At 61.1% G+C, this 57,671-nt stretch carries 48 protein-coding genes (1 of these 48 running past the window's edge); 19 read left to right on the top strand and 29 right to left on the bottom strand.

The window, feature by feature from the left end:
• From Q0367_RS13320 to Q0367_RS13305, 4 genes are all read right to left on the bottom strand, one after another.
• Positions 1-1,508 carry the 5' portion of a sugar phosphate nucleotidyltransferase gene (locus Q0367_RS13320; protein WP_297641330.1) on the bottom strand. The gene continues 1,030 nt to the left of window position 1, outside the view, so 1,508 of the gene's 2,538 nt are visible here — the first part of the coding sequence; the start codon lies at positions 1,506-1,508; its stop codon lies off the left edge, out of view.
• A 79-nt stretch (positions 1,509-1,587) separates the two neighbouring features.
• Entirely contained in the window at positions 1,588-2,325 is a 738-nt protein-coding gene (locus tag Q0367_RS13315) for an SCO1664 family protein (protein WP_298982779.1), read from the bottom strand.
• Positions 2,326-2,364: 39 nt separating this feature from the next.
• The gene (locus Q0367_RS13310; protein WP_297631398.1) at positions 2,365-2,916 is read right to left on the bottom strand and encodes a DUF3090 domain-containing protein; all 552 of its coding nucleotides are present in this window, start codon (positions 2,914-2,916) and stop codon (positions 2,365-2,367) included.
• The gene (locus Q0367_RS13305) at positions 2,913-3,626 is read right to left on the bottom strand and encodes an MSMEG_4193 family putative phosphomutase (RefSeq protein WP_297631396.1); all 714 of its coding nucleotides are present in this window, start codon (positions 3,624-3,626) and stop codon (positions 2,913-2,915) included. Before Q0367_RS13305 ends, Q0367_RS13310 begins: the two co-directional genes overlap by 4 nt.
• A gap of 159 nt (positions 3,627-3,785) precedes the next feature.
• Here Q0367_RS13305 and Q0367_RS13300 point away from each other — a divergent pair, with 159 nt between their 5' ends.
• Entirely contained in the window at positions 3,786-5,294 is a 1,509-nt protein-coding gene (locus tag Q0367_RS13300; protein WP_297631393.1) for a M1 family metallopeptidase, read from the top strand.
• 69 nt (positions 5,295-5,363) lie between these two features.
• Here Q0367_RS13300 and Q0367_RS13295 read toward each other — a convergent pair whose 3' ends face one another.
• Both Q0367_RS13295 and Q0367_RS13290 read right to left on the bottom strand, forming a co-directional pair.
• Complete coding sequence (locus tag Q0367_RS13295) at positions 5,364-7,730, bottom strand: serine hydrolase (RefSeq protein ID WP_297641332.1); 2,367 nt, start codon at positions 7,728-7,730, stop codon at positions 5,364-5,366.
• Between the two features lie 389 nt (positions 7,731-8,119).
• Positions 8,120-10,162, bottom strand: coding sequence for a (Fe-S)-binding protein (locus Q0367_RS13290; protein WP_297629527.1), 2,043 nt, complete (start codon positions 10,160-10,162; stop codon positions 8,120-8,122).
• Between the two features lie 353 nt (positions 10,163-10,515).
• On the opposite strand from Q0367_RS13290, the gene Q0367_RS13285 reads away from it, so the two are divergent.
• From Q0367_RS13285 to Q0367_RS13265, 5 genes are all read left to right on the top strand, one after another.
• Entirely contained in the window at positions 10,516-12,015 is a 1,500-nt protein-coding gene (locus tag Q0367_RS13285; protein ID WP_297629525.1) for a glutaredoxin domain-containing protein, read from the top strand.
• A 28-nt stretch (positions 12,016-12,043) separates the two neighbouring features.
• The gene (gene phnD / locus Q0367_RS13280) at positions 12,044-13,000 is read left to right on the top strand and encodes a phosphate/phosphite/phosphonate ABC transporter substrate-binding protein (protein WP_297629523.1); all 957 of its coding nucleotides are present in this window, start codon (positions 12,044-12,046) and stop codon (positions 12,998-13,000) included.
• Positions 13,000-14,478, top strand: a complete 1,479-nt coding sequence (locus Q0367_RS13275; RefSeq protein WP_297629521.1) for a HAMP domain-containing protein — start codon at positions 13,000-13,002, stop codon at positions 14,476-14,478. Before phnD ends, Q0367_RS13275 begins: the two co-directional genes overlap by 1 nt.
• Positions 14,475-15,158: a response regulator transcription factor gene (locus Q0367_RS13270; RefSeq protein WP_297629519.1), complete on the top strand. Its 684-nt coding sequence runs from the start codon at positions 14,475-14,477 to the stop codon at positions 15,156-15,158. The genes Q0367_RS13275 and Q0367_RS13270 overlap by 4 nt, the downstream gene beginning before the upstream one ends.
• 170 nt (positions 15,159-15,328) lie before the next feature.
• Positions 15,329-16,387: an Mrp/NBP35 family ATP-binding protein gene (locus Q0367_RS13265; RefSeq protein WP_297629516.1), complete on the top strand. Its 1,059-nt coding sequence runs from the start codon at positions 15,329-15,331 to the stop codon at positions 16,385-16,387.
• A gap of 87 nt (positions 16,388-16,474) precedes the next feature.
• Here Q0367_RS13265 and Q0367_RS13260 read toward each other — a convergent pair whose 3' ends face one another.
• Together Q0367_RS13260 and Q0367_RS13255 are read right to left on the bottom strand one after the other, a co-directional pair.
• On the bottom strand, positions 16,475-16,750 hold the full coding sequence (locus Q0367_RS13260; RefSeq protein WP_297629514.1) for a GlsB/YeaQ/YmgE family stress response membrane protein: 276 nt from the start codon (positions 16,748-16,750) through the stop codon (positions 16,475-16,477).
• Positions 16,751-17,003: 253 nt separating this feature from the next.
• Positions 17,004-18,113 (bottom strand): Gfo/Idh/MocA family protein, encoded by a 1,110-nt coding sequence (locus Q0367_RS13255; RefSeq protein WP_297629512.1) that lies wholly within the window; start codon positions 18,111-18,113, stop codon positions 17,004-17,006.
• Positions 18,114-18,240: 127 nt separating this feature from the next.
• Between Q0367_RS13255 and Q0367_RS13250 the strand changes: the two genes are divergently transcribed.
• Positions 18,241-18,771, top strand: coding sequence for a cytochrome P450 (locus tag Q0367_RS13250; protein WP_298982772.1), 531 nt, complete (start codon positions 18,241-18,243; stop codon positions 18,769-18,771).
• An 11-nt stretch (positions 18,772-18,782) separates the two neighbouring features.
• Here the strand turns inward: Q0367_RS13250 and Q0367_RS13245 are convergent, their stop codons facing one another.
• Both Q0367_RS13245 and Q0367_RS13240 read right to left on the bottom strand, forming a co-directional pair.
• A complete protein-coding gene (locus Q0367_RS13245; RefSeq protein ID WP_297629505.1) occupies positions 18,783-19,562 on the bottom strand; it encodes a sugar phosphate isomerase/epimerase in 780 nt (259 codons plus the stop codon).
• A gap of 119 nt (positions 19,563-19,681) precedes the next feature.
• On the bottom strand, positions 19,682-21,619 hold the full coding sequence (locus tag Q0367_RS13240; RefSeq protein ID WP_298982768.1) for a PQQ-dependent sugar dehydrogenase: 1,938 nt from the start codon (positions 21,617-21,619) through the stop codon (positions 19,682-19,684).
• A gap of 288 nt (positions 21,620-21,907) precedes the next feature.
• Between Q0367_RS13240 and Q0367_RS13235 the strand changes: the two genes are divergently transcribed.
• Entirely contained in the window at positions 21,908-22,780 is an 873-nt protein-coding gene (locus Q0367_RS13235; RefSeq protein WP_298982765.1) for a nucleoside hydrolase, read from the top strand.
• 97 nt (positions 22,781-22,877) lie between these two features.
• On the opposite strand, the gene pheT is transcribed toward Q0367_RS13235, so the two are convergent.
• The 6 genes from pheT to Q0367_RS13205 form a co-directional block, all read right to left on the bottom strand.
• A complete protein-coding gene (pheT, locus tag Q0367_RS13230; RefSeq protein ID WP_298982763.1) occupies positions 22,878-25,448 on the bottom strand; it encodes a phenylalanine--tRNA ligase subunit beta in 2,571 nt (856 codons plus the stop codon).
• 24 nt (positions 25,449-25,472) lie between these two features.
• Positions 25,473-26,099 (bottom strand): NUDIX hydrolase, encoded by a 627-nt coding sequence (locus tag Q0367_RS13225; RefSeq protein ID WP_297640390.1) that lies wholly within the window; start codon positions 26,097-26,099, stop codon positions 25,473-25,475.
• A 69-nt stretch (positions 26,100-26,168) separates the two neighbouring features.
• Positions 26,169-26,834 (bottom strand): carbonate dehydratase, encoded by a 666-nt coding sequence (can, locus tag Q0367_RS13220; RefSeq protein WP_298982761.1) that lies wholly within the window; start codon positions 26,832-26,834, stop codon positions 26,169-26,171.
• Between the two features lie 101 nt (positions 26,835-26,935).
• Positions 26,936-28,840, bottom strand: a complete 1,905-nt coding sequence (locus Q0367_RS13215; RefSeq protein ID WP_298982759.1) for a hypothetical protein — start codon at positions 28,838-28,840, stop codon at positions 26,936-26,938.
• Positions 28,830-30,368 (bottom strand): hypothetical protein, encoded by a 1,539-nt coding sequence (locus tag Q0367_RS13210; protein WP_297640385.1) that lies wholly within the window; start codon positions 30,366-30,368, stop codon positions 28,830-28,832. The genes Q0367_RS13215 and Q0367_RS13210 overlap by 11 nt, the downstream gene beginning before the upstream one ends.
• A gap of 43 nt (positions 30,369-30,411) precedes the next feature.
• Positions 30,412-30,963 carry a hypothetical protein gene (locus tag Q0367_RS13205; RefSeq protein ID WP_297640384.1) on the bottom strand — a complete coding sequence of 184 codons (552 nt, stop codon included), beginning with the start codon at positions 30,961-30,963 and terminating at the stop codon, positions 30,412-30,414.
• Positions 30,964-31,096: 133 nt separating this feature from the next.
• On the opposite strand from Q0367_RS13205, the gene Q0367_RS13200 reads away from it, so the two are divergent.
• Positions 31,097-31,366, top strand: coding sequence for a PIN domain-containing protein (locus tag Q0367_RS13200; RefSeq protein ID WP_297640382.1), 270 nt, complete (start codon positions 31,097-31,099; stop codon positions 31,364-31,366).
• A 127-nt stretch (positions 31,367-31,493) separates the two neighbouring features.
• Here Q0367_RS13200 and argJ read toward each other — a convergent pair whose 3' ends face one another.
• A complete protein-coding gene (gene argJ, locus Q0367_RS13195) occupies positions 31,494-32,717 on the bottom strand; it encodes a bifunctional glutamate N-acetyltransferase/amino-acid acetyltransferase ArgJ (RefSeq protein WP_298982756.1) in 1,224 nt (407 codons plus the stop codon).
• A gap of 110 nt (positions 32,718-32,827) precedes the next feature.
• Positions 32,828-34,102: an argininosuccinate synthase gene (locus tag Q0367_RS13190; RefSeq protein WP_297640379.1), complete on the bottom strand. Its 1,275-nt coding sequence runs from the start codon at positions 34,100-34,102 to the stop codon at positions 32,828-32,830.
• 756 nt (positions 34,103-34,858) lie between these two features.
• Between Q0367_RS13190 and Q0367_RS13185 the strand changes: the two genes are divergently transcribed.
• The 9 genes from Q0367_RS13185 (at position 34,859) to Q0367_RS13145 (ending at position 44,141) form a co-directional block, all read left to right on the top strand.
• Entirely contained in the window at positions 34,859-35,560 is a 702-nt protein-coding gene (locus Q0367_RS13185) for a GntR family transcriptional regulator (RefSeq protein ID WP_298982753.1), read from the top strand.
• Between the two features lie 57 nt (positions 35,561-35,617).
• Positions 35,618-36,325 carry an N-acetylmannosamine-6-phosphate 2-epimerase gene (locus Q0367_RS13180; RefSeq protein WP_298982751.1) on the top strand — a complete coding sequence of 236 codons (708 nt, stop codon included), beginning with the start codon at positions 35,618-35,620 and terminating at the stop codon, positions 36,323-36,325.
• A 17-nt stretch (positions 36,326-36,342) separates the two neighbouring features.
• Positions 36,343-38,031 carry a DUF4127 family protein gene (locus tag Q0367_RS13175; RefSeq protein ID WP_298982749.1) on the top strand — a complete coding sequence of 563 codons (1,689 nt, stop codon included), beginning with the start codon at positions 36,343-36,345 and terminating at the stop codon, positions 38,029-38,031.
• On the top strand, positions 38,018-38,920 hold the full coding sequence (locus Q0367_RS13170; protein WP_298982747.1) for an ROK family protein: 903 nt from the start codon (positions 38,018-38,020) through the stop codon (positions 38,918-38,920). Before Q0367_RS13175 ends, Q0367_RS13170 begins: the two co-directional genes overlap by 14 nt.
• A 115-nt stretch (positions 38,921-39,035) precedes the next feature.
• Positions 39,036-40,397: an extracellular solute-binding protein gene (locus Q0367_RS13165; RefSeq protein WP_298982745.1), complete on the top strand. Its 1,362-nt coding sequence runs from the start codon at positions 39,036-39,038 to the stop codon at positions 40,395-40,397.
• Between the two features lie 105 nt (positions 40,398-40,502).
• Positions 40,503-41,435 carry a carbohydrate ABC transporter permease gene (locus Q0367_RS13160; RefSeq protein ID WP_298982742.1) on the top strand — a complete coding sequence of 311 codons (933 nt, stop codon included), beginning with the start codon at positions 40,503-40,505 and terminating at the stop codon, positions 41,433-41,435.
• A gap of 86 nt (positions 41,436-41,521) precedes the next feature.
• On the top strand, positions 41,522-42,331 hold the full coding sequence (locus Q0367_RS13155) for a carbohydrate ABC transporter permease (protein ID WP_298982740.1): 810 nt from the start codon (positions 41,522-41,524) through the stop codon (positions 42,329-42,331).
• A gap of 84 nt (positions 42,332-42,415) precedes the next feature.
• Positions 42,416-43,381, top strand: a complete 966-nt coding sequence (locus Q0367_RS13150; protein WP_298982739.1) for a Gfo/Idh/MocA family protein — start codon at positions 42,416-42,418, stop codon at positions 43,379-43,381.
• Positions 43,382-43,421: 40 nt separating this feature from the next.
• Positions 43,422-44,141 carry a Uma2 family endonuclease gene (locus Q0367_RS13145; protein ID WP_298982737.1) on the top strand — a complete coding sequence of 240 codons (720 nt, stop codon included), beginning with the start codon at positions 43,422-43,424 and terminating at the stop codon, positions 44,139-44,141.
• A gap of 16 nt (positions 44,142-44,157) precedes the next feature.
• On the opposite strand, the gene Q0367_RS13140 is transcribed toward Q0367_RS13145, so the two are convergent.
• The 5 genes from Q0367_RS13140 to Q0367_RS13120 form a co-directional block, all read right to left on the bottom strand.
• Complete coding sequence (locus Q0367_RS13140; protein WP_298982734.1) at positions 44,158-45,015, bottom strand: DUF6671 family protein; 858 nt, start codon at positions 45,013-45,015, stop codon at positions 44,158-44,160.
• Positions 45,015-46,538: an NADP-dependent isocitrate dehydrogenase gene (locus Q0367_RS13135; RefSeq protein ID WP_298982732.1), complete on the bottom strand. Its 1,524-nt coding sequence runs from the start codon at positions 46,536-46,538 to the stop codon at positions 45,015-45,017. Before Q0367_RS13135 ends, Q0367_RS13140 begins: the two co-directional genes overlap by 1 nt.
• Positions 46,539-46,831: 293 nt before the next feature.
• Positions 46,832-47,245 carry a DUF2294 domain-containing protein gene (locus tag Q0367_RS13130; RefSeq protein WP_298982730.1) on the bottom strand — a complete coding sequence of 138 codons (414 nt, stop codon included), beginning with the start codon at positions 47,243-47,245 and terminating at the stop codon, positions 46,832-46,834.
• Between the two features lie 12 nt (positions 47,246-47,257).
• Entirely contained in the window at positions 47,258-47,926 is a 669-nt protein-coding gene (locus Q0367_RS13125; RefSeq protein ID WP_297640363.1) for a sortase, read from the bottom strand.
• Between the two features lie 185 nt (positions 47,927-48,111).
• Positions 48,112-49,134 carry an FxLYD domain-containing protein gene (locus Q0367_RS13120; protein WP_297640361.1) on the bottom strand — a complete coding sequence of 341 codons (1,023 nt, stop codon included), beginning with the start codon at positions 49,132-49,134 and terminating at the stop codon, positions 48,112-48,114.
• 54 nt (positions 49,135-49,188) lie between these two features.
• On the opposite strand from Q0367_RS13120, the gene Q0367_RS13115 reads away from it, so the two are divergent.
• The gene (locus Q0367_RS13115) at positions 49,189-49,683 is read left to right on the top strand and encodes a YfcE family phosphodiesterase (RefSeq protein ID WP_297640359.1); all 495 of its coding nucleotides are present in this window, start codon (positions 49,189-49,191) and stop codon (positions 49,681-49,683) included.
• A 92-nt stretch (positions 49,684-49,775) separates the two neighbouring features.
• Here the strand turns inward: Q0367_RS13115 and Q0367_RS13110 are convergent, their stop codons facing one another.
• From Q0367_RS13110 to Q0367_RS13085, 6 genes are all read right to left on the bottom strand, one after another.
• Positions 49,776-52,148, bottom strand: coding sequence for a glycoside hydrolase family 3 N-terminal domain-containing protein (locus Q0367_RS13110; protein ID WP_297640357.1), 2,373 nt, complete (start codon positions 52,146-52,148; stop codon positions 49,776-49,778).
• A 229-nt stretch (positions 52,149-52,377) separates the two neighbouring features.
• On the bottom strand, positions 52,378-53,340 hold the full coding sequence (locus Q0367_RS13105; protein ID WP_297640355.1) for an ABC transporter ATP-binding protein: 963 nt from the start codon (positions 53,338-53,340) through the stop codon (positions 52,378-52,380).
• On the bottom strand, positions 53,324-54,334 hold the full coding sequence (locus Q0367_RS13100; protein WP_297640353.1) for an ABC transporter ATP-binding protein: 1,011 nt from the start codon (positions 54,332-54,334) through the stop codon (positions 53,324-53,326). The genes Q0367_RS13105 and Q0367_RS13100 overlap by 17 nt, the downstream gene beginning before the upstream one ends.
• 2 nt (positions 54,335-54,336) lie before the next feature.
• A complete protein-coding gene (locus Q0367_RS13095; RefSeq protein WP_297640351.1) occupies positions 54,337-55,191 on the bottom strand; it encodes an ABC transporter permease in 855 nt (284 codons plus the stop codon).
• A gap of 14 nt (positions 55,192-55,205) precedes the next feature.
• Positions 55,206-56,210, bottom strand: coding sequence for an ABC transporter permease (locus tag Q0367_RS13090; protein WP_297640348.1), 1,005 nt, complete (start codon positions 56,208-56,210; stop codon positions 55,206-55,208).
• 144 nt (positions 56,211-56,354) lie between these two features.
• Positions 56,355-57,671: ABC transporter substrate-binding protein (locus Q0367_RS13085; protein WP_298982725.1), on the bottom strand; the 1,317-nt coding region annotated here is incomplete at its 5' end.

Genomic DNA, 57,671 nt, shown 5'->3' with positions numbered 1-57,671 from the left:
CGCTCGGCTGCGCTGGTCTGATTCAACCCCTGGCTGTCGATGATGCGGATATCAACGACGCGCTGATCGAAGGGGCTGAGCCGCACGTGAATGCCGGCGGAGGTGTCCTTGCGCTGGCGGACGTAATGGCGCAGCACCGGGATGGCGACGTTGCCCAGATCCCAGACGTTGACGCCCGTGCCCGGCAGGCCGCTGATGAGGGCGCGCTTGAGCATGCGCGAGCTACGATGTGAGTCGCGGTTGATGGCGACGTAGCTGCCTTTGGGCAACGTGGCGCCCAGCGCCGCACTCAGCTTGGCGGCGAATTCCGGCGTGAGGTCGATGTTGACCACGCCGGAGACGCCAAAGCGACTGAAGAGGGCGCGGCGCCCCTGGTTGCCCCAGATGATGCTGTCTTTGATGGTGGCGCCGGCTTCAATCTCTTTGCTCGGCCACAGTTTCACATTGGCGTGCAGCGTGGCGCCTTCGCCGATGACGCAGTTGTCGCCGATCACGACGCCTTCAAAGGCGATCACTTTGGATTTGATGCTGCACTGGCGGGTGATGATCACCCCGCGCAGCTCGCACGACTCGCCGATGTAATTGTTGCGCCAGATGACGCTGCGCTCGATGCTGTTGTAGTTGTCGACTACGGTGTAATCGCGGATCACCGCCGGCCCGTAGATGCGCACGTCGCCCTTGATCTTCACTTCGTTGCCCAGATAGATCGGGCCGAAGAGCTGGGCGCTTGGCGCAATTTCGACGTTCTCGCCCACCCAAATGCCGCCGCCCAAATGCACGCCGATCGGCTCCGCAAGGTGCAGGCGTCCATAAAGCACGTCAGCGTTGGCGCGCATGTATTCACTGATGTTGCCGACGTCGCACCAGTAGCCCTCGGCGACGTAGCCGTAGAGCGCGCATTTTTCCGCCAACATGCGTGGAAAAAGTTCGCTGGAGAAGTCATAGGGGACGCCCTCAGGAATCAAGTCCAGCACCTCCGGCTCCAGCACGTACAGGCCGGTGTTGACCGTGTCGGAGATGACTTCGCCCCAGGAGGGCTTTTCCAGAAACTGGGTGACGCGGCCCGCTTCATCGGTGATGATGACGCCGAATTCCAAAGGATCGGGCACGCGCGTCAGCGTGATGCTCGCCATGGCCCTGCGCTCGCGATGAACGCGCACGATCTCTTGCAAGTTGAAGTCGGTCAGCGCGTCGCCGCTGATGACGATGAAGGTGTCGTCCAGATATTGCGCTGCATTTTTGACGCTGCCCGCCGTGCCGAGCGGTGCCTCTTCGATGACGTAGGTGATCTGCATGCCGAGGCTGCTGCCGTCGCCGAAGAAATCCTCGATGGCGGAAGCCATGTAGCGCAGGGTGACGATCACCTCTGTGATGCCATGGTGTTTGAGCAGATCAAAGATGTGGTGAATGACTGCTTTGTTGACGATCGGCACCATGGGTTTGGGACGACCGATCGTCAGAGGGCGTAATCTGGACCCTTCACCGCCCGCCATCACAACTGCTTTCACATCAACCTCCGGCAATGCGCTCGTAGACTCGTCAACCTCGGCTCTCTAACAAACTTTCGGATATAACAAAGGCAATCTCTCAAATCGGCGGCCAGGGATAGTTGCGTCGATGCGGCAGCGGCGATGGATAGCAGCGCGTGCGCAGGAGATAGTCGAGGCGTTTGCGCAAGGCGGCGACTTCTGCGGCGCTTAAAAAACTGTCCAGCTGTTTCATAAGTGGACCACCTGCCCGGATCAGGGCGGTGCGCAAGGTCGCCAGATCAGAAAGATACTTCTCTTCGATCGGTTCACAACTGAACTCCCAGATCACCGTGCGCAGTTTATATTCGGTGTGAAAGCAAATGCCGTGATCGATCGCCCAGACACGACCGTCTGCGCCGATTAAGCAGTGGCCGCTTTTGCGGTCGGCGTTGTTGACGACAAAATCGAAGAGCGCCAGGCGGCGAAACGCATCTGCAAACCGCGCGTCATCGGCGACCGTGAAATAGTGCGCTTCTCGATCGTGCTCCACAAAAAGTTGCACGCTGCCCAGGCCGCGGCTGCCGACGCGCAGCACCGTCGGCGGCACCATGTTCCAACCGAGCGCGCGACTCACCTCGTAGGCGGCCGTCTCGCGCTTGCAGAGCGTGCCCCACTCGAAATCCCAGAGGGGCGTTTCCCCGCGCTGCGGCTTGTAGACGGCGGGAAGCGCCACATTGTTGTGCTCTACAACCACCAAAAAACTGTGATTGGAGCTATAGGGCAACAGGCCCTGTTCTTCCATGTCGCCGCTGCGGAGGATTTCCAGCACCTGTTCTTGCGTCAATTCGATAGGCATAGCGGGTGTATTGGAGAAACTCGCCTGCGATCCGCCTGGTCAAAGAAAAATCGGCATGGCATGGCCGTCGGTGCGTGGACAGAAATGTCCTTCTCGATCGATTGGACGCCCACACAGGGGACAGAGCGGCCGACCGGCGGCCACCACTTCAAGGGCGTGTTCGCTCAACGCGCGCATCTGCGAACGCGTCGCCACGAAGCGCACGGCGGGCACGCGCTCGTCATCCGGGTCGATCAGCCCCCCGGACTCGTCCAACATCAACGCCTTGGCGATCAGCCAGATCATGTCCTCGCGTTCATCATAGCCGAGGATGAGCTGCGCCACGCGAAAGGCCGGCTCAACCGGCGTCATCGGCTTCAGCGCTTTGGTGGGGCGTGCAGCAGGCGGCAGGTCTGGAAAACGCTTTTCTAGCTCTTCGAGCAGCTGCAGGACGCTGAGCGCCAGGTTGTTGACTTCCTGCTTTTCCAGCGCAACGGTGACGACCTGGCGACCTGCGCGCCCTTGCAGGAAAAACAAACGCTTTCCGGGTTCACCGATCGCGTCGGCGATAATGAAATCGACTGGATTCAGGTCGTATTGAAAATGCATCATCTCCGCTCCGCCGTCGCTATCACGGCTGTTGCATCGCCTGACGGGGCCGATCCATCCGTTGGGTGGGCGGCGGCTGCTGGATCGGTTTTGATTTCCAACTTCGGCAAGGTGGCGGTCCAGTTCATCGCCAGGATCGACGGCGCGCCATCGTGAAACGCCAGAACGCTGATCGACGCCGTCTGAACAACGATGCGCTGGAACAGGTCCAGCGGCGCGCCGAGGTAGTGCGCCAGCGTGGTGCGGATCACGTCGCCGTGCGCAAAAACGGCGACGACCTCGTTCGGGTGGCGTTGACGCACCATCTCGACGCCGGCCACAGCCCGATTTTGCACCTCGCGCAGCGACTCGCCGTTGGGAAAGCGAAAAGTGCTCGGCGTATGTTGCACCTTGCGCCATTCGGGCAGCTTCGCCAGCTCGCGCAGGTCGGCGCCGTGCCAGTCGCCGTAGTCCACCTCGAGAAAAGCCGGCTCTTCGATGACGGGCAAGTTGCGCGCCGCGGCCAGCGGCCTCGCCGTTTCGACGCAACGCGCGAGCGGGCTGCTGTAGATCGCGGCGAGCGGTTGCTCCTCCAGGAGTTTCACCAGCGCCTCCGCCTGAGCGCGACCTCGGTCATTCAGATGAACGCCCGGCGTGCGTCCGGCCAGTTTGTGGTTGGCGACGTATTCATTTTCGCCGTGGCGTATCAACAGGATAAAAGTCGTGTCAGCCATGACCGCCATTTCGCTTCATATTTGCGTTGCGCACCGAAAGAATGTTAAATAATCGACGACTACACCGGTAGCATAGCATAGACCCAGCGCGTGACGAAGTGTCTGTTATTACCGTTCGCTCCCATGAATGATCGACGGCAAGGCGCAACCTCTCCCCCCATGCTTTATTTATCCATTTTGACAGGCGCGGGATTGCTCGGGCTGTTGCTGGTGCTGTTGGGTGGTTGCGCATCCGTCGACGCCGCCGCTCGCCCCGACCCCTATGCGCTGTATCGTCCGGCGTTGAAGCCTGAATTTCAGAAAGACCTGGACCAGCTTGGCCCCGCGCCTCGCTACGCCATCAGCGCCACGCTGCTGCCCGACGAGCTGAAATTGATCGGCAGCGCCGTCGTCGAGATTCCCAACACCAGCCGCGATCCCTGGACGCATCTGATCTTTCGGCTCTACCCGATGTTGCGTCACTACGGCGGTTCGATGGTGGTGCAGGGCGCGCTGATCGACGGCAAGCCGGCGACCTACGTCTACGTCAACGAAAACACGGCGCTCCGCCTCGACCTCGCCAAACCGCTGACGCCGGGACAATCCGTCACGGTGGCGTTGACCTGGCGGCTCGAGATCCCGCGCTGGAGCGATCAATCCGCCGTCTACGTCCTCTTCGGGCGCAGCCAGCAGATGATCAGCCTGCCTCTTTTCTATCCTTCGCTGGCGGTCTACACCGACGGTCCGGCGATCGGCTCCGGCCAATGGTGGTTGTTCAACGGAACCGAACGCGGGGACGCCGCTTTCAACGTCGCTTCTCTGTTTGCGGTCACGCTCACCCTCCCTTCCGAATGGACGCCGGTGACCAGCGGCGTCGAGGTGGCGCGAGAGGAGCTGGACGGACAGACGCGGTATGTCTTCGTCACCGGGCCTTCGCGAGAGTTTTTACTGCACGCCAGCCCGGTCTTCAGCGCGATCTCGACCGAAGCCTACGGCACGCGCGTGACCAGCTACTATCTGCCGGGCGCCGAAGCGGCGGGACAGGCTGCGCTGCGCTACGCGGCGCAGGCGTTGCGCATCTACAGCGATCACTTCGGCGAGTATCCTTTCACGGAAATGCGCGTGGCGCCGGCGCCGATCAACTTTCGCGGCATGGAATATCCTCAGGCGATCCTGCTCGGCGTCGAAACCTACACGCGGCATCGCGATAAGCTGGAGATGCTCGTTGCACATGAGATGGCGCACCAGTGGTGGTATCAGATCGTGCATAATGACCCGGTCAACGAGCCGTGGCTGGATGAGGCGTTGGCCGAATTTTCCATGCGTCTCTACATGGAAAACATTTACGGCGAGACGCGGGCCCAGCGCATGGTTTCGCAGCGTTGGCTGGCGCCGCTGGAAGGGCTGCGCGCGCGCCGACAGGATGCGGCGGTGGCGCAGCCGGTGCAGGCGTTTCTCAACGGTTCCCAGTATGAGACCGTCGTCTACGCCAAAGGCGCGCTCTTCTGGGACGCAGTGCGCCGCACCGTGGGCGTGCGGCGCTTCGAGCGTTTTCTCCAGAACTATTTGCGCAAGTATCGCTGGAAGATCATCACCACCGAGCAATGGCTGGATGAGTTGCGGCAGCTTCCGGACCCCGCCGTGTTGACGCTCTTTGAAGAGTGGATCGCCGAGCCGCTTCCCAAATAGCGTGAGAACGGAGCAGTCGTATTCCGGCGTGGCGCCTGTTTCGTGTTGCGTGCGCCGGCATCAATCTGGTTACTCGCTGCGCACGAAGGTGTACTCGATTGCTCCCTCGCCGAGCACAATGGTCGGCGCGCCGTCTTCTGTCGTCGTAAATTTATAGATCGCTCCCTGCAGCGGTGGGTCGAGTTGAATGTAACCCTGTAGTTCACCTTTGTCGTCAAATTTCGGACGCAGGCGCGTGCGGAAGTCGCCGGCGTCGAGCGTCAGCTCCTCATCGACCAGCGTCAGCGTAATCTCGCCCAAAGCGGGGTTGACGAAGCGGCCAAGGTGGGGTTCGACGCGCTCGACGTCGACGCGCTCACCCACTTGCGCGGCCAGCTCCTGCACCTGTTTGTCGATCTGTTCCAGGTAGAAGTCCAGGTTGCGCTGTGTCTCCGCCGGCTGCGCAAAGAGCAGCTCGAGCAGACGACTGACGACGCCCTCGTTGAAAAGATTGGTGGCGCGGCCGTTCGTCAAGACGATGACGCCCAACCCTTTTTCCGGCAGGAAGGTGAAGGCGGAGGTGAAGCCAAGCGTGTTGCCGGAGTGACTGATGACCTGCACGCCTTTGTAGGAGGAGACGATCCATCCCAAACCGTAGCTGGCGTCGTTGGTGATGGCGATCTGCGGCTTCCATGTCTCCTTCAGGTTCTGCGCCGAGACGACGCGGCGCCCGTTCGGCGCCACACCCTCCTGGAGCTGCATGACCATATACTGCGCCATATCTTCTAGCGTTGACCAGTGCGCGCCGGCCGGTGCGATGGGCAGAAGCAACGCTTCAACGTCGAGATCGATCGGCGCATAGGAGCCGTCCAGCATCTGCGTGTGCGGCGTGGCGAAATTTCTGCGCGCCCGCACCTCGTCGAAGGAAAGCGTGGTGTTCTCCATGCCGAGCGGCTCCAGCACGCGCATGCGCAGGGCCTCGGCGTAGGCGGCGGCGAGGTCTGGCGCATTGGGAGCGGCGACGGCGCCGGCGATGTAGCCGGCTGCAGCTACCATCTGATTGCTATATTGAAACGCCTCGCCGAAGTCGGTGAAAAACTCAAAGTCGGCCAGCGAGGCGACGACGTCCTCTGCGGTCAGGCGATCGGCGTTGAAGAGCAGCTCCAGGTCGCGGCGCGGCACGCCTGTGCAGGCGCAGACGAGGTTGCGCATCGTGATCGTCCGGCTGAGTTCAGGGTCGAGGACGCGAAAGTCGGGATACAGTTGCTGGACAGGCGTATCCCACGTCATCAGACCATCGTCGACCAGCGTTCCCATCAACAACGTGGTCAGGCTTTTGCCCGTGGAGCCGATCATCACCTGCGTTTCCGGCGTCATCGCAGCTCCTGTGGCCGGGTCGGCCACGCCAAAGCCCTTGGCGTAGACAAGGGAGTCGCCTTGAACAACGCCGATCACGGCGCCGGGAACTGCAAACGCCTCCATGTAGCGAGCGATGAATTCTTCCAGCGAGGTCAGGAGCGTCTCATCCAGCGGCAGCGGTTCGACTCCACGGAGATCGGTCTCTTCTACGGCGAGGATTTTGAAGCCGGAGCCGAGGATGGAGACCTGCGCATTGCGGCGCTGCAGCGCCGCCAGCTCGGCGTCGAGCAAGATCACGTAGGCGACGCCCTCCTTCAGTTGGGCGACTGCCTGGACGATGCGACGGACGTCATTGGTCTCGTAGTTGGTCACCCAAGTACGCTCGACGCCGCTCATCGAAGGCGGCTCGATGGTCTCCCGGATCGGGAGGTCAAAGGTCGGGTCCACGATCCGCCAGGCTTCCGCCGTCGCCTGCGCCAGGTCCTCGCCTTCGACGACGACGATGTCCATGCGAATGGCTGCGTCCGGATCGATGAAGCGCACAAATCCGTTCTCCTCGCGCACCGTCCAGCCGGTCGGGATCGGCGCAGTGAAGCGTCCGGCGGGGTCGGCGTAGACGCCGCGGACGCCGGCGGGAAGAGACGCCGTCTCGGCGAGCGGCTCCAAAGAGAAGGCGCCTTCGACGCCCGCCTGTCTGAAGACGCCGCTGAGCGCGCCAGATTCGTCGATCTGGCCTTCAAAGACGGCCAGCGCCGGCCCTTCCAACATCTCGAAATGGACGAAGGGCGGCTCGATGCGGATGCTGTGCAGCGGGACGCCCATTGCGCCCTGCGCCGGGATGTCGATGGCGCCCGTGTAGCCATCTGCGCCTTCGGCGAGTTCGACAACGATCTCCAGTTCCATGCCCGCTACGGATAGCGTTCCGCCGTAGCGACCCGCCGGCGCCGCACTCTGCGCCTCTTCAACGGCGACCGGCGCGGCCTCGACTGCGCTCTCCGGCGCGCGTTCGACCGGCTGCACAGGCTGGCAGGCGGCCATCGCAAGCATAACAACGATGAGCATCGATGTGACGAGGGATGAGAGTTTACAATGGATCATGGTTCACCTTCTTTGAATTGGGCTTCTTCGTGCGCCCCCCATGGATCGATAAAGAAAAAAATCCACGAAAGTGCACACAAAGAAACGTCCACATCTCTGCTCACCATGTTGCGTCATGGATCAAACAAGCAAAGTCTCAAAAAGACCCGAAGAAGCGCGAAGAGATTTTTGAGGAGAAATGCTCCCCATTTCAACCTGCGCTTACTTTTGTGGAGGCTTTAAAAGGAGCAGCAGTTTCTGAAGAGGAAGGGCCGGGGAAATCGAGGACTGGAGATGGGCAGCCTTCCGCACAGTGCAGTGCGCCGCTGCGCAATCTCCAGCCCCTCCAATCTCTCCCCCTCTCCCCCTCTCCCGCTCTCCCCCTCTCCCGCTCTCAATCTCTCCCGCTCTCAATCTCTCGCCCCCGCCTTCTCGACCTCCAGCCGCTCGGCGAGAATCTCGGCGAGGTCTTTCACCTTCAACTTCTGTTCGGCCTGTTTAGAGGCGTCCGTCATCATGGTCAGGCAGAAGGGGCATCCTACGGCGATGGTTTTGGCGCCGGTGGCCGCCGCCTCTTGATAGCGCGTCACATTGACTGCCGCAGTCCCGTGCTCTTCCTCTTTCCACATCTGCGCGCCGCCGGCGCCGCAGCAGAAGGATTGCTTGCCGTGTCGCGGCATCTCGATCAGGAAGGCGTTGGCCTCGAGCAGTAGATTGCGCGGCTCATCGACGACGCCGTTATGACGACCCAGATAGCAGGGGTCGTGGAAGGTGATCATGTCGACGTCCTGCGCGCGCTGGACGCTGATCTTTTTGGCAGCCGTGAGTTCAGAGAGGAGCTGCGTGTGATGGATCACCTCAAATGCGCCGCCATACTGGCTGTATTCCTTGCCCAACGTCTGCAGGCAGTGTGGACAGGTGGTGACGATGCGCCGCTTGCGTTCACCCATCGCTTCATTGAGCGTCTCGATGTTGCTCTGCGCAAGTTCGTAGAAGAGCGCCTCGTTGCCGGAGCGACGGGCGGCGTCGCCGGTGCAACGCTCCATCTCGCCGAGCACGGCGAAGTTGACGCCTGCTGCGTTGAGCACTTTGGCAAAGGCGCGCGCCGTCTCCTGTGCGCGCGGGTCATAGCTGGGGGCGCAGCCCACCCACCACAGCAGGTCGAAGTCAGGATTCTCGTCCACCGTCGGCGCCTCGAGCCCGCTGGCCCACTTCATGCGGTCGCGGGCGCTGATGTTCCAGGGATTGCCGTTGCGCTCCATGCCGCGGTAGGCCTGCTTCAGCTCATCTGGGAAGGAATTTTCCATCAGCATCTGGTAGCGACGGATGTAGAGAATGTCGAACATCGGTTCGTTGCCGACCGGGCAAATCTCCACGCACGCGCCGCAGGCGGTGCACGCCCACACCGCCGATTCAGAGATGGCGTAGTCGAGCAGCGCCTGCTCCGACTCCTTGCCGCTCGCCAGCGCATCGAGGTGTTCGTTGATGTAGTAGCGCTTGTTGATTTCCAGCGCCGACGGCGACAGCTCTTTGCCGGTGACGTAGGCGGGGCATACGTCCTGGCAGCGGTTGCACATGATGCACGCGTAGGCGTCCACCAGATGCGTCCAGGGGAGTTGCTCGATCTTGTTGACGCCGAAGATCTCCTGGCTTTCATCCTCGAAATCGATCGGTTCGATGGCGCCGAGCGAGGTGCGTTTGGGCTTGGTCAGGAAGTTGACGCCTGACATGATCAGGTGGATGTGCTTGGTGTAGGGGAAGTAGGGCAGGAAGGCCAGGATCAGGCCGATCGCCAGCCACCAGCCGACGTGCTCGCCCACTGTGCGCGCCCCCACGCTCCAGCCCGCCCACGCCTGCGCCAGCGCCGTGCTGAAAGGCTGCCAGGGATCGCCGCCCTCCAGCGAGACCTTGAAGCTGTTGCCCACCAAACGGAAGCCGACATGGAAGAGGATGAACAGGGCCACGATCAACGAGTCGCGGCGGATGGCTCCTTGTTGGACGCTCTCGACCAGTTTGATGTTGTCGTGATAGCTCAACGCTTTGTCATTGTAGATGAAGCGACGCACGATGAAATACACCACGCCGACCAACACGCTGATTGTCGCCAGGTCGGCCAGGAATCGATACAGGTTGCCGACCAGGGTGTGGCCCAAAAAGGTCACCGGAAAGAGCCCCTCGACGACGTCGCCAAAGTTGACCAGAAAATAAAAGACGAAGCCCAGGGAGATCAGGATGTGGAACAGGCTGCTCCAGGGCCGCGTCTTCCAGATCGGCCGCGTTGTGATCCAGGTGGAGACGGCGTACCAGAAGCGCGCCGCCATGTCGCCCAGCGTCGGCTTCTCGCCCGTTCCGCGCATCACGACTTGATACACCTTGTAGAATCCTGCCCCGGCGAAGTAGAGCGACGCTCCAACAGCGATGAGAAACAGAATTTTTTCGATCAGGGTTAACATAAACGCCCTTTCTACGCTGCGGTGAGGGAAAGATGCGGTTGGCTTTGCTTTGTGGATATAACGTCTTTCCGTTTTGGCGTCGTTGCCGCCGCGTTGAATTGTGAGGCGACGGCCCAATCATACGCTTTCTCTTCGAGGACGGCAAGTGACCTTATTCCTCTCAACCGGCGTGAACCCTGCCCCACCCGGATGGGACAAAGCAGGGACAAACGCCCCATGCAATCAGAGCGTTGTGGCGCAATAATGAATTCGTTGAAGCAGGCCTGGCGGGCGTTCTGCTTTGTAAGAAAGGCGATGAGCGGCACAGGGTCGTTCCCTGCCAGACGCTTTCTGATTCTTCGGAGGTGAGTGGAATGAAACGATTTGCGTTGCTGTCAGTCGTAGCGCTGATCGGTCTGTCGGCGGCGGCCCTGGCGCCGGTCCCTTCAGCTTATGCCGGGCCTGCCGAGCAGCAGATTGAGCCGGTGATTATCTACTTCTTTTGGGGCGACGGATGCCCACACTGCGCAGCGGCCAAACCTTTTCTGGCCGAACTAAAAGAAAAATATCCCGGCGTCATCGTGCGTGACTACGAGGTGTGGAAGCATCCGGAGAATCGCGCGCCGTTTATTCAGATGGCGGCCAGATTCGGCTTTGAACCGAGCGCCGTGCCCACATTCTTCATCGGCGACCGCTACTGGATCGGCTACGCCGAAGAGCCTTACGCCCGTGAGATTGAAGCCTACGTGGCGTTTTGCATTGCCAATGGCTGCCCAGACCCCGGCGCCGGCATTGTAGCGCCGTTGCCTACGCCAACGGCTCCGGTCACGGTGAACGCAGCTGAAAACGCGCAACTCGACGCAGCAGCCTCCGCCGCCGGCGAGCAGGGTGCAGCCGAGCCGGAAACGCCGGTCGCTGAGGCGCCGGCGCTGTCCTCCAGCGTCATCACCTTGCCTCTGCTCGGGGCAGTCGACCTGGGCGCGCACTCGTTGCTTTTCAGCACCGCGCTGATCGCCTTCGTGGATGGCATCAACCCCTGCTCGCTCTGGGTGCTGTCCGTCCTGCTGGCGTTGACCATTCACACCGGCTCGCGCAAGAAGGTGTTCATTATCGGTTTCGTCTTCCTGACCGTGACCTCGCTCGTCTACGTGCTTTTCATCGCCGGCTTGTTCACCATGTTCACCGTGCTGGATTGGGTGCCCTGGATTCAGGGCGTCGTGGCGCTCGTGGCGCTTTTCTTTGCACTGGTGAGCGTCAAAGATTACTTCTGGTACAAAGAGGGAATCTCTTTCACCATCGCCGATGAAAAGAAGCCCGGCCTGTACCGCAGCATGCGTCGCGTGCTGGCGGCCGGCGATTCGATGCCGGCGCTGATCGGCGCCACGATTGTGATGTCCGCAGGGGCGTCGCTGGTGGAGTTTTCATGCACTGCAGGTTTTCCGGTGCTCTGGACAAACTTGCTTATCACGCAGGGGGTGACCACCGGCGCGTTTCTGCTGTTGCTCTTGCTGTACATGCTCATCTATCAGCTCGACGAGATCGTCATCTTCGTCAGCGCAGTGATTGGGTTGCGCGCCAGCAAGCTGGAAGAGAAACATGGCCGCATCCTCAAATTGATCAGCGGCATGCTGATGCTGGCGCTGGCGCTGGTCATTTTGCTCGATCCGTCCCTGATGAGCAGCCTGACCGCCGCCATGTGGGTCTTCCTCGCCGCCTTTGGCGCCTCGCTGCTGATTTTGTTGCTCCATCGTCGGGTGTTGCCGGCGATGGGAATCGTCATCGGCAATGAAGACCTGACAGGCCGACAACGATTTCGCGCGCACAGACGAGAGTCAGGGCGAGAGCAGAAGAAACATCGCAAGGCAGCTCATTGATCGATTTGATAGATAATTGCAGCAATCTATGAAACGTTCGCCGCGCCCTCGCACCCTATTTATTGTTGGATGGCTTATCGTTGGATGGCTGCTCCTCGCCGCAACAGGGCTGAGTGGATGTTCACCTGGCCTGACCACCCATGCAGCGCCGTTCATCGATCTGCAAGAGCGCACGCCTTTGCCGGTCGCTGCGCCGGCGGAAGTCGCCCATCTGCGCATGGGCGTCGCCGCCATCCTCTCGCCCCAGGGAACGATGACGAGTTACAGCGCGTTGGCCGAGTATCTGTCGCGAAAGTTGGGACGCCCGGTGGACCTGGTGCAGCGGCGCACCTACGCCGAATTCAACGAATTGGTGGAACGAGGAGAGGTTGAACTCGCCTTTATCTGCACGAACTCCTATGTGGTGGGCGCTGAAAAATTTGGCATGGAGCTGCTGTTGGCTCCGGAGATCGGCGGCGAATCGGTCTACTACTCGCAACTGATCGTTCCTGCCAACAGCCCCGCCCAAACCATGGCGGATCTGCGCGGGAAAGTTTTCGCCTTCACCGATCCGATGAGTTTCACCGGTCACATTTATCCGACGTATCTGGTGCAACAGCTGGGAGAGACGCCGGAAACCTTCTTCCGGCGCACGTTCTATACGTACAGCCACGATCGCGCCATCGAAGCAGTCGCCAATGGCGTCGCCGATGGGGCGGCCGTCGACAGTCTAGTGCTGGACTATGCGCTGCAGCGAGAGCCCGGGATGTCAGAGCGTCTCCGCATCATTCACAAATCCGAGGCGTTCGGCATTCCCCCGGTGGTTGTGCCGCCAACGCTTCCGCCGCGGCAGAAGGCGCTGTTGCGCGAGCTGTTGCTCACCATGCATGAAGAGGCTGAAGGACAGATCGTGCTGCGTAATTTAGGCGTCGATCGTTTCATCGAGATCGAGGACGCCGCCTACGACGGCGTGCGCAGGCTCGTTCAGGCCACGGGAATCCGGTGATGAGTGCATCGAACGTTTCGACGGACGGCGTCTCGGCCATGGCATCCTTTCCATCTCGCCGCCTGAACCTCTGGGCGGAGAAGATCTGGCGGATCGCCGGCGGAGTTAATGTCCGCACAAAGATTCTGGGCATGGTGTTGGCGTTGACCACCATGTTAGGTCTGGCGGTGACATGGCAGGTGCGCGCGGTGATGACGCACGTCTTCGCCGATGAACTGGAGAACCGCGGCGTCTCCGTCGCCAGCGATCTGGCCAGTCGAAGCATCGACCCTATCCTGCTGAACGACACTTACGCGCTTCATCAGTTGTTGCGGGAAACTGTGCTCAACCATCCGGATGCATTGTACGCTTTCGTCCTCAATTCTCGTGGAGAGGTGCTGGCGCACACCTTTGGCGATGAGGGATTCCCGGCGGCTTTATTGAATTCTCAGGCGATAGAGGCGAGCTATAATATGCACGGCGCCATCCGTCACTGGGTCTACAACAGCAACGAGGGGGTGGTCCACGAGATGATTGCCCCTATCATGGACGGAAAAGCCGGCGTTGTTCGCCTCGGGCTCACGGAAAAAAGGCTGCAAGCCGTCATCGACGCCGTCACCGGTCAGATGCTGTTGACTACGCTGGCGGTGGCGATGGCCGGCATCGTCGCTGCGATGATCTTGACCTGGTTGCTCACGCGGCCCATCCTGGACCTTGTCAGGACAACGCAGGCGGTTGGACGCGGCGATTTGCAGGCGCGTGCGCCGCACTGGGCCGAGGATGAAATCGGCACGCTGGCCAATGCGTTTAATCAAATGGTGGCCGAGCTGGAAGCCAGCCAGCGCGCAATTGCCGAGAAGGAACAGGCGCGCCATATGTTGCTCAAAAAGCTGATCACGGCTCAAGAGGAGGAGCGCAAGCGCATTGCGCGAGAGCTTCACGATGGCGTAGGTCAGGTGCTTACCTCGCTAATGGTGGGCATTCGCACCTTGCAGCGCAGCGACGTCGCTCAGCAGGAAGAGCGCTTCGACGAGCTTTGTGCAATCGCAGGGGAAACCTTAGAGCAGGTGCGCACGCTCAGTCGCGAGCTGCGCCCCAGCCTGCTTGATGACCTTGGTCTGGCGGCGGCGCTGGAGCGCTATGCGTCTGAATTTGCGCGCGCCTATCCTGGGGTGCAGGTTGACCTTCATTGCGCCCTTCCCAGCCGACTGCCCACCCCAACCGAGACGGCGCTTTACCGCATTGTGCAGGAGGCGATGACCAATGCCGCCCGACACAGCAAGGCGACGGTCATCAGCGTGTTGATCGGTCAGCGCAACGGCAGCGTACAGGCGATTGTTGAAGACAACGGCGTTGGCTTCGATGTAGACGCCGTGCGCCGACGCCAGAGCAGCGTCGGCATCTTCGGCATGAGCGAACGCGCCGAGCTGCTGGGCGGAACGCTCGACATCGAAAGCAGTTCGGATGGCACGACTGTATACGCGGAGATACCTCTGTGAGTAAAATTCGCATTTTGGTGGCCGATGACCACGCCGTATTGCAGGCCGGCCTGGAGGCCATGCTGAATGCAGAAGTCGATATGCACGTCGTGGGCACCGCCGGCGACGGCTACGCTGCGGTGCGACAGGCGGCGCTTCTGCAGCCGGATGTCATCTTGCTCGACATCAACATGCCCTGCCTCAACGGGTTGGAAGCGCTCGAACAGATTCGCACCCAGGCGCCTAAGAGTCGCGTTCTCATCCTCACCATGCACGATGACGCTCAGTATCTGCGCCAGGCGATGGCGCACGGCGCCGCCGGATATGTGCTCAAACAATCGGCGGGCAAAGAGTTGTTGACGGCGATCCGGACTGTGTGGCAGGGCGGCGTCTATCTGCATCCCACCCATGCGCGCGCGTTGGCGACGCCGCCTCCGGCGAGCGCACCCGTCGCCGCTGAACTCTCTGAAGCGGCCAAACGCTTTCAACTGCTCAGCGAACGCGAGGCGGAAGTCTTCCGATTGGTGGCTTTGGGATATCGCAACAGCGAAATCGCCGAGCAGCTCTCCCTGAGCGTCAAGACTGTGGAGACCTATAAGTCGCGAATGATGGACAAGCTGGGATTGCAGACGCGCACGGCCCTGGTGCGCTTTGCGCTGGAAGTCGGGGTTCTGCAGAAAACCGACGCCGGCGGCGATTGAGTGTGGAACGCCAATTTTGAAAGGTGGAGAATTGAAACAGCGTTCTGATTCGTGATATAAGTCACCGAGAAACTTCGCATATTCTCTTACGCTTTGAGAAGCGAATTGATATTTATGCGCGGAGCAACCGCTTGTCCAGAGGTTCGAGCCATCGGCAAAGGAAACACCACATGTTTGGCAAAAATAAGAACAACGCTGTTACGCAAGACGCGGTGATGCAGGCGCTCAGCAGGGTGCAGGAGCCTGAGCTGCACAAAGACCTGGTCACGCTCAACATGATTCGCGACGTCGCGATTCATGACGGAGAGGTCAGCTTCACGATCGTGCTGACGACGCCCGCCTGCCCACTGCGCGCTCAGATCGAACAAGAGGCGATTGCGGCGGTCAAAGCGTTGCCCGGCGTCTCGACGGTCAACGTACGTTTTGTAGCCGATGTTCGCCAGGATCACCGCATCATCGGCAGGCTCAACATCCCTGTGAAAAACATCGTCGCCGTTGCGTCCGGCAAGGGCGGCGTCGGCAAGAGCACGGTCAGCACCAATCTAGCCGTCAGCCTGGCGCTCGACGGCGCCAAAGTTGGCGTGCTGGACGCCGACATCTACGGCCCCAACATCCCGATGATGTTTGGATTGTCCGGCCGACCTCGCATCGAACATGACAAACTGACGCCCTTTGAACGCTACGGCGTGAAGGTCATCAGCATGGGATTCTTGATGCCCGAAGGAGAGGCGGTGGTCTGGCGCGGGCCGATGCTCCACAAAGCGATTCAGCAGCTCTTCACCGACGTAAACTGGGGCGAGCTGGATTATTTGATCGTCGATCTGCCCCCGGGCACGGGCGACGCCCAGCTCAGCCTGGCGCAGAGCGTGCCGCTCACCGGCGGCATCATCGTCACCGGACCCCAGGCAGTGTCGGTGAGCGACGCGCTGCGCGGGGCCAGAGCCTTCGAGCGCCTGGAGGTGCCGATCCTGGGCGTGGTGGAGAATATGTCCGGCGAGATTTTCGGCAGCGGCGGCGGCATGGAGGCTGCCAAGAAACTGCATGTTGACTTTCTGGCGCGCATCCCTCTTGACCCGCAGGTGCGCATCGGCGGCGACAGCGGAGAGCCGATCGTCGTGCTGGCGCCGGACAGCCCAACCGCCAAAGCTTTCCGAGACTTTGCGCGCGTCGTAGCCGCCAAGATCAGCGTGCAAAACGTTGCACCGCAGCCGCAATTGAAGATCGTTTGAAAATCGGATGAAGTGAGAGAGCTTATCGACGCCGGCAGGCTGAGGCGTCGGTGCTCCTCCCTGAGTGGGGAGGAACGCCCTCCCCACTCAGAGAGGATTTTTGTGGATAAAGAAGCGACCGAAGATCAAAAGAAGGACGAGAGCGCCGACAAGGCCATAGATGAATTCCCCCAGGTAGCTCCAGTTGGAGATAGGCGGAATGCGCAAATAGTCGAACAACCATCGCCCGACGTACGCGCCGGCGATGCCGGCGACAACGTTGCCAACCATGCCGAGCCCTTCGCCGTGTAAAATGATGCTGGCAAACCAACCGGCTGCAGCCCCGATGCACAGCATCAGCCCCAAACTGATCAAAGGATCCATCGCACCCTTGCTCCATCCGTAGTAGAGTCCGACCGCTATCTTTTCCAGGGAGAATGTCGAGCAGCATTCCATGATGACCGGCTGTAGACAAATTTCGCAATACACCCCTGTCCGCGCGTTTCAGCCAGAATTGTAGATGGAGGCGAAAGAGGAGACAACGGAGAGTTGTCGTAAAGCGTAAGGCATTCGGGCGTATACATTTGCCGACCCATTCGCACTGTATACGCCCGAAAACGGATCAAATCACGCACTTTCAAATCGGCCGCGCCGTTGAGACCGAGTGCGCCAGCACCTCCTCCGCCGTCACTTCACGCCCTAGCCGCTCCGAAAGATAGATGCCCTCTGAAATCAACATCGTGTTCAACGCGCACTCCGCCGACGGAATGAGCGGCACGCGCCCCTGCAGCGCAGCGATCCAGTGTTGTTGCGGGCTGTCGTAGGCGTCGCCCTCTTCGGCGACATTGTGGAGCCGCCACTCAAAGGCGCTCAGATTGGCGGTGGCGTCGAAGTCCAGATGGCCCAGGCTGAAAAAATAGCCGAAGGGATCGAGCCGCACTCCACCCTTGTCGCCGAGGATCAGGCTGGAGCCGAGATTGTCCATGTGCGCAGCCCATGCCTCGATGATGTCCATCGTCAGACCATTCTCGAAATGCACGAAGCCGACGCCCAATTCCTCCACATTGTAACCGCTGATCTCCCGACGCCGCGCGTCCATTTCAATCTCCTGGTAGGTGCGGCCGGTGATGCGCGTCACTCGAGGGTTGCCGGTCAGCCAGAGCGCAGTGGCGATATGATAGACGCCCATGTCGTAGAGCGCGCCGCCCGCCGAATGCTCCTTTTGCACAAAGGTTGGGCTGCCGTAGCCATCGACGAAGGGGCGGCCGCGCCGACGATGCCCCACCGACCGCACATGATAGAGGCGCCCCAAATGGCCGGCGTCGATCAGATATTTGGCGGCCTTGGCGGCGCTATTGAACATGGTGACGAACTGAATCGCCAGTTTGCGCCCCGTGCGCTGCGCCGTCTCCCACATCTTCAGCGCATCCACGTACGCGCCGGCCATCGGCTTTTCGCAGAAGACGTCCTTGCCGGCCTCCAGCGCCGCCACCGTCGCCGGCATGTGATAGTTGTTATGCAAACAGACGTCTACGGCCTGAATGTCCTCGCGGGCCAGCAGGTCATGCGCGCTGGCGTAGACGTGCGGAATGCCGTATGCAGCGGCGACGCGCTGCGCCTCGGCCTGGTTGATGTCCGCAACGGCGACGATCTCGACGTTGGGCATTTTGGCGTAATTGTCGATGTGATGCTTGCCGATCTGTCCGACGCCGATCACACCGACGCGCACGCGATCTGAAGAGGTCATATCCACTCCTTTTTTACAATGTTATTGAGTTTGAGATAGATTTTTTACGATCGATTTCTGTGGCGACGATGTCGGCGGGACGGACGGCGCTATTGCGCATTTCAAAACAAGCGCCGCTCCTCGCAGAATGATCGTGGCCGGCCATGAGACGACGGTCGGTCTGATCGGCAACGCCGTGTTGACCTTGCTGCTTCATCCCGATCAACTCGCCGCAGTGCGCCGCAATCCTGCCCTCACTCTCGCCATGATCGAGGAAGTGCTCCGCTACGAAGGGCCGGTCGAACGCACGATCACCCGCTTTGTCGCCCGCGATGTCACGCTTGCCGGCAGACAGCTTCGGCGCGGCGACCTGATCATCGCCGTCGTAGGCAGCGCCAATCGCGACGAGCGCCAATTTCTCGACGCCGATCGTTTCGACATCCACCGCAATCCTCAGCGCCATCTGGGGTTTGGACACGGTGCGCATTACTGTCTCGGCGCTTCGCTTGCCCGCCTCGAAGGGGAGATTGCGCTCAACGCGCTGCTGCGCCGTCTGCCCGGCCTGCGACTGGCGACGGACGTGGAGCAGCTGCGATGGCGGCTGCTGCCGCTTTTTCGTGGGCTGCTGGCGCTGCCGGTGGCATGGGATCCCCCTCGTCTCAACAAGGCCGGCCGGTGACTGCGGCGGCGCTAGTCGTCGCCCAGGATGCGCTTCAGCAGGGCGATGGACTTGCGCGCCGCGCCGATCTCGTCGCCATCGTAGGGCGTGCTCTCGACGCCCCAGGCGCCCTGGTAGCCCGCTTCCTGCAGCAGCCTCACCAGCCGCGGCAGATCCCACTCCGGCTCGTTGCCCTCGGCGTCGAACGAAAAGGTTTTGAAATGGGTGAGGCGGGCGTACTTGCCGCATTCCCGCCACGCCTGTTCATGCGTCCCTTTGGGCCAGTTGTAAGAGTCGAAGAGCAGCCCCAGCTCCGGGACGGCCGCAAACAGGCGATGCATGGCGTCGGGATGGTTGGTCGGCCCCCAGTGGTTCTCGATCAGAATCTCGACGTTCAGAGGCCGAGCGCGGGCGATGATGTCTTGGTAGCCCTCGACGACAATGTCGAAGATTTCCTCCAACGTTTGTTCGCGACCGCCGGCGTCGATGCGCAGTTGCTCGGCGCCAAGTTCGTGGGCGATCTCCAGCCAGCGATAGCGGCGTCTGCGGTTTTCCTCGCGCGCCTCCGCGCTCGGCTCGAAGATGTGTGCGCCATCGACTGCGATGCATCCCATCGGCAGGCCGGTCTCTTGCGCCGCCGCTTTGACCTCGGCGAGGAAACCGTTGTCGTCGTACGCGCGTTGCAGGTGCACGTTCCAGGGGTCAAGCTGGGTGTAGCCCGCCTCCTTGCAGAAGTTGAAATACCCGAAGAGATCCATCTTCCCGGCCTCGACGGTGCGATGCAAACTGTAGGAGCATAAACTGTAGCGCATGGACGATCCTTTCGTTCAATTGCGTTTGACTGCAGAGGCGGAGAGGCCGAGATCCCTGTTGAGAGAAACTCTGCGCTCTCCGCGCCTCTGCGTTGAAGAGTAAATTAAAGAGTAAAACGTCATTCGTTGAACGGTTCGACGTAACTTGCCGCAATCACCTCGATCCCGCCTCCCGGCCGCTCCCAGGCGACGAAGAGGTTGTCCTTGCCGTCGCCCTGTTTGTAGAGCACCTCGAAGTAGTAGCGCTGGCCCGCCTTGAGCGCAATCGGGCCGGACGCCTGCTCCGGGAATTTGTCGTAGACTTCGGCGTTGGTCCAGTCCGGCGTGTAAGCGATCACAACCTTGTTGGCAGGATTGGCGTCTTTGCTCAAGGACAACGCGCCGCGATCGTCGGCGGAGATGAAGAAACGATAGTCGCCGCTTTCGGGCGGGACGAGATAGCCGCGGATGCGCACTCCGTAGTTGACGCCGCTGCCGCGCGGGAAGGCCAGCCGATCCAGCTCGACGATCGTGGGCGCTTCGTTCCGGAATTGCGGCGTCTTCAAGAAAGCGTCGATGTCGCTTCCGGAGACGTCTTTCCATACCTCCGCCCGGATGCGTTTGCCGGCGGCTGCACCGGAAGAACGCGCAGGCGTCGGCGTGGCGGTTGGGGCGCCGGCTTCCTCACCCCGAGCAGGCGTTGCGCGTAGCGTGGCCCGGGGAGTGGCGGTCGCCGCTGTTGGGCGAGTCGCTGCGCCTGTGTAGCGGATGCGGTAGAGGCCGCCCAACACGATTGACAGCGCGTACAGCGAGTCGTTCGTCGCCGTCATCTGCACGATGCCGGGCATGTTGGTGGCGAACTCATGGTCGGTGACGCTGCCGTCGGCGTTGAACGTCAAAAAGTTGGTGACGCCGCCGTTGTAGTCGTGATAGAAGTATGCGCCCCGGTACATAGGCGGGAAGGTGCGCCCCAGATAGAGATCGCCGCCGATGGCAGCGCCGCGCGCCGGTTGCGCCGTGTGGGTGTAGGCGAAGGTCGGCGCTACGACCGCCAGCTCTCCGCTCCGGTAGGGCCTGCAATCCGCGTAAGAGGCGGCCTCCTCCGGGCCTTCGTAGCAGGGCCAGCCGAAGTTGGCGCCCGGCTCTGCAATGTTGATCTCTTCCCACTTCTGATTGCCCACCTCTCCGATGATGACGCGACCGTTGCGCGGGTCGACGGTGATGCGGAACGGATTGCGCAACCCCAGGGCGAAGACCTTGGAGCGGTTGCTGTCCGGGTCGCCGTCAAAGAAGGGGTTGGAGCGCAGCCCTTTGCCGGTGTCCGGATCGACGCGCAAAATCTTGCCGTTGAGGCTGTCGATGTCCAACGCGCGGGGGTTGCCCCTGCTGTTGACGATCCCGTCGCCCACCGCCACATAGAGCGCGCCGTCAGGACCAAAGGTGACCATGTTGACCGTGTGCGCATCCCCTTCATTGGCGATGCAATCGCGCACGGGTCGTTTGTTTTCATCCAGGCAGGAGAACGGCTCGGCGTCGCCCTGATCCGGGTTGCCGACGTAGCGGGCGATGCTATTCTTGCCCACCAGCACAACGCCGCTGTCCGGCAGCGCCTTATTCAGGTCCTTGCTGTCAGCGGTCAACCGCACCACGCGTGAGACGCGGGCGCCGCTTTTGTTGCGATCCTTAATCTCCGGCGGATCGTACACGAAGGCCAGATAGACGTAGGGACGTCTCGGCCAGGCGGGATCGACGGCGATCCCTAAGAGTCCGCGACTTCCATAGTCGTTGACTTCACCGGAAATGTCGATGAACGGCTCAGCAAGAAGCTCGCCTTTGTGGAAGACGCGCACCCTGCCCGCCTTTTCGGCGATGAAAATGCGACCGTCAGGCGCAATCGCAAAACTGGTTGGCAGTTTTAAACCCACCACCACTTCTTCCTGAACAAAGCCGTCGGGCAGATTGAAGCCTCCCTGCGCCCGCACAGGCTGTGCAACTGGCGGAAGCAGAATGCTGATGAGAAGCAGAGTCGTCAACGCAGCCCGCGCGCCGCCATTGAATCGTTTCAGAGCTGTCGACAACAGGACCTCCTTTTGCTCAATGCTGTGGAATTGCGCTGTCTGTTGGAACGCGATCTACATATACGCTACATTGTAGACCTTTTGGCGCGAACCGAGGAATTTCGACAGGGGATTGTGCGCTACGCGTGCAGGTGCAAAACGGAATCGATCCGGAACGAAAGCATCGAGCAAAGAGGCGACGATTGCTATTCGCTTTCCATCCGATTTCATGATACGCTCTTGCGGAGAGGTCTCTACGCTTTTCAAATTGCGCTTTTTATCCTCTGCAACGCTGATTTAGGAGCCATCATGAAAGTGCTTCTCGACACCGACATCGGCAGTGACATCGACGACGCCATCTGCCTCGCCTATTTGCTGGCGAAACCCGAATGCGAGCTGCTTGGAATCACCACCGTCACCGGTGAGCCGGAGCGTCGCGCCATGCTCGCCAGCGCCCTTTGCAAGGCCGCCGGCCGCGAGGTTCCTATTTTCCCCGGCGCGCCGCGGCCGTTGCTTGCGCCCATGCGCCAACCGCACGCGCCGCAGGCGGTTGCGCTCGAGCGCTGGCCGCATGAAAGGAGCTTTCCCGTCGGCCGCGCCATCGGCTTTCTGCGCGACGTCATCCGCAGCCATCCCGGCGAAGTGACGCTGCTGACGATCGGGCCGCTGACGAACATCGCCCTCCTCTTCACGCTTGACCCGGAGATTCCGCGTCTGCTCAGGGCGCTCTACATGATGATCGGCTCTTTTGGTCGCAACGACGCCGGCGTTCGCCTGGAATGGAACGCGCTCAACGATCCGCACGCCGCCGCCGTCGTCTACAACGCGCGCCCTCCGCTCCACCGCTCCGTCGGCCTTGATGTGACGTTGCAGGTGCGAATGGATGCCGCCGAGGTGCGCCGGCGCTTTCAAACGCCCCTGCTGCGGCCTGTGCTCGATATGGCGGAAGTCTGGTTTCAGGAGCGACCGGAGATCGTCTTCCACGATCCCCTGGCGGCGGCGACGATCTTCGATGAGCGCATCTGCACGTACGAGCGAGGAATCGTAGAGGTGGAGCTTGCCAGCCCCCGGCTCGCCGGGTTGACGCATTTCACCCCGCAGGCGGGCGGCCCCCACGAAGTGGCGGCGACGGTCGATCCAGATCGCTTTTTTGAGGAATATTTTGCGGTCACCGGTTCGTAGATTTTTTGCAGCGACGCCGCCGACCCAGGTCGGTGGATCGGCGGCGTCGACGGCGCGATCGCAAATGAGAGGAGCTGGTCGAGGCGACCTTTCTTTTTTATCCGCGCAGCTTGCCGCCGACCTCGCGTTCGACGCGGCGAATGATGCGCTCGCGCAATTTGGCGACGTCGGCGTCGCGCAGGCTGGCCTCCTGGCTCTGGTAGGTCAGGCGGAAGGCCAGTGATTTGGCTCCAGGCGGCAGCGGCTCGCCGCGGTATAGGTCGAAGAGCGCTACATCGGTGAGCAGCGCGCCGCCCGCAGCGCGGATGGCGTTCTCGACCGCGCGCACAGGGACGGCCTCGTCTACGATGAAGGCGAGATCCTCCACCACAGGCGGATAGGGGCTGATGGGCGGCACCGGGTCGAAGCGCCAGTGAGGGCGCAGCAGGCGCTCGATGCGCAGCTCCGCTGCGTTGACGCGCACGGCGGGCAAGTCAAAAGCCGCGCGCACCTGCGGGTGCACCTCGCCGAAGAGGCCGGCGATCTCGCCGTCGATCACCACCTCCGCGCAGCGCGGGCCGAAAGCGCCGACGTTGTGCAGCGGACGATACTCCACGGCTTCCCGCTTAAAGCCAAGCCGCTCCAGCAAGGTTTCAAGCACGCCCTTGAGATCGAAAAAGTCCATCTCCTCGCGGCTCGTCGCATAGAAATCCTGCGGCTGACGAGGGCCCACCATCACCAGGCTCAAGCGGCGATCTTCATAAGGGAGCACGCCGTCGCCCAGCTCGGGCAGGTAGACGCGTCCGATCTCGAACATGGCCAGGCGATCGGCGTAACGCAGGTTGTATTGCAGGCTTTCCAGCGCGCTGACCAGCAGGGAACGGCGCATCACGCGGCGTTCGGCTGCGATGGGATTGGCCAGCTCGATAAAGGCGCCGTCGGCGGAAGCGTGCAGCGGCGCATAGGTCAAGCTGAGCCGGACGTGATTTTCCGGCGAAGTGAGCGCGTAGTTGATGGTGTCCTGGAGACCGCAGCCGATCAGGATGTCGCGGATCCGTTCCTCGGTTTCGATCACCTCGTTGCGATGCTGCGTCGGCAGCGCATCCTCCATCAACGTCAGCGGCACGCTCTCATAGCCGAGGATGCGCGCCGTTTCCTCGATCAGGTCGGCGGGGATCGTCACGTCGAGCCGGTGCCAGGGGACGGTGCATTCGAGCAGCGGCTCCCCTGGTCGGCGGTGCAAGGCAAAGGTGGCTTCCGGCTGTGCATTCGGGTCAGGTTCGGCGACCCGACGCACGCTGAAATCGAGACGGCGCAGCGCCTCGCCGGCCTGTTCGAGCGTCACCGGCATGCCGAGGATGCGCTGCAGGTCGCTTTCCGTCGTATAGACGACGACCGGGCGCTGAGGAACCGGATAGGCGTCGACCAAGCCGGGGACGATGCGCCCGCCAGCGTAGCGGCGCATCAGGTCGGCGGCGCGACGCGCGGCGATGTCGTTGAGCGTCGCCGGCACTCCGCGCGTAAAGCGATAGCTGGCGGCGCTGAAGAGTTTGAGCTTTTGGCTGGTGCGACGATTGTTGATGCCTTCGAACGTGGCGGACTCGAGCAAGATGTTGCGCGTTTTGTCGCTCACTTCGCTCTCCTGACCGCCCATCACGCCTGCGATGGCGATGGAGCCCAGCGCGTCGGCGATCATCAACATTTCACTGTCGAGCGTGCGCTCGACGTCGTCCAGCGTGACGAACTTCTCCCCGTCGTTGGCGCGACGCACGATGATGGTGGGGATGCGCTCGCCGGCCAGCTGCGCCCGGCGCACCAGAACGTCGTAGTCGAAGGCGTGCAAGGGCTGGCCATATTCCAACATGACGTAGTTGGTGATGTCCACGATGTTGTTGATCGGCCGCATTCCTGCTTTGATCAGCCGATCCTGCATCCATTTCGGAGAGGGGCCGACCGTCACATCGCGGATGACGACGCCGGTGTAGCGATTGCAGAGCGTCGGCTCTTCGATGCGCACGGCGACGTACTCTTCCACGCGATCCTCGCCTTCGGCGGGGAAGACGTCCGGCGGCAGATGCAGGCGCGCCTCGGTGAGCGCGCCGATCTCGCGAGCGACGCCGATCATGCTCAAGGCCCGCGCCATGTCGGGCGTGAAATCGAACTCCAGAACGAGGTCGCCCAGATAGTCGCGCAGCGGCGTCCCCACCGGCGCATCTTCTGGCAGGAGGAGAATGCCTTCGTGTTCTTCGCTCAGGCCCAGCTCTCGCTCCGAGCAGACCATGCCCGCCGACTCGACGCCGCGAATTTTGGTGGGTTTGAGCTTCTTTTTGGGCCGCGGTCGCTCTTCGCTGTAAGCGTCAACCAGCACGGCGCCGGCGCGCGCAAAGGCCACCTTGAGCGTCGGCAGCGTCTCCACCCCGCGGAACTGAAACAGGTTCGGCGCGCCCGTGACCACGCGCTGCGGCGCATCGCCCCCGTAGTCGACGTCGACCAACACCAGCCGGTCGGCGTCCGGATGAGGCAGGACGGCCACCACCTGGCCGACCACGATCGTCTCCGGGTCCCACCAGTCGCCGATGCGATGGATGGCGTCCACCGCCAGCCCGGCCAGCGTCAACCGCTCCGCCAACGCTTCGACAGGCAGCGTGATATCGACGTATTCTTTCAACCAGGACAACGGCGCCAACATGCGTGCTCACTCCTCAAACGATTTTTATAGCAAGTCCTTATTCTTCTTGACCAACAACTCGTAGACCAGCTCCACCGCCAGCGCCCGCCACTGCCCCCAACCGCGACGCTCGCCGATCAGGTTGCGCAGCTCGTTGCTCACTTCCAGCAGTTGACCGGGCAGCACTTTGCGAAACGCCGAAATCTCATTGTCGCGCACGCAGACCGGCTCGGAAAAATCGGTGCTCAGGTGAAAGACGTAACTTGCGAAATGGGCAATTTCGTTCTGATAATGAAACTCATAGGCGATCACGCCCAGGAAACGCTCGACCGTCACCGGCAGATTGGTCTCCTCCGCTGTCTCGCGCAACAACGCCGCTTCGACCGACTCATTCCAGCCGACGCCGCCGGAGAGGACGCGATAGATGTGGCTGGGGTAATGCGCCTTGGCGTGCAACAAGATGCGCCCGGACGGATCGGTGATGGCGAACACCACTTCAGCGCGGCGATCGCTGTCCGTCCGCCAGCGGTTGCGGCGGATGTACTCATCGGCCTGCAAGATGTAGCTGCGTCGCACCGGCTCACCGTACCGCGCAGCGAGCGCTCGAATTTCCTCTTCGGAAACGATGGAATAACGAGCGTCAACAAATTGCGATGCATCTGGCGGCGCCATAGTGGTTGCTCCTGGCGGTTGTGGCGGGATCAGGGCGGGCTTACAAAAAATTCTCTGCTCCAGAACGGTTTAGCGATTGTCTGCGTTACGACGATGGACAGCCGCTACGGCGGCCTTATAGATATCGTTCAGCGTTTCAGGTGTTGTCACCGTGATATTTAGCCCGTGCAACAGTCCCTCCTTTAAATCGTAGATCACGCCGTGCACCGACAGAGGTTGCCCTCGTTCCCATGCCCCTTGCACGACGGAGGTGGAGCAGGCGTTGCGCACCTGTTCGATAACGTTCAGCTCGCAAAGTCGATCGAAGCGAATGTGCTCGTCCTGCACGCTCGCAAGGTAGGCGGCATGGATTTCTGCGACATCTTGAATGTGTTGAATCCAGTTATCGATCAAACCCAGGCGGCTATGCATCAACGCCGCCTTGACGCCGCCACACCCATAATGACCGCAGATGACAATATGCTTCACCTGGAGCACATCAACTGCGTATTGCATGACGGCGAGGCAGTTCAAATCGGTGTGGACCACCAGATTCGCCACGTTGCGATGCACGAAGAGCGACCCCGGCAACATGCCGGTGATCTGCGTGGCCGGCACGCGGCTGTCGGCGCAGCCAATCCACAGATATTCCGGCGTCTGTTGTTCGGCCAGGCGCTCAAAGAACGTTTGATCCTGCGCCTTTATTTCCTGCACCCAGGCTCGATTGCCATCGAACAGACTTTGCAAGGGATTCATCGTCTTAAAACTCCAGCTTCTACTTTTTTGCTTTTTTCTTTATACTCGCTATGCAAATCTTTATACTCGCTATGCAAATATGACGCTTCTGCGTCGATGGATTATTTTCGACGACGCTGCATGATGATGGAAATTGCACCGCCGATCGCCAGCAAACTTATTGTGACGATCGAAAGAACGCCGCCGACGATGCGCGGCGGGGTGTCCTCATAGATGAGCAGAAGATAGCCGCTGCCGGGCGGGACTTCGACCGTCATGCGTCCCAGCGTTCCGGTCTCTTCCGGAACAACCGGAATCTGTTGGATGCGTTGTCCATGCTCGCCGTCGAGCAGGTAGGCGTTCCAGCCCGGATAGTAAAAGTGGTTGAAGACAAGCCGTTGCGGCGTCTCTCGACCGTTGTAGTAGAAAACTTCCTCGCTGATTGTACTGTGCGCCACCGAGCTGGCGCCAAATGTCTCATAGTCAAAAATCGAATAATCGAGCTTCGTATCGACCGGCCGAACCGGCCCCCCTGCCTGCTCCTGGCTGATGTAATAGTCGGCCATTGGGCTCCAGGTTGGAATCTCCTTGACCCAGGCCGTGCTGCCCGTCATTTCATCGGCGGACTGTTGAAAACGCATCAGGGCCGCCAGGCTCACCGGGCCTTCGGCCGGTTCGCGGATTTCGACGCGCAGGTACGGATAGCTGGCGAGAATCAGCAGGCTGGCGAGCGTCAACAGCGGCAACGACAAACGTTGCATTTCCGCCACGATCGACCGATGTCCGACCAGGGCAGCGAGCAGACTGACGCACAATGTCGTGATCACCAGCCACCGCCAGGGGAATTGCGCAGCCTGCAGCACACCGCCCACGACGGGAAGCTCCCATAGCCGTGCGCCGGAGACGCTGGCGACGAAAAGACCGAATACAGCGCCGACGATGAAAAAGAGAACTTCCCAGCGCGCTCGCTCCAGCGTTTTCCACGTGAAAAGCACGCCAAGTGCGCCGAAGACGACCAGCGCCGCGCCAATTTGAAAACTGATCGTATCATCCGGCCCCGGAACGCTGGCGCCGAATCCCCAGGCCGGGCTGAAAAATTGATGCCACTCGACGAAATGGCCGCGATAGGCGTAGCGGCCGTCGAACCACTGGTCGACGCGCACATATTGTCGTTCTGTAAAGGCGGGCAGCCAGAAGGCGGCGCTCAGGCCAAGCCCCGCCGCGCCGCCCAGCGCGGGGGCCGCCAGCGCGCGCAGCCACGCGCGCACCTTCGCCCATCCTCCTTTAGCCCCTGGCTGCGCATAGAGCAGCGCCAGCAGCAGGACATAGCCTGCCAGCAACGGCGTGAAGAGGACGATCACCAGGTTGCTCGTGACCATCAGGCCGGCGTAGCTCACCGCCAGGCCGACGATCCAGCGGTAGGCCGGGCGCACCACCGCCTGTCGCGCCGTCCACAGGCAAAGCGGCAGCCAGACGAAAGCCATGCTCTCCGCCAAATTGGCGCGCACGTAGAGGTTGAGCAGGTGATAGGGAGCATAAGTGTAGGCCAGCGCCGCCAGCAACGCCGCCGGTCGCCCCAGCCAGGAGCGCACAAAGGCGTACATGGCGCCGGCGCTGGCGACAATGCTGAGGACAAAAACCGCCTCGACGGCGTCGGTAAAGTCAAAGCCCAGAAAATAGTGAAACAGCTCGCCGAGAAAATGGCTGAAGGGGCCGTAGATGTTGAAAAAGGGATAGCCATACCCGAAGGCGAAGTCGGGGCTCCAACGCGGCCACCAGATGCCATCCTGCACGAGCCGGTCGTATTCAAACAAGAAGTAGACATGGTGACGCGCGTCGTTGGCGCCCCAGAAATAGCCGGGCAGCAGGAAAGGCGCCACGGCGAAGATCGTGAACCCAACGGCCAGCCAGAAGAGCGCATCGCGCCACAGCGGAGGGTGCGAGATTCCACCATCGAAAATCTCTAGATGATGTTTCTCCGCTGCGCGCGCCTCAGCCGCGTCCCCTTCCAACCACTTATCTCCCATACAACACCAGTTTATCGTCGCCGCCGACGAGCGGCAGGCGCGCGCCGTCGCGCCAATCGTAAAAGCCAAAGTAATAGATCAGCCGCCGACCCGGCGGCGCCCCCGACAGGTCAAGGCGATAGCTGTTTGTCAGCACCTCTCCTGGACGCCAGCGAGTCGCCGGCCGCTCCTCGCCCAGCGGCTGCGCATCGAGTTGCGCCGCCACCCTGGCGCCTTGTTCATCCTCCACGATCGCCTGGAAGAAGATATTGTAATCGAAAGGGAGCGGACGCAGCGGCTGCCAGGCGACTTCCAGCGTCGCAGCAGGAGGGTCCTCCTGCTCGTGCAGCGTTGCACCGAGCACCAGAAGCTGATTGTCGCCGAAGATGGCTACGGGCCGAACTGCGATCTGCACCTGCGTATAGGCGGGCGTCGTCGCGCCGAGGCCGGCCAGAACGATGAGGGCGACCATTGCGCTCCAGTACGCCGGTCGCTCTATCTCCGTCAGCAGCAGCGGCAGGGCGGCCAGTGGGGCCACCAACAGGGGCGCCACCGTCACCATGGTTTGCCAGGGATAGGTGAAGAGGCGTTCGGCTCCGCTCAGCCGCCAGAGCGCCTCGCTTGCGCTCAAGGACAGAAAGCCGGCGACAAGCCCTGCGCCGAGGCTGAAGCCGATCAGCCGACGCAACGGCGCGGCCACTTCGCCCCAGCGCGTCGCCATGACCCAGACCGCCAGCACGCTCGTGAGCAAGGCGACGAAACCGGGTTGATAGGGATGCTGCGCCCCCCATGCGTTGGTGAGCAGCCCGGCGCCGGGATCGAGCAAGAGATGGAGCGCTGCAAAGTGCTCGCTGAACGCAACCGGGGAGGAAGATGAAATGTCCCACAGAGGCAGCACCCCAACCAGGCCGGCGGCGCCGCTCGCCAGCATAATCAGTGCGACCAGTCTGTCGCGCTCCACAAGCAAAGCATAGAGGAGCAGAACGACGGTGACGGCCGCGGCCAACCCAGCCTGGATGCGCCACATCCAGAGCACGCTGAGCACGGCGACAGCCGCGCCGACCAGCGAACGACGGTCTCGATAGCTGGCCAGGCCGGCCAGCGCCAGCGGCGCAAGCGCCAGAATCATGGCGTCGCTCACGCTGCCGCGCACGTAGACAGTTCCCAGGAAGATCGGTGAAAGCATGTAGGCCAGGCCGGCCAACCCGGCGCCCCGATCGCCCAGCCGGTTTGCCAGCCATGCGTAGACGCCTGTTCCTCCCAGCACAAAGGCGAGGATAAAGGTGATGCGGATCGCCAGCACAGGATCGAGGCCGATGCGCAGAAGCGGTTGTGCGATCAGATACGCGCCGCCGCCTACGCCGCGCCAGAGATCAGGGGTCGTCGCCACAGTCGCCAGCGAGGTCGGCGACACGCTCTGATAGACAGGGGCGAAACCTTCCCATCCCTGCCAGTAACCCGGATAGAGCGCGGGCGCCCATGCGAACGCTCCTAGCAGCAGCACCGCCCAGAAGCCCGCGCGCACCGGAACCTGCTCGCTCCAATTCATGGGGTAGGATTATAGCATGGCGTTGAAAGAAGGCTTGAATTGATCACGCTTCAGCCGACCGGCTGTCGATCAGGACGCCGCCCCCTTCGGCGCCGGTGGGCTCTTTCTCCACCTCCGCCTGAACCTGATCCAGCCGCTTGATGTAACCCTCCAGACGCTCCAACTCGGAGAGCGTCAACCCATAGCGGTTGGCGGGGTGATGAAGTAGGCGGGCGACGTCGAGCGAGACGAGGCGCGCCAGCTCGGTGGCGGTGTGAAAATCGAGCCACGGCAGCGGCGAGAGGCGCTGAAACTCCTGCGCAGCGGGCGTCGGCTTGGGGCTGTGGCGCAACGGCAGAATAGGTCGCTCCAACCGCCAGGCCAATGCCCATTCCAGTCCGGCTGGTGCGGTGATGTCGTTGCCGAGCAAGAAATAGACCCGGTCGCAGTTGGCGATGCGTTCGAAAATTTCGTCGACGGTGGGCAGCAGCGGCGGCGAGCGGCGGATTTCGATCTCCACCTGCACGGGCAGTTCGGCGATCGCTTTGCCGATCACGCTGCGCATTGCCTCCAGGTCTTGGGTTGCAGCGACAAAAATGCGTAATTTCTCAGCCATACTTCAATTGTGCATCAAGGGGGACAAAACGCCAAGCTTTCCCCCTGTTTTCCGGAGAGAAAGCGTTCTGTCCACACGCGACATGCATGCCTCGACTGTTTTCCTGATCCCATAAGATGGATTGAAATGATAAATGCGGGTTCTCGACGTCTCCGCCTTGCTCGCATGGCTGCAGGATGAGCCAGGAGCCGCTGCGGTCAAAGAAGTTTTATCGGGAAGCGCTATGTCGAGCGTGAACTGGGCGGAGGTGTTGCAAAAATCCCTGGCGCACGGGGTGGACATTGCCGACCTACGCGAGGCGATGGAGGCGCTTGGTCTCGTAATTGTGGCATTCGACTCGACTTTGGCCGAACGGGCCGCCAGATTGTGGTTGACCCACAAAACGCTCTCGCTCGCAGATTGAGCCTGTCCGGCGCTGGGCGTTCAGCACGATGCGCCGGTTTGGGCTGCTGACCGGTTCTGGACGCAGATCGAAACCGGCGCAAAGGTGCGGTTTGCGAGCGTAAGTCTTGGCGCGTTTGAAGAGTGCGCTACGTTCGGTAATCGCCGTTGATGCGCACGTAGTCGTAGCTCAGGTCAGAAGTCCACACCGTTGCAGCCCCCTGACCGAGGCCCAGCTCCACGCGCACGTCGATCTCTGGCTGGGCGAAAATGGCGCCAGCTTCCTCCTCGCGATAGTCAAGAGGCACGCCGCCCGCCACCAGCTGGAGCTCGCCTTTCCGCGAGGCTGCGTCCGGCCCTCCGTTGATGAATAGATTGCATCGTTCGGGAACCACCTGCACGCCGGCGCGTCCGACCGCCGCCAGGATGCGCCCCCAGTTGGCGTCGCCGCCGAAGAAGGCCGTCTTAACCAGCGGGCTGGTGGCGATGGCGTTGGCCGCCTGATGCGCCTCTGCATCGCTGGCGGCCCCCTGCACGCGCACGGTGACGAAACGCGTGGCGCCCTCGCCGTCGCGCACGATCGCCTGCGCCAGCTCCGTGCACAGATCGGTCAGCGCCGCCGTGAATGCGACATAGCTTGCGCCGGTGGAGCTGACGATCTCCTCGTTGTCGGCCAGACCGTTGGCAAGCAGGAGGACGGTGTCGTTGGTGCTGGTGTCGCCGTCGATCGAGATGCAGTTGAAGCTGACGTCCACCGCCTCTTTCAATGCCTGTTGCAGCAGCGGCTGCGCGATGAAGGCGTCGGTGGCGATGACGGAGAGCATGGTCGCCATGTTGGGGTGGATCATGCCGGCGCCTTTGGCGATGCCCACGATGGTGGCCGTGACGTCACCCAATGGAACCTGTCGCATCGTCAGCTTGGGCCGCGTGTCCGTGGTCATGATTGCCTCGGCGGCGAGAGGCCAGCCGTCTGGACGCAGCGCCTCGACGACTCTGGGAATGCCGGCAAGCATTTTGTCCATGGGCAACTGCACGCCGATGACGCCTGTGCTCATGACGAAGACCGAGTGCTCGTGCGCGCCGAGGCGCAATGCGGTCTGTTCGGCGCAGATGCGCGCGTTGGCGACGCCTTGCGGGCCGGTGCACGCATTGGCGCACCCTGCGTTGATCAGCACGGCGTGAATTGCATCCGGATTGAAGGCGAGAAGCTGGCGGTCATAAATGACGGGTGCAGCCGGAAAGCGGTTCTGCGTAAAAACGGCTGCGGCCCGGCAGGGAATGCGGCTCGCCACCAGCGCCAGATCGAGCGCGCCGGACTTTTTGATGCCGGCGGCGATGGCGCCTGCGTCGAAGCCCTTGACGATGTAGGTCATGGCTTGCTCCTTGTGAGAGTGGAGAGAGGAGACGTAGGAACGAAAGTCGTCGCCATCTTCCAGGAAGCTCCAAAGCTTCCTGGAAGACGCCCGCCGAGGTCGGCGACCTCTTAATCCCGTTTGAAATCCTCGTAGTCGATCTCCTCAAACTCTGACATCCCCGGACCCTGCACGCGCAACATGGCGGCCACCTTGAGCGGCAGACCAAAGAGCTTGATAAAGCCTTCGGCGTCGGCCTGGTTGTAGACGTCGTCCTGATCGAAGGTGACGTAATCCTCGCGATAGAGGCTGTACGGGCTTTTGCGTCCGGCGAGGATGACGTTGCCCTTGTAGAGCTTGAGCCGCACCGTGCCGGTGATGTTCTGTTCGGTGTAGTTGACGAACTGCGTCAACGCCTCGCGCAGGGGCGTGAACCACTGGCCGTTGTAAACCAGCTCGGCGAACTTGAGGCCGACGATTTGCTTGAAGTGGAGAGTCTCTTTATCCAGACAGAGCTGCTCCAATGCGGCGTGCGCTTTGTAGAGCAGCGTGCCGCCCGGCGTTTCGTAGACGCCGCGGCTCTTCATGCCGACCAGCCGATTTTCGACGAGATCGACGCGACCGATGCCATGGCGCGCGCCGATCTCGTTCAGCGTCTGCACGATGCCGACCGGACCATGCGCCACCCCGTTGACGCGCTCCGGGATGCCTCGTCGGAAATAAATCTCCACGTACTCCGGCTCGTCCGGCGCATCGGTGGGATCGACCGTCCACTCGAACATGTCCTTGGGAGGCTCGTTCCATGGGTCCTCCAGCGGGCCGCCTTCGTTGCTCAGATGCCAGAGGTTTTTATCCTGGCTGTAGATGCGCTCCATGGTCGCCTTGACCGGCACGTTGTGTTCGGCGGCGTAGTCGAGCGCATCGCGGCGACCGCGGATCGTCCACTCGCGCCAGGGTGCGATGATGCGCAGCTTTGGGTTGAGCGCCATCACCGTCAGCTCGAAGCGCACCTGATCGTTGCCCTTGCCGGTGGCGCCGTGGGCGACGGCGTCGGCGCCTTCCAGCTCGGCGATTTCGACCAGCTTCTTAGCGATCAAGGGGCGCGCCATGGAGGTGCCGAGCAGATAATCGCGCTCGTAGATGGCGCCCGCCTGCATCGTAGGAAACACATAGTCGGTGAGAAACTCCAGCCGCAGGTCTTCAATGTAGACCTTGCTCGCGCCAGAGGCCAACGCCTTTTCCTCCAACCCCTCCAGCTCTTCGGCCTGACCCAGGTTGGCGCAGAAGGCGATAACTTCGCAGTGGTAGTTGTTGCGCAGCCAGGGAACGATAATGCTGGTGTCCAGCCCGCCGGAATAGGCGAGCACACATTTTTTGACAGGCGGTTTCGCAGCTTTCGCGGACATTTGGGCGACCCTTTCTAATCATGGACAAAACGATGCCAAAATAAGGTTCAAACAGACCATGTTCAAAACAAAGTCAAACAAAAAACGCCACCCGGTCTTCCGGCGTGGCGTGGGATGCGGCGACGTGCTCTGCGCTCAGGCTGCATTGCCGGCGCTGTCGTTCGACAGCGCCTCAGCTTGCAGATGTGCGTCCGCATCCGGCGGACTTCCTCCTCAAACGCAGCACAACCATCATGCGCATAGTATAACGGATAGGGATTGGAGAGGGAAAATTGGAAATGGACTGAATTGTCTTATAGATTCATGTTGCGCAGTTCGAGGACACCTGTGCGTAGAATGCAACCTTGAGGAAGCTGGATGGAATTTCCCGAAGAATTCTGTCAACCGGTAGGCGCTGCTCGTAGCAGCGCTTCTTCGCATTCCCCAAGACTTTGTAGGCTGTCGAGGATGTGCGGCTGCGAGCCGCAGCTGCGACGCTTCCTTCTCCCCCTCTCCCAACATTGGGAGAGGGGGGCGGGGGGTGAGGGCCTACTGCGCTTCCTTGGATTTCCCGAGGCCTTGTGGGCTGTCGAGGAGGTGCGGCTGCGAGCCGCAGCTGCGGTGGCATCCTACTCTTAAACATCGCACCAGCAGAGTGCGTTCTTTTTTATACCAAAATAAATATTTGGTATAAATTTTGGCCGAACTATTGACAATTTATAGACCAAAATGCTATTGTAAAAACGCCACGTGTTTTCTTCTATCGAATTTTAAGCGATGCTTGCACGCGATTTGGCCGCCGAGCAGTTGCGGCGGCGCATTGAAAATGGAGAGCTGAAGGCAGACAGCGCGCTGCCGTCCGAACGCGAGCTGGCCGAGATGCTCGGCGTCAGCCGCATGACGGTGCGCGTGGCGATCGAGCAGTTGGCCGGCGAAGGGCTGCTCGTGCGGCGCCCCAATCGTCGCACACTGGTGGCGGGCGACAAGATCAGCCGCAGCGCCAGCTTCATGTCCTTCAGCGAAGAGATGCAAGCGCGCGGCTGGCGTCCTCACTCGGTGGTTCGCCAGATGACGACGGCGGTCGCCGACGTGGCGGTCGCCGCGCAGCTCAATCTGGAGGTGGGAGCGAAGGTTATTTACCTGGAGCGTTTGCGCTTCGCCGACGATGAACCGCTGGCGCTGGAGCGCGTCCACCTTCCCTATGCGCGCTTCGTCGGGTTGTTCAGTTTCGACCTTGCCCAGCGCTCGCTCTATGCCCTCATGGAGCAAGAGTTCGGCGTGCGGCCGGTGCTTGCCGAGGAGAGCGTGGAGGCGGTCTTGTTGTCCACCGAAGAGGCGGAAATTTTCGGGGTTGCGCCAGGGGCGCCTGCGCTACTCACGCGGCGCATCACGCATGACAGCGAAGGCAGGGTGGTCGAGGCCGCCACCAGCCTCTATCGCGGCGACCGCTATCGCATGGCGCTCGTGCGACGACGATGACGGGCGTGTGCAGAGAGGCGTTCACAGAAAACGCAAAAGTAATCAAGGAGTGTTTGCGTGGATCATCAGCAAAAGGCGGAGGCGTTTCTTCGGCAGGTGCGAGGACGCCTGATCGTTTCTTGCCAGGCGTTGCCGCATGAGCCGCTCTACGGCGCCGAGATAATGGCGCGCATGGCGCTGGCGGCCGCGCAAGGCGGCGCCGCCGCCATCCGCGCCAACACTCCCTCGGACGTTCGCGCCATTCGCGGCGTCGTCTCGTTGCCGATCATCGGCCTCTACAAGGCGGAGATCCCAGGCTACGACGTCTATATTACGCCGACCCTGGCGCACGCGTGCGAAATCGCTGCAGCCGGCGCCGACGTCATCGCCATCGACGCCACGGCGCGGCCGCGGCCCGAATTCACCGACCTGAAGTCCTTCATCGCCGCCATCCATCGAACGACCGGCCTTCCGGTGCTCGCCGACGTCTCGACCGTTGAAGAAGGCGTCGCAGCGGAGGCGGCCGACGCCGACTTTGTGGCGACGACGCTGTCAGGCTACACCCCCTACAGCCCCCAGCAGGACGGGCCTGACATCGCCCTGGTCGCCGCCCTGAGCCGCGTGCTGAAGACGCCCGTGATCGCCGAAGGACGCTATCACACGCCGGAACAGGTCACCGCTGCGTTGGCGGCAGGAGCTGTGAGCGTCGTTGTAGGAGGCGCCATCACGCGGCCGCAGGAGATTACGCAAAGGTTTGTGAAAGCGATCGAAATATTCAAACGCTGAGAGAGGAGCGTCTGTCTTTGCCGCAAGCAGTTGTCTCGATCATCCCGCTCGATGATCGCTCTGTGAATTATGAATGTTTGCAAATGCTTGGCGAGGCCGCCGGCTTTGAAGTGCGCCTGCCGCCGAAAGCATGGTTGGGCACACCCTGGCGCATCGGCGAGATGGAACTGTTGCGTGGGTGGCTGCTCGAACAGGCGCAATCCGCAGACGCCCTGATTGTCGCCGTCGATACGCTGGCCTACGGCGGGCTGGTCAACTCGCGGCGCTCCACCGACAGCCTGGAGACAGTCATGCAGCGTCTCGCTTCTCTGCGCGAGATCAAGCGATCTCGCCCCGAACTTACGCTGCTGGCCTTCAACGTGCTGATGCGCATCACACGCAGCAACGACGCCGAGGAGGAGAAAGCCTATTGGGCGGACTATGGCGCGCGCATCTTTCGCCTTTCCTATCTCGAAGACCGCGCCGCCATGGCCGTCGCTGCGCCCGCCGAACTGGAAGAGATTGCGGCGCTGCGCCGGGAAATTCCCGCTGCCCTGGTCGAGGATTTCCTGGCCGGGCGCACCCGCAACCACGCCGTCAACCGTACGATGATCGAATGGGCGGCGCAGGGCGTCTTCGATTATCTCATCATTCCCCAGGACGACACCGTCGACTATGGCTGGAACATCGCCGAAGCGCGGCGTCTGCGCCACTATGTGAACGAGATCGGCGCGACGGATCGGGTCTCGATCTATCCCGGCGCCGATGAGACGGCGATGCTGTTGCTGGCGCGCTACGCCGCCCGTTGCGCCAGCTTTGCCCCGCGCGTGCGACTGCGTTACAGCGGCGCCGGCGCCGATCAGGTGATCACCGCTTATGAAGACCGCCCCATGACGGAAATGGTCAAGGCGCACCTGGGGCCGCTGGACGGCGTGGTGACCGAAGCCCCAGACGCCGACATCGTTCTCTTTGTGAACGCACCTGCTGAGGCGCAGGGCAATGGCCCCGAACAGTGGGCGCTGCGTTTGAACGAGGCGGAGATCGCGGCGCTGTCATCCGCCTCTCAGGCGGCGCTGGCCGCCTATCGCCGACACAGCAGCGGCGCAACCACCCTGCGCGAAATGCACAGCGTGCGCCGCAACCTGCCGGAATTCGTGCGGGCGTTGGCGCAGGAGATCGCCGCCGGACGCACCTGCGCCGTGGTCGACGTCGCTTTTGTCAATGCGGGCGACCTGGCGTTGGGCGAGCTGCTGACGCGTATGCCGACGCTCAGCCGGTTGGCGGCCTACGCTGGCTGGAACACAGCTGGCAATACGCTGGGCTGTGCGCTCGCTCATGTCGTGATTCGCCATCTTCAAATCTTGCATGGCGCAACCCTGGGAGCATTGGCTGCGCATGCGCGCTTTCTCTTCCTGCGCCTGGTTGAGGATGTTCTATTCATGGCGAGATTGCGCAGCCAGATCGCCGTGGAGACGCTGCCAACGCTGGGGCTGCCGATCACGCTGGGCCATGTCGGCGAGCATACAGAGACGGTTCGTGCACAGGTCGAGCAGCGCCTCACTGCGGCGGCGGCGCAACTGGCGCAGGAGCGTTTCGTCGGCGCACGCTTATGCGCAGGCGACACGTGCATCACGCTAGAAGAGCTGAAAGTGACCGGCGTCGAGCTGCCGTGGGGCCGGCTGTTCGACCTCACGATGGACGTGGAAGCGGCCTATGCAGTTGCCTGAGCCGATTCTGGTCTTCGACATCGGCGGCACGAAGGTGGCGGCTGCGGTGCTGGAGCCGGACTTCAGCCTGCATCAACGCCAGGAGATCGCCACACGGGCGGCGGAAGGGCCGGAGCGCGTTGCACAGCGGACGGCCGCCCTCGGTCACGCCGTCATGCGCCGGTATGCGGGGACGCAGGGGACCATACGGCGGGCCGGCGTCGCCAGCGCCGGCCAGATCGATCGGAAAACCGGCGTCGTGCGCTACGCCACCTTTCATCTGCCGGGGTGGAGCGGCTTCCCCCTCGGTGAACGCCTGGCTTCGGCGCTGGAGATGCCCGTATCTGTGGACAACGACGTGAACTGCCACGCGCTGGCCGAGGCGGTGCTGGGCGCCGGCCGCCCCTATCGCCATTTCTTGCTGGCGGCAGTGGGCACGGGCATTGGCGGCGGCGTGGTGATTGATGGCAAGTTATATCGAGGGCGGTTAGGCGGCGCAGGCGAGATTGGGCAGGTGTTGGTCGAGTTGCAAGGTGGCCGCCCTTGCAGCGACCAGTTGAGCGGCTGTCTCGAGGTGTACGCCGCCACCAGCGTGATGCTGCAGCAGAGCGGTTATGCATCGGTCCAGGCGCTGGCGCAGGCGTACTGCAACGGCGAAGCCGTTCCCGCCGTCGATGAAGCGGCGAGGTGGCTGGGCTGGGGGTTGGCGAGCATCGCCCACGTGCTTGCGCCGGAGGCGATCCTGATCGGCGGCAGCGCCGCCCTGCTCGGCGCGCGCTATCTCGACGCAGTGAAGGCCGCCTTCGTCGAACGCACGCTGCCTTCGCATCGAGACACTGCGTTGTTGTTCACACAATTGGGCGCAGACAGCGGACTGATCGGCGCCGGCCTGATTGCGGCGGAAGGGTAACGTCAAACAGACGTTGCGTTTGAGTGGGTCGGGCAGGTCAAAGTTCAGTCCGCTGTGAGTCGCAATTCTTGCCTCGGTTGATTTTCAGGTGTGTTTTTCCAGAAGGGGTGAAGCCATGTCAGAACAATCGAAACATTCAATGAGTCGGCGTGCATTTTTGCAGATGGTTGGCGCTGGGGGTGCAGCCATGGCGCTGGCGGCCTGCGCAGTGCCTGCAGCCCCTGTGGCTGCGCCGGGAGGGCAGGCCGGCGGCCAACCTGCGGCTGCAAGTGGACAGGTTTTTCTCAATTACTGGACCGGCTGGAGCGGCTTTGAGTTTGATGAGCTGCAAAAGCTGGTGGACAAGTTCAATCAGGAGCATGAAGGCGAGATTTTCGTCAACATGACGACCGTTTTCGGGCAGTATGAGAAGGTGCTGACGGCTATCGCCGGCGGCAATCCACCCGATGTCGTGTCGGCGGTCTGGCTGCGCCAGTTGGTCTCGATGGCCTCGCGTAACGGTCTGCAGCCTATCACCAAGTACGCCGAGGCGGCGGGCATCGATGGATCAGAATACTTTCCGCAGTTCTGGGACGCCTGGTGGTGGAATGACAATTTGTGGGGGCTCATGATCACTTCTAACTCTCAGGTGATTGCCTACCAGCCAGCCTTATTCGAGGAAGTTGGAGCGGACCCGAACAATCCACCCAAGATGACGCCGGAGTTAGACGAGATCGCTCAGAAGCTCGAAAAGTTTGACGCCAACGGGAACATCGAGCGCGTTGGATTGCTGCCGGCTGGGTTGACCTGGTGGGGACGCGTCTTTGGAGGCAGCTTCTACGATGCAGAAAATCAGAAGATCACCGCTAACGATCCCCGAATCGTGGCGGCGTTGGACTGGGAAGCGTCCTATCGGCAGCGCTTGGGCCCCGAAAAAGTGGCGGCGTTCCAAAGCGGCTTCGGCGATTACATGAGCACGCAGAACTCCTTCTTTGTCGGCAAAGAAGCCATGACGCAGGTGGGCGAGTGGTTCATTCAGTTCCAGAAAAAGTTTGCGCCTGACCTCGTGATGGAGTTCATGCCGGCGCCCTATCCCGAAGGCGGCAACGAAAACACCACTACCTTCGACGGCAGCGTCTTCACAATCCCGACCGGCGTCAAGGCGCCCGATGCATCGTGGGAGTTCATCCGCTGGCTCAGCGAGCCGCAAAACATGGGCGATTTCTGCTACGCCATCCAAAACGTGCCGCCGAAGATCGCTCCCGCCTCCGAAGAGCGCTTCGTCAGCGACCATCGCTTCCAACTGGCCGTCAACCTCTTGAACGGTCCGCATGCGTTTGGCCCGGACAAAATGCCGGTCAATGACCTGCTTTACTCACGGCTGGCGGAAGCTGAAAGCGCTGTATTTAATGGACAGATGAGTGCGCAGGAGGCATTGGATCAGGTGACTGCCGAAGTTCAGGCGGAGTTGGACAAAGTGCTCCAGCGCGGCAGCTAATACAGCTATTAGGCCCCCAGTTCATCCGCTCTCTGGCGAGGGAGGCTGCGCCTCCCTCGCCAGAGAGCGAGTGTCGGTGAATGCGATCTTACAGGAATCATCAGCATGACAGCAGCAACCAACGCCCGAACCCTGAACCTGAATGCACGCAAGCTGCGCTCGCTTCTGACCGGACTTGCCTTCATATCGCCGGCAATAATCGGTTTCCTGGCGTTTGCAGCCTGGCCGATTGTGCAATCTCTCTACTATAGCTTCACCGACTACAACGTGCTGCAGCCGCCGATCTTCATTGGCCTGGAAAACTATCGAGACCTGCTCAACGATCGCGTCTACGGCATCGCTCTGCGCAATACACTCTACATGGTGTTCATTGGGTTGCCTATCCATTTAATCTTCGACTTTTTGATGGCGCTGCTGCTTGCGACGCAGATCCGTGGATTGTCGATCTATCGAACAATCTTCTACCTTCCTTCGATCACGCCTGTGGTGGCGGCGACCATTGTCTGGCTGTGGTTGTTCAATGGCCAGTACGGCATTTTGAACGTATTTTTAGAATGGCTTGGACTCCAGCGCATCGGCTGGCTGACCGATCCTCGCTTCACAAAACCTTCGCTGATTTTTATGGGGTTGTGGTTCGGAGGAAACACGATTCTCATCTATCTCGCCGGGCTGCGTGATGTGCCGGTCTCGCTGTTAGAGGCGGCGGAGCTAGACGGCGCCAATGCCCTGCGCAAGACCTGGCATGTAACGTTGCCGATGATGAGCCCCGTCATTTTCTATACAATCATTATCAACGTCATCGGCTACTTCCAATATTTTACGGAAGCATGGGTGTTGACGGCAACACGCGACGGCTCGGCCGGCGGCCCTCTCAATTCGATGCTGTTCTACGCCATGTATCTCTATCAGTCGGCGTTCCAGTTGTTCAAAATGGGATATGCAAGCGCGCAGGCGTGGATTTTATTTGCCATCGTGCTGCTTGCGACCGCCGTGCTCTTCCGCACTTCTGGTTGGGTTTACTATCGTTCTGAGGAGTAGCTATGCGCGCAAGCAAACCTCTCATGCCCCCCGCCTTTTCACTCCAGTCGCTGGGGTTGCATAGTCGCCGCAGACAGAGTGCGCTCATGAAGGGCTTCGCCTACGTCGTCTGTACGTTGATGGCTGTGGCGTATGTCTTCCCTCTCTATTGGATGATCACGACGGCCCTGAAAACAGACGTCGAAGTCTTTCTCGTGCCACCCAGCCTTTTTCCAAAAGATCCGCAATGGGGAAATTTTATTGCTTCAACCCAGTATATTCCGTTTTGGCTATATATGTACAACACTTTGGTGATCTGCGCGCTGACCATTCTTGGCACCGTGATCTCCTGTTCGCTCATTGCGTATGGGTTTGCGCGTGTGAAGTGGCCTGGCCGCAACCTTGTGTTTCTGATTTATCTGAGCACGATTATGTTGCCCGCCCAGGTGACGATGATTCCCCTTTATATTGTCTTTCGTCAGCTTGGCTGGGTGGGCACCATCTGGCCGCTCGTCGTGCCCGCCTTTTTTGGCAACGCACTTTACGTCTTTCTGCTGCGTCAATTTATGATGACCATTCCCAACGAGCTATCGGATGCGGCGCGTATCGATGGCGCAGGGGAATTGGGCATCTTTTGGCGAATCATTGTGCCGCTGATTAAACCGGCGCTGGCCACCGTAGCGCTATTCACCTTCGTCGCCACCTATCGAGATTTTTTAGGGCCGCTGATCTCCCTCACCGAACAAAATCAATGGACTATCTCGCTTGGTCTCAAAATGTTCCAGAATATGTATGGCGCGCAGTGGCAGTTGATGATGGCGGCTGCAACGCTGACCATGATTCCAACCGTAATTCTGTTCTTTTTAACGCAACGCACCTTTATTGAAGGAATCGCTCTAACAGGAATTAAGGGGTAGAACCGCTTGCTTTGCCTGACATTGTGGACAAAGCGAGGCAGCATCCCCATGCTCTGTCAGGTGCTTCATCAAAAGTGGTGATGTATGAACAAACTGCGCATCGGGGTTATCGGCGCTGGGGGAATCGGCGATGCTCATCTGCGCGCCTACGCCGCCTGGCCTCAGTTATGTGAAATTGTCGCAGTTGTCGACGTCGATTTGGCTATCGCTCAGGCGAAAGCCTCCCGTTATCATGCCACAGCCTTCGGCGATTATCGTCTGATGTTAGAACAATGCAGCCCAGACGCTGTAAGCATCTGCACGCCACCCAAGTGGCATCTCCCCATTGCGCTCGATGTAGCGGAGCGAGGAATCGCCTGTCTCTGTGAAAAGCCGCCGGCGCGCACCCTGGCCGAGACCGAAGCGATTGTGGCTGCATTCGAGCGCTCAGGCGCAATCTTGCAATTCGCTTTCTGTCATCGTTTTCACGAACCGGTGCGTCAGGTGAAGGAGTTGATCGGCGCCGGCAAACTGGGCAAAATCGTCCAGATTTATAACCGCTTCGGCTTTCGTTTTGAGCGCGCTGCGACGTCATGGTTTACCGATCCAGACATAGCAGGCGGCGGCGTTCTGATCGACACGCTGGTGCATAGCATCGACATTTTTCGAATGCTTGCCGGAGAGATCGAGCGTATCGATGCCGTTGTTTCAACCACGCTCCCTATTTCCGTGGAGGATACGGCCTCGATTCAAGTTACCAGCCATTCCGGCGTGATTGGCTCGTTGAATTGTAGCTGGGTGACGCCGGTCTCCGAAGCCGAGATTCGGGTGTGGGGCACGGAAGGCGAAGCAATCATCGATTACACAACAAACGGCGGCGCACGCTATCGCTTGAGCAGCGACTCAGAGTGGACGGCGCTTCCGGCGATGGCGCCCGACCGATTTGTCCTCCAGGCTGCCCACTTCTTGAACTGCGTACGTTATCGCCAATCCCCGCTCGTCGGCGCCGCCGACGGCCTGGCGGCGATGCGCGCAATCGAGGCGGCGTATCGTTCGGCCGGCAGAAAATAGTCCACAAAGATGTGGTACAATCTCCAAAGGAGGCGGATCTATGGCGGCGTTCAATCTTTCCAAAGAAGGCTCAACGAAAACCTTAACCCACGTGCGTCCTTTGGAGCCGGGTGACCGATTGACGCGGGTCGAATTTGAGCGCGCCTACGACGCTATGCCTGGGTTGAAAAAAGCGGAGCTGATTGAAGGGGTCGTCTACATGCCATCGCCTGTCCGCTACGAGAGTCATGGACTGCCGCACGCATTGATGGTTGCGTGGTTAGGCGTCTATAGCGCTCACACGCCGCATACAGGCGTCGGCGACAATGTCAGCGTACGGCTCGACCTGGAAAACGAACCCCAGCCTGATGCGCTGTTGCGGCTGGATACAGCAGCAGGTGGCGCTTCGGTGATCGACGCCGATGGCTACATTTCTGGACCCCCGGAACTGATCGTCGAAATCGCAGCCAGCAGCGCCTCCTACGATCTCCACGACAAGTTGCGCGTATACCGTCGATGCGGCGTGCAGGAGTATCTGGTCTGGCGCGTCTACGATCGAGAAATTGACTGGTTTACGCTCAACGAAGGGCGCTATGAGTCGTTGCCTGTCGATGCGGAGGGCGTGGTGCGCAGCCAGGTTTTCCCTGGGCTTTGGCTCAACCGCGCTGCGATGTTGGAAGGCGACCTGGCGCAAGCGCTGGCGACGCTGGAGAAAGGGCTGGCAAGCGAGGAACATGCAATCTTCTGTCAGACGCTCAGACAGCGCAGCGCAACGCCATAGCGCCTCTCTCGCCTTGTTACGGATTGCAGAACGGACAATTGCCGGGGTCGGCGAAAGTCTCTTCAGCTCCCTCGGTTGATTGATAAGCACAGCGATTGCATTGAAAGCGGTAAGCCGATGGCAGCCTCGTCGGAAGACGACACCATCGGCATGGCAGGCCGGGGATGACTTCGATCTGTTGAAAACCGGGCGCTCCACACGCAGGACAAAAACGCGCCATCTCCTCAAGCAGGTCGAGCGTGGCGCAACGGATATTCTGCATTCGCGTGGGATTGCAGTGCGCCCGCAAATCGGATTCGATAAAAACCGGCCGTCCCCCATTGGCGTCGAGCAATTGTTGCACCGCCTGCACAAAAGAATCTCTGTCTTTAAGACCCTTCACCATGCCTTGAGCCTCATGTTCGGAGCGTCTCACCACCATAGCGTGGCTGGGGAATCCTCCGCGGTGCGCCAACTCCAGCGCTTGCTGAACGTCGTTGACTGCGCCGTGCACCCAGCGCACGTTCGCCGTGAGATGCTGACCGACGATTTCAAGGCCATGGCGTCGATCCAGGAGAAGCACAATTTCGAGGTTGCCTGGAATCAGCTCAAACGACGGATGAGGGCCGAAAGAACCTTCGCTGGCCAGGGCGAGATCGACGGACGCTAGCTCGGCGGCGCTGATGGCCTTAGCGCGAGCAGCCTCGATCATGGAGCCAACTCTGGGAATCTCGCGCGTGAAGGTTCCAAAGCGGTCGGTGTCGAAGCCGGGCAACGTAAAAAGTTCAATTCCGGCATGCTGGGCAAGGAGCGGCCCCATTGCCTGCTCCTTGCCATGTTGCGTTGCACAGACAGCGCGACGCCCGCCAAACCATCGATGCAGCCGTTCGCCCATTACTCTCCCTGCCCCAACGAGTATCCGGGGCGACCATCGAAGGTGTAGAGATGTTCGGTTTTGATCACATCCATGCCGGCGCCGTGTAAGGCGGCCAACAATGCCAGCACCTGGTCGAAGTTCACGGCGCCGCCCTCGACGGGCATGAAGCGACAGCGCCAGTGGTCGGTGCAGAATGTCTCCGGAAGGCCGTCCGGGTAGACTTTGACGCCGCGATTGGTGATCATTTTGAGCAGCCACGGCTCCGGCGCCGCCTCCTCGAGCATCTGCCCGAGCAAGTTCGAGCTGCGATTGGCTCCGTTCCACTCCAGGAAAACATCGACGCCTACAAGTTGCTTTTCGCTGCGAGCCACAGGGGACGGCGTGACGTTCACCCCGCCGGCTCGATAGCGCACCGGCGGTAGGTGACGCGGCTCCTCGCCGAGCCGGGCAATCACGGCCTCCGCAAATTCCTGCGTTGTTGCGCGCACGCGGCTGGTCTTTGGATCGTACACGTCAGCAGTGTGGATGCCGTCCTCAATCGTGCGCAGCCAGGCGTTCTTGATCAGCTCCGCCGTGTCGGGCGCTCCGACGTGCACAAGCATCTGCGTGGCGGCCACCAGCAGCCCTGAAGGATTGGCGATCCCTTTTCCGGCGATGTCCGGCGCAGACCCATGCACGGCTTCAAACATTGCAGCCTGGCTGCCGATATTCGCCGAGCCCGCCAGCCCAACTGAACCTGCGATCTGCGCAGCAATGTCGGAGAGAATATCGCCGTAGAGATTCAGCGTCACAATTACGTCGAATCGTTCCGGCGTGTCCGCCAGTCGCGCAGCGCCGATGTCGATAATCTGATGCTCCGCCTGAATGTCCGGATATTCGGTCGCCACCTCATTGAACACGCGATGAAAGAGGCCATCGGTCAGCTTCATGATGTTGTCTTTGGTCATGCAGGTGACCTTGTGGCGGCCATAGGCGCGCGCGTACTCGAAAGCGTATCGAATGATGCGCTCGCAACCGGGGCGCGTCACCAACTTGAGCACCTGCACCACTTCAGAGGTCTGTTGATGTTCGATGCCTGCATAAAGGTCTTCCTCGTTTTCACGAATAATGACCACGTTCATGTCGGGGTGGCGCGCAGGCACGAAAGGAGCATACGATTTCGCCGGGCGCACATTCGCATACAGGTTGAGCGCTTTGCGCAGCGTGACGTTCAGGCTCTTGTACCCGCCGCCTTGAGGCGTCGTAATCGGCGCTTTCAAGAGCACGCGGTTGCGGCGGATCGTGGCCCAGGTCTCCGGCGTAATGCCCGAGGTGAAGCCGCGCTGATAGACCTTTTCGCCCATCTCGACGGTGTCGTAGCTCAGGGGCGCTTTGGCCGCATCCAGAACGCGCATCACTGCATCCATGATCTCCGGTCCAATGCCATCGCCGTAAGCAACGGCAACAGGGATGCGCTCCTGCGATGGTGAGGCGCGAACGGCTTGCTCTTGAACAACTGCGCTCAGCGTGGTCTCTGGCTGCATCAGATGCGCGGATTTCATCGAAGTTCCTCCTTGTTGAATGATGGAATGGTTAATTTTTTCAGGCAACAAAAAAGCCAACATGGATGACATTTGATTCATCACATGTTGGCTTTCAATCGACGCTTCCTGCCCAAAATGGCCTGAATGTCGCTTGCGCCTGCTAAATTTTGAGCACCGACTCGCTTGTGCGCTTCAGTGACTCATGCTGGTAAAGTATACTGCCTAAGTAAATTTTAGGCAAATTTGATACAAAGCGTATAACAAACTTCTGCAAGGATTTGTAGGTTTCACTCCAATGCACTGAATTTGTTCTAACGATTCGTCAAAGGCGGCCGCTCTGGATTCAAGGAAGAAGCGTCGCGGGCCGCTAGTTCGGCTTCGGCGTCCTTTTCCAGCGTAAAAACGAACACGCGTTCTCCGGTGCGCGTGCTGATGTCGGTGTGCATGCTCACCACTTGAATGCCGATCTGCTCCTCCACGAGATGAGAAAGCTCGGCAGCAAAACTCTCCACCAGTCGGGTGCGCATTTGCTTGATCAGCTCAATGCCGCCCGGCTGCGTAGCAAGTTGCTGTTCTCCCAGGCTGAGGATGCCTTTTAGCCGCACCACCACGAGATCGTCAATAATGAAGGTGCGGGCTTCCTTAGGCCCGCGCCCCAGCATCTCGCGCTCAAATTTTGTGATCGACGCGTTAATCGCCGCTTCAACTTGTCCCTTGCGCATCATCAGTGTATGGGTCTATTGGGTGCTTGCCAGATTCGCCGGTCGCGCAATGACGATAATGCGATGGGTGTTGTCGTTGCGCGGCCAGCAGGAGACCAGCGTCAGGCGGTCGTCGGGGGTGGGTTGAATGTATTTGGCGTTTTCTCTGCGCTGCTGCTCCGAAACGTATTTTTCTGGGACGATCAGCACCTCATCCACCGTGTAGATGTAGGCCCGACCTCCGGCGTAGAGTTGAATTTCATCGCCGCGCTTGAGCTGGTCAAGCTGGCGAAACACCGCCCCTTTGATGTTGTTGTGTCCACTCAAAACGATGTTCCCCGGTTGACCGGGCAGGGCGCTGTTCTTGTGCCAGCCAGCCGCATTATCGGCCACGTCCCATTCGCTGAAGATGGCGCCGCTGGCGTCCTTCTTGGTGCTCCAGCCGAGCTCCACCACCGGCATATCGGCTTTGATGGCGGGGATGACAAGGCGACTGGGCAGAACCGGTTGCGCGTGCGGCTGGTGAAAGACCGGCGCTTTGAACGGAACGGCCGGGCGTTCAGAAACGGCGAGATGGCTCATGTCGGTGAAGGGGATTGCGCTCTCCGCTGTAGGGGACGCTTCAGCGGCCGAGGCGCTGCTTCCACAACCGCTCAATAGACCAATGCTGAGAATCCAAAAGGCGATGATCCAGAATGTGCGCATAGGAAATCGCTATCCACCCATATTGTGATGATGCACTGTCGCTCCGGCGGCCCTGATCGGCCTAAGCGACAGCATACGATTGTTTTATCATCTGGAATATATCAGTAAAAATCCTGCTCGTCCAACTCCACATAGACGTCACCATGGCCTCCCTTTCTGGGGCAGACGCTTATCCGGAGCAGACGCTATTGGCTCGTTGCACTGAGGCGGCGGCCCTGCGCCAGCGCGGCCACGCGCGCCACCGGTCCTCCGGCGGGCGCCAGCACAGCGGTGAAGGTGGATTCTCCCCCGCGCGGCACGACGTTATAGTCCGGCTCCACCTTGCGCGTCGCCACGACGCGCCCCAACGGGTCGTACGCGGTCAGCACGACCTGCACCTGCACCGCCTCCTCTGGGCCGATGTTCTTCACGCGGCCCGTCACGGTGTAGGAGGCGTAGCCTTCGTTGACGACGGTCAGATCGCCGACTTCCAGGTCGCGATAGTAGCTGCCGACGTAAGCGGGCACGGCGCGCAGCACCACCACCTGATAGCGCGCAAATTTGCCCGGTCGCTCCCCAAAGAGCACGGCGAAGGGCGCGCGCTCGTTGACGTCCACCAAATCGAGCGCAGCCAGCCCTTCTGCGCTCGCTACAACCTGACCGGCGTCGTCGAGCAGCGTGACGCCGATGCGCACCTGCTCCAGGGGCGTGTCGGTGTTGTTCCAGACTTCGCCCAACACCGAAAGGCCGCCGATCATCGTCTCGCTGAAATGCACATTTTCCACAGCGATGGGCAGGGGCGTTGGCGTCGGCGTGAGGGTGGCGGCCAGGGCCTCGTCGTACTCTTCCTGGCGCGGGATGATCAGCTCCTGCCCCACCTGCAAGAGGCGCGGGTCCAAGATGCCGTTGGCGTCCTGCAAGGTTGAGACGCTCACGTTGTATTGGGAAGCGATGGACAGCAACGTTTCGCCGGCCCGAATGACGTGAATGATGGGCGTCGGCGTCACCGTGGGCGTGAAGGTCGGCTCCGGCGTGTAGGGGGCGGGCGTGGAGGTCGGCGGCAACGTGGCGACGACAATATCCACGGAAAGGGTGGGCGTCGGCGCAGGCGTGGGCGTCGGCGCAAGCGTGATCACGCGACCACAGCCGGTCACCAGGAAGAATGTCAACCCAATCCAGAGCAGGACCGGTCGAATGAACGGCCGCGTTTGCGTTTGACGGTCGAACATATAAACTGAAGTATAGCACATTCAAAAATCGAGCAGCGAAAAGAAGGTGAACCGATGACCCGCATTGCCATTCTCTCAGACAGCCATGACCAGATCGCGCATCTGACGCGCGCGCTCGAGGCCGCAAACACCGCAGGCGCTTCAGCCTTGCTCCACTGCGGCGACCTCTGCGCGCCCTTTATGCTGAACCTGATCGGCGAACGCTTTCCAGGCGCCGTTCATGTCGTCTTCGGCAACAACGACGGCGACGGACGCCTTTTGCAGACGATTGCTTCCAAACATCCTCACGTCACCCTGCACGGCGTCTACGCGGAACTGACGATCGAGGGTCGCCAGATCGCCATGATCCATTACCCGGAGCCGGCGCGTCGCATCGCCCAGTCCGGCCAGTTCGACCTGGTCTGCTACGGCCACGATCACACCCGATGGCTGGAGCAGGTGGGGAAGGGATGGCTGCTCAACCCGGGCGAGGTGCTGGGCATGAAGGGGCAGGCCACCTGGGCGCTTTACGACACGCAGACGGGGGAAGTCGCCATTCAGACGCTGTAGGCGTGCGTAGAGAGGGCAAATCAAACCAACGTTTGTTGGTTGCGTGTTGCGTGACGGAACACGCAACACGCAACACGATCACCGATCCCTGCTCACGCCTCTTCCACTTCTGCGTTGCAGAAGTAGACCTGGCGTTGTGCGAGTACGCGCTTGTCGCCGGTCAGCGCAACCGTGGCGCACAGCGGCAGATGCGCCGAAGAATTGCCCACCATCACCTGCACAGTCGCCGGCTCGACGGCGAGCTGCATGGCGGCGTCGTAATAGGCGAGCAGCTCCACCGGCAGCGTGAAGCGCACCCGTTTGCGTTCGCCCGCTTCGAGATGCACCCGCTTGAACCCTTTGAGCTCCTTAACCGGCCGCGTGACGCTGGCGCCTTCCAGCCGCGTGTACAGCTGCACCACCTCCTCGCCTGCCCTTGCGCCGACGTTCATCACTTCCACCGAAATTTGCAGCTCCCCGTCTGTAGCGGCGGAGCTGGGCGCCACCACCAAATTTTCAAAGGCGAACTGCGTATAGCTTAAGCCAAAGCCGAAAGCAAAGAGCGGCTCGTTGCTTTCATCCATGTAGGGGCCATAGAAGAACGAGCGCGCGCCCGAAGGCCGGTGCGCATAGAAGAGCGGAACCTGCCCGACATGCCGCGGGAAGGTGATCGGCAGCTTGCCTCCTGGGTTGACGTCGCCGAAGAGCACCTCCGCCAGCGCGGGCGCGCCTTCTGCGCCGGGCAGCCACGCCTCGATGACCGCCGGCGCGGCCTCTACGAGCTGCGGAATGGCGTAGGGGCGACCGGTCACCAGCACGAGCACGACCGGCGTCCCGGTCGCCAGGATCGCTTCGACCAGCGCCTGCTGGACGCCGGGCAGCGTCAGGTGCGCGCTGTCGCGGAACTCGCCCGAGGTGCACTCCGGGATGAGGCCGGCTTTATCGCCGACGACCACGATGGCTACTTCCGCCTTGCGCGCCGCCTCCACCGCCTCGGCAAACCCTTCGGTCGAAGTTGTGTTGACGTCGCAGCCTTTGGCGTAGTGCACCTGCGTCCCGGGCGAAACCGCCTGTCGGATCGCCTCCACGATCGAGAGCATGGAGCCGTAGTCGTCCACCAGCTTGACCGATTCCGGCAGCGGATGCTCGGAGAAGCCCAGCTGGCGCAAGGTGATCAGCGTTTCGATGTGCGCCGGGTAGGAGTAGTCGCCCAGCAAATTGCGCTTGCTGTCGGCGTTGGGGCCGATGACGGCGATGGAGGAGAGCGTCTTGGACAGGGGCAGCAGGTTGCCTTCATTTTTTAAGAGCACCAGCGATTTGCGCGCGATCGTGCGCGCCAGCTCGCGCTGGGGCGGCGTGTCGAAGACTTCGGGCACCGCCTCCGGCTCGACGTAGGGATGCTCGAACAAGCCGAAGGCGAACTTGAAGGTGAGAATGCGGCGCACCGAGCGGTCGATCCATTCCAACGGAATCTCGCCGGCGTGGATGGCGTCGATCAGCGCCTGACCGTAGGCGTCGATGTTGGGCAGCTCCAGGTCCATTCCGGCCTGGAGCGCCAGTTTGGCTGCATGCGCCTTGTCGCGCGCCAGGCGATGGTAGTCGCGAAGCTGGTTGATCGCCATGTAGTCGGAGACGACCAGGCCATCGAAGCCCCACTCATGGCGGAGGATTTCGGTCATCAGCCGGTGAGAGCTGCTGCATGGCTCGCCGTCGAGCTCATGATAGGCCGGCATGATGGCGGCCAGCCGCGCTGCGCGCACCGCCGCCTCGAACGGCGCCAGATACACTTCGCACAGCTCTCGCGCAGGAATGTGCGCCGGCGCCCAGTTGAGGCCGCCTTCCGACGCGCTGTAGCCGACGAAATGCTTGCCGGTCGCCATGACGCCGTCGGCCCAGCTTTCTCCCTGCAGGCCGCGAACGTAGGCGACGCCCATCACCGAGGTGAGATAAGGGTCCTCGCCGAAGGTTTCCTCGGTGCGGCCCCAGCGCGGGTCGCGGGCGATGTCGAGCACCGGCGCCAGCCCATGATGGACGCCTACGGCGCGCATCTGCCGGCGGATCACGCGCGTCATCGCCTCGACCAGCTCCGGCTCCCACGTGCTGGCGACGCCGATGATCTGCGGGAAGTTCGTGGCGCCTTTGGCCAGGAAGCCGCTGCAACATTCGTCGTGGATGAGCGCAGGGACGCCGAGTCGCGTCTCTTCGAGCAGGAATTTCTGAATCTGATTGGCAAGCCTGGCGGTTTCGACCGGGCCGAGCGTGCTGCCGCCGGCGAGTCGCGTCACCTGTCCGAGGCCATTCGCCATGCGCGCCTGCGCCCACTCGCGTCTTAACCCTTGTTCATCGGCGATCTCGTAGATCCAGAGGCTGCCCAGCTGGGCGACCTTCTCCTCGACCGTCATGCGGCCCAGCAGGTCGTCGACGCGCGCCTCCACCGGCAGGCTGGCGTCCTGATAGGGATGCTTGGTTTTGGTTGGAGTCGACATGGTTCAAAAACCCTTTTATATTTGGATTTAGGAAGAAGTTTCTTCACCGCAGAGCATACGCGAGAGATTCTTTTCGCTTTGCGAGCTTTCAGAAGCTCCACGGAATTCAACAATTCTGACGAGCCGAAGGCGCAGCTCGTAGCTGCGCTTTCTCGAATCATCGGTTCTCGCGCCTCTGCGGTGAGCCATTCCAACATCGTTGCGTCCAAGTCGCCGGGGGGCGGCGCTCTTATTGCTTGGTCTCTGCATAAAGGTGACAGGCCACCAGCGCGCCGTCGACGTCGAACTGCGGCGGCGTGACGCGGCGGCAGACGTCCATCACCATGGGGCAGCGCCCGGCGAAGCGGCAGCCCTGGCGCAGATACTCGTCCTGTTCGGTGTCGGAAAGGCGAATTTCGCCCTGCCAGCGATGGGCGGTGTCCGCCTCGGGGATCGAGGCGCGCAGGAGCTGCGTGTATGGGTGCTTCGGCGCCATCAACACCTGCTCCACCGTGCCCATCTCGACGATCTTGCCGCGGAACATGATGGCGATGCGGTCGCACACGTAGTAGGCGGTCGCCAGGTCGTGCGTGATGTAGAGCACGCTGACGCCGAGCTCATCGCGCAGCTGTTTGAAGAGGTTGACGATCGACATGCGCAGCGAAGCGTCGACCATGGAGACCGGCTCGTCGGCGATGATGAGCTGAGGGTCGGTCAACAGCGCGCGCGCAATCGAAATGCGCTGGAGCTGACCGCCGGAGAATTCGCTTGGATACTTGCCGGCCAGGTCTTCGTAGGTGAGACCGACCAGGCGCAGCTTGGCGTCGATGCGTTCGATCGCCTCCCGCTTGCTCTTCGCCAGCTTGTAGTTCTGAATCGTCTCGAAGAAGTACTGCTCCACCATGCGCAGCGGGTTGAACGTGGCGAAGGGGTCTTGGAAGATGGCCTGGATGCCTTCGGTGAACCAGACTTTCTCGTTTTTGGCCTCCTTCTTGCCGCTGTGGATGATCGTCCCGGAGGTGGCGTGCTCGAAGCCCATGATGATGCGGGCGGTCGTGGACTTGCCGCAGCCGCTCTCGCCCGCCAGCGCAAAGATCTCCGCCGGTTTGATGTAAAACGAGATGTCGTCCACCGCAGTGATCCTGACGCGCGAGATCACGCTGCCCAGGGTGAAGGTTTTGGTGAGATGTTCCACTTCAAGCAGCTTTTCCATGCGTCCCCTCCCCAACCAGCCAGCAGGCGACTTTATGGTTGGATGCCACCTGGGTGTACCCAGGCATCTCCTGTTTACAGATGTCCATCACGTGCGGGCAGCGCGGATGAAACGGGCAGCCGGTGGGCAGATTCGCCAGCGACGGCGGGCTGCCGGGCACGCTCTCGCGCGGGCTTTTGTCGCCGAACTTGGGCAGCGAGTTGATCAGGTAGTGCGTGTAGGGATGCGTCGGCGCGCTGAAGATTTTTTCGGTGGGCGCCTCCTCGACGATCTTGCCGGCGTACATGATGCCGATGCGGTCGGCGATGTTGGCGTGCACGCCCATGTCGTGCGTCACCAGTACGATCGTGTTCTTGAGCTTGGCCTGCACATCCTTGAGCAACTGCACGACCCCGCGCTGCACCACCACGTCGAGCGCAGTCGTCGGTTCGTCACCGATGATGATGCGCGGCTTGAGCAGGGTCGCCAGCGCAATGGTGACGCGCTGCCGCATGCCGCCCGAAAGCTGATGCGGATAGGCGTCCAGAATTTTGACCGGCAACCCCAATTCGGTGAGATGCTCTTTGGCCAGTGCAAAGGCTTCGCCTTTTTGGTGCACGCTGATGTGGCTTTCGATGAAGTCGCGATAGGTGTCGCGGATGCGCGACACCGGGTTCAGCACGCTCATCGAGCCTTGCGGCACGTAGGCGATATATTCCATGCGCAGCTTGCGCTTTTCCTCCTGCGTCAGCGTGGAGACATCGACCTCGGCGCCGGCGATGCGATAGGTGACCCTGCCGCTGATGATGCGCAGCGGCGGCTCGACCGCCGCGGCGAGCGCCTTCAGCAACGTCGATTTGCCGCAGCCGCTTTCGCCGGCAATGCCGTAAATTTCGTCCTCTTGAATCGCCAGATCGACGTCGTTGACGGCCTTGATGACCTTGGCTTTGCCGTAGACGTCGAGAATATAGTGAGCGTGCAACCGCTCGGTTCTTAAAATCGTGTTGTTTTTCATACTCACCCAGCCCCTACGCGCTGCACCCGCGTGCGCGGATCGAGATATTCGCTGATGCTGACCGAGAGCCAGTAGAGGGCGATGAAGAGCGCCACCGACAGCGTGATCGGCGTCATCACCCACCACCAGCGGCCCAACAAGATCGCCTGGTAGTTGATCGCCCAGTAGAGCATCGTGCCCAGCGTCGGCGTCGCCAGGTCGAGCAGGCCGAGGATCGCCAGCGTGATCTCCAGCCCGATCGCCCAGGCCATGTTGTTGATGAGCGTCGAGAAGATCAGCGGCGTGGTGTAGGGCATGTACTCGTTTATCACCAGTTTGAACGTGCTGGCGCCGGAGAGGATGGCGGTCTGGGTGAATTCGCGCTCGCGCAGGCTCAAAATTTGCGAGCGGATCAGCCGCGCGTCCCACGCCCAGCCGAAGAAAGCGAGCAGCAGCCCCAGCGTCACCAGATTCAGGCTGGCGCGGATCAGCATCGCCATCATGACGATGATCAGAAAGAGCGGAATGACCAGCAGGCTGTCGCTGAAGAACATCAGCACGCGATCCCAGGTCCCGCCTTTGTAGCCCGCCACCATGCCCACGATGACGGCGATGATGCGCGAGACCACGCCGGCGATGACGGCGATGATCAGCGAGTTGCGCACGGCGAAGGTCGCCGTCCAGAAGATGTCCTGGCCGTTGGAGTCGGTGCCCAGCCAGTGTTGTGCGGAAGGACGTAGATCGCGCGGCACCTGTCCCCAGCGCGAGGGGTCGTAGGGCGAAAAGAAGGAAAGCAGCGCAAACGCCACCAGGATGCAAAGCACCCCAAAGGCGAAGGCGAATCGATAGTCGCGCAGTAAATCTCGAAATAGCTTCACGCGGCCTCCATGCTCTACATATACCGAATCCGCGGGTCAAAGAGCGGATAGATCAGATCGACGATGAGCACGCTGGTTGTGATCGCCAGGATGGAAAAGACGGTGATGCCCATGATCAAATTGTAGTCGCCGTTGATGATGGCGTTGTACAACAAGGTGCCCAGCCCTGGATAGGAGTAGACGATCTCAGTGATCAGGGCGCCGCTGAAGATTAAGCCCAGCGATAAACCCAGCCCGGTGATCTGGGGCAGCAGCGCATTGCGAATCACATAGCGGGAGACGATGCGACCCTCTTTGACGCCGCTGAGCTTGGCGTAGGTGACGAAACTTTCGGCGTTGACGTTCTGCACCACCAGCTTCATGGTCTGGAACCAGACCGCTGCGCTCAGGATCAGGATCGACATGGCGGGCAGAAACGAATGCCAGAGCACGCTCTGGATGAACGGCCACGACCAGGAGGGGCGCATGCCCAAGCGAGCGCCGCCGGAAATGGGAAACCAGCGCAGGTAATAGGCGAAGATCAGCAGCAGCGCAAAGGCGAAGATGTAGTAGGGCAGCGGACGCACCACCATGGCGATGGCGTCGAGCACGCGCGACCACTGTTTATTGGAATAGTAGCCTGCGAAGCCGCCGATCAGGTTTCCGATCACCCATCCCAGGATGGTGGTCGTGAGCAGGAGCCCGGCCGTCCACGGCAGCGCCGTCATGATCAGATCGATCACCGGCGTGGGAAACTGAAAGAAAGAGACGCCGAGATCGCCGCGGAACAACCTCCCCCAAAAGGCCAGGTATTGATCCCAGAGCGAACCTTCCAGCCCATACATCTGCTGCAGATCCGAGATGATCTTGTCCATGGCGCCTGGCTCCAGATAGGCGCCGCGCGCCCGCATTTCGGCGATCGTGCGCAACACAGGATCGTTGGGCAGGAGGCGCGGAATGAAAAAGACGGCGGTGATGCCCAGCACGATCACCAGCACATACTGGATCAGCCGAGGAATCAGGTAGCGTTTCAAGAACATTCGACGCTTTGCTCCTTTGACTCAGAGATCGAAAAGGGCCAGATCGGAGGTTTTTGAGGGGCGCCTCGTCGATAACCAGTGAGGCGCCCCATCTCCACCGTTAAGCGCTCAGCTCAATCGCCAACCTCCGAACTTGCGCGCGTCTTACCGTGCGCCTGTCGGCTGCAGGAAGGGCGTCATGTACTTGAAGGGACCCCAGTGCGTGTACGGCTGGGTGTAGGGATTCTCGGCGCCGGGCCAGTTCGTCCAGTAGGTCTGATCCCAGGCGATGAAGCCGACGTAGCCGAAGGTTGGGATGCCGGGCATCTCGCGCACCGCAATTTTCAGCCCCTCGATGCCGACGTCCACTGTCGCTTGATAGTCGGTCGGGTCGGTGTTCTGCAGCTTCTCGATCACGGCGTCCATCTCCGGGCTGGACCAGCGCGACGGATGGCCGGAGGTGACCTCGCCCAACGGCTTCACGAACTCGGACTTCCAGTGGTTGAGCACGCGATAGAGGTCCGGCCCGGCGCCCCACGGCTCCTGTGCAGGCCAGTTGCTGGAGACGTCGAAATCGCCGACGGCGTTCAGATTGGCGGTTGCTTCAGAAGAATAAACCTCTGCGTCGATGCCGAATTTCTTCCATTGCTCGACGACGGCGACGCAATTGCGTTCACCCATGCCGGTGGCCAGTTGGGTACCTGTCAGGCAGCGAATCTTCCAGGGCGTGCCGTCAGGCAACAGCCACTTGCCGCTGGAATCTCTGCTAAATCCATTCTTGATCAGGAGCTTCTCGGCCACATCCGGCGCGTACTTGTACCAGCCGTAGCCGAAAAGACGCGCTTGCTGTTCTGGGTCCTCAGGCACCTCGTAGCCGCGGGATTTTGCATACTCTACAACCCGCTGCGAGGCATTCGGATCAAACGGCTTGAAAGTTTCGCCGTTGCCCAAATCGAGCGTGAACTCCGCCAGCCAGGGCAGCATCGGCTTGATGAAGTCGTCGGGATAGTTGGAGAGCGAGGGAATGTGCACCGGGCTGAGCGCGCCTGTGCCGTCCACCGCCATGCCCATGTACTCGGCGATGTCGATCGCCAGCAGCAATGCCCACCGCACCTCGCGGTTGTCGTACGGCGCTCGCGCCGTGTTGAAGGTGATGCCGGTCTGGGCCGGATCGTTGTTCACAACGTACGGCCAGTTCAACTGATAGGCGCGGCAGGAGTCGCACTGCGCCAGCACCGCCTTGAGGCCGTCGGATGAAACGTTGACGACGTCGGCCTGGTGCGTCAGCTGCGCCAGAATCTTGGCGCCTTCGTTGGCGAAGTACTGGAAGATGATGTACCTGGGCTTCGGCTCGCCGAACATGATGCCGGTCGGGCTTTTATCCCAATCTGCGCGTTTCTCCCAGATCGTCCAGAAGCCGGACGGATCGTAGCTGTGCAGCTTGTAGGGGCCGGTGCCGACGAAGGGGTTGAACTTGAAGGT

The organism is uncultured Caldilinea sp. (genome assembly GCF_937128415.1).
In the GTDB taxonomy this organism is placed as follows: domain Bacteria; phylum Chloroflexota; class Anaerolineae; order Caldilineales; family Caldilineaceae; genus Caldilinea.
Note: the sequence above shows the minus strand (reverse complement) of the source record. Positions and strands in the feature narration are given on the sequence as shown.

Bases quoted from the DNA above. Each gene is read 5' to 3' on its own strand.
- Q0367_RS13315 (WP_298982779.1), bottom strand. From the start codon at position 2,325: ATGCCTATCGAATTGACGCAAGAACAGGTGCTGGAAATCCTCCGCAGC.
- Q0367_RS13310 (WP_297631398.1), bottom strand. From the start codon at position 2,916: ATGATGCATTTTCAATACGACCTGAATCCAGTCGATTTCATTATCGCC.
- Q0367_RS13305 (WP_297631396.1), bottom strand. From the start codon at position 3,626: ATGGCTGACACGACTTTTATCCTGTTGATACGCCACGGCGAAAATGAA.
- Q0367_RS13300 (WP_297631393.1), top strand. From the start codon at position 3,786: ATGCTTTATTTATCCATTTTGACAGGCGCGGGATTGCTCGGGCTGTTG.
- Q0367_RS13295 (WP_297641332.1), bottom strand. From the start codon at position 7,730: ATGATCCATTGTAAACTCTCATCCCTCGTCACATCGATGCTCATCGTT.
- Q0367_RS13290 (WP_297629527.1), bottom strand. From the start codon at position 10,162: ATGTTAACCCTGATCGAAAAAATTCTGTTTCTCATCGCTGTTGGAGCG.
- Q0367_RS13285 (WP_297629525.1), top strand. From the start codon at position 10,516: ATGAAACGATTTGCGTTGCTGTCAGTCGTAGCGCTGATCGGTCTGTCG.
- phnD (WP_297629523.1), top strand. From the start codon at position 12,044: ATGAAACGTTCGCCGCGCCCTCGCACCCTATTTATTGTTGGATGGCTT.
- Q0367_RS13275 (WP_297629521.1), top strand. From the start codon at position 13,000: ATGAGTGCATCGAACGTTTCGACGGACGGCGTCTCGGCCATGGCATCC.
- Q0367_RS13265 (WP_297629516.1), top strand. From the start codon at position 15,329: ATGTTTGGCAAAAATAAGAACAACGCTGTTACGCAAGACGCGGTGATG.
- Q0367_RS13260 (WP_297629514.1), bottom strand. From the start codon at position 16,750: ATGGATCCTTTGATCAGTTTGGGGCTGATGCTGTGCATCGGGGCTGCA.
- Q0367_RS13255 (WP_297629512.1), bottom strand. From the start codon at position 18,113: ATGACCTCTTCAGATCGCGTGCGCGTCGGTGTGATCGGCGTCGGACAG.
- Q0367_RS13250 (WP_298982772.1), top strand. From the start codon at position 18,241: ATGATCGTGGCCGGCCATGAGACGACGGTCGGTCTGATCGGCAACGCC.
- Q0367_RS13245 (WP_297629505.1), bottom strand. From the start codon at position 19,562: ATGCGCTACAGTTTATGCTCCTACAGTTTGCATCGCACCGTCGAGGCC.
- Q0367_RS13235 (WP_298982765.1), top strand. From the start codon at position 21,908: ATGAAAGTGCTTCTCGACACCGACATCGGCAGTGACATCGACGACGCC.
- pheT (WP_298982763.1), bottom strand. From the start codon at position 25,448: ATGTTGGCGCCGTTGTCCTGGTTGAAAGAATACGTCGATATCACGCTG.
- Q0367_RS13225 (WP_297640390.1), bottom strand. From the start codon at position 26,099: ATGGCGCCGCCAGATGCATCGCAATTTGTTGACGCTCGTTATTCCATC.
- can (WP_298982761.1), bottom strand. From the start codon at position 26,834: ATGAATCCCTTGCAAAGTCTGTTCGATGGCAATCGAGCCTGGGTGCAG.
- Q0367_RS13215 (WP_298982759.1), bottom strand. From the start codon at position 28,840: ATGGGAGATAAGTGGTTGGAAGGGGACGCGGCTGAGGCGCGCGCAGCG.
- Q0367_RS13210 (WP_297640385.1), bottom strand. From the start codon at position 30,368: ATGAATTGGAGCGAGCAGGTTCCGGTGCGCGCGGGCTTCTGGGCGGTG.
- Q0367_RS13205 (WP_297640384.1), bottom strand. From the start codon at position 30,963: ATGGCTGAGAAATTACGCATTTTTGTCGCTGCAACCCAAGACCTGGAG.
- Q0367_RS13200 (WP_297640382.1), top strand. From the start codon at position 31,097: ATGCGGGTTCTCGACGTCTCCGCCTTGCTCGCATGGCTGCAGGATGAG.
- argJ (WP_298982756.1), bottom strand. From the start codon at position 32,717: ATGACCTACATCGTCAAGGGCTTCGACGCAGGCGCCATCGCCGCCGGC.
- Q0367_RS13190 (WP_297640379.1), bottom strand. From the start codon at position 34,102: ATGTCCGCGAAAGCTGCGAAACCGCCTGTCAAAAAATGTGTGCTCGCC.
- Q0367_RS13185 (WP_298982753.1), top strand. From the start codon at position 34,859: ATGCTTGCACGCGATTTGGCCGCCGAGCAGTTGCGGCGGCGCATTGAA.
- Q0367_RS13170 (WP_298982747.1), top strand. From the start codon at position 38,018: ATGCAGTTGCCTGAGCCGATTCTGGTCTTCGACATCGGCGGCACGAAG.
- Q0367_RS13165 (WP_298982745.1), top strand. From the start codon at position 39,036: ATGTCAGAACAATCGAAACATTCAATGAGTCGGCGTGCATTTTTGCAG.
- Q0367_RS13160 (WP_298982742.1), top strand. From the start codon at position 40,503: ATGACAGCAGCAACCAACGCCCGAACCCTGAACCTGAATGCACGCAAG.
- Q0367_RS13155 (WP_298982740.1), top strand. From the start codon at position 41,522: ATGAAGGGCTTCGCCTACGTCGTCTGTACGTTGATGGCTGTGGCGTAT.
- Q0367_RS13150 (WP_298982739.1), top strand. From the start codon at position 42,416: ATGAACAAACTGCGCATCGGGGTTATCGGCGCTGGGGGAATCGGCGAT.
- Q0367_RS13145 (WP_298982737.1), top strand. From the start codon at position 43,422: ATGGCGGCGTTCAATCTTTCCAAAGAAGGCTCAACGAAAACCTTAACC.
- Q0367_RS13140 (WP_298982734.1), bottom strand. From the start codon at position 45,015: ATGGGCGAACGGCTGCATCGATGGTTTGGCGGGCGTCGCGCTGTCTGT.
- Q0367_RS13135 (WP_298982732.1), bottom strand. From the start codon at position 46,538: ATGAAATCCGCGCATCTGATGCAGCCAGAGACCACGCTGAGCGCAGTT.
- Q0367_RS13130 (WP_298982730.1), bottom strand. From the start codon at position 47,245: ATGATGCGCAAGGGACAAGTTGAAGCGGCGATTAACGCGTCGATCACA.
- Q0367_RS13125 (WP_297640363.1), bottom strand. From the start codon at position 47,926: ATGCGCACATTCTGGATCATCGCCTTTTGGATTCTCAGCATTGGTCTA.
- Q0367_RS13120 (WP_297640361.1), bottom strand. From the start codon at position 49,134: ATGTTCGACCGTCAAACGCAAACGCGGCCGTTCATTCGACCGGTCCTG.
- Q0367_RS13115 (WP_297640359.1), top strand. From the start codon at position 49,189: ATGACCCGCATTGCCATTCTCTCAGACAGCCATGACCAGATCGCGCAT.
- Q0367_RS13110 (WP_297640357.1), bottom strand. From the start codon at position 52,148: ATGTCGACTCCAACCAAAACCAAGCATCCCTATCAGGACGCCAGCCTG.
- Q0367_RS13105 (WP_297640355.1), bottom strand. From the start codon at position 53,340: ATGGAAAAGCTGCTTGAAGTGGAACATCTCACCAAAACCTTCACCCTG.
- Q0367_RS13100 (WP_297640353.1), bottom strand. From the start codon at position 54,334: ATGAAAAACAACACGATTTTAAGAACCGAGCGGTTGCACGCTCACTAT.
- Q0367_RS13090 (WP_297640348.1), bottom strand. From the start codon at position 56,210: ATGTTCTTGAAACGCTACCTGATTCCTCGGCTGATCCAGTATGTGCTG.